We start from the raw sequence: 56818 nt of genomic DNA on the forward strand, positions 1-56818 counted from the left end.
AGATGCGCAGCGGATCGGTCTGCGCCAGCGTGAACAGCTCGCGGTTGGCGCCCGCGTTGCCGGCGTTGACCAGCGCACCCACGTCGACATTGCGCTTGGTGACCACGCCCGCGAACGGCGCCACGATGCGGCGGAAGCCCTGCAGCTCCTGCAGGCGGCGCACGTTGGCCTCGGCGGCGGCCAGGTCGGCCTGCGACTGGTTGGCGGCGCTGCTGCGCTCATCCAGCTCCTGCTGCGAGACGGCGTCTTTCTGGCGCAGGTTTTGCCAGCGCGTGAGCGAGGTCTGTGCGAGCGCGCGGCGCGCGGCGGCCTGGTTGCGTGCGGCCTGCGCCTGGTTCAGCTCCTGGTCGACTTCCGGCGTGTCGAGCAGGGCCAGTACTTCGCCTTTCTCGACATGGGCGCCGATGTCCTTGAACCAGCGCAGCACGTAGCCGTTGGTGCGCGCGTAGATGGGCGATTCGACAAAGCCCTGCAGCGTGCCCGGCAGCGTCAGCTCGCGGCCACCGGCTGCTGGCTTGGGCACGATGGTGTTGACGTAGCGCGTCGATTGCGAGGCCACCTGCCGCTCCAGCGCATGCGCGTTGTAATAGCGGCTCACCAGCGTGCGCACCGCACCCAGCGCCAGCAGCACGGCAACGACGACCAGCACCCAGCGCGCCCGGCGCATGGCGCGGCCGCGGTCGACCTGCTCGATCGGGTCGACCGTGACGTGGTGGTGCGGCGGGCCTTCCGCCAGATGCCCGGAATGGGTGCCGGTGGTTTGCTCAGACATGTCCTTCGCTTCCCCGCAAATTGGTACGTCCGGCGGCGCGCCGCTGCAATCTGTTGTGCACGCTGGCAAACACCACCGGAACAAAAAACAAGGTCGAAACCGTGGCGAACAGCAGCCCGCCGATCACCGCGCGGCCCAGCGGCGCGTTCTGCTCGGCGCCTTCGCCCAGGCCCAGCGCCATCGGCACCATGCCGATGATCATCGCCAGGGCAGTCATCAGCACTGGGCGCAGGCGTGTGGAGCCTGCTTCCAGCGCTGCCTGCACCGGTGCGATGCCGTCATGCAAGCGCTCGCGCGCAAACGAGATCAGCAGGATCGAGTTGGCTGTGGCGACACCCATCGTCATGATCGCCCCTGTGAGCGACGGCACCGACAGCGTAGTCCCGGTCGTGAACAGCATCCATGCAATGCCCGCCAGCGCCGCCGGCAGCGCCGTCACGATGATCAGCGGGTCGATCCACGACTGGAAGTTCACCACGATCAGCAGGTAGACCAGCACGATCGCCATCACCAGCCCGACGCCCAGGCCGATGAAGGACGACTGCATCGTGCGCACCTGGCCACGCACCGTGATTTGCGCGCCGCGCGGCAGCTTGGGGCGGATCTCGTCGACGGCCTTCTGCACGTCCTTGGCGACCGCGCCCAGGTCGCGCCCCTGCACCGAGGCATAGACATCCACCACCGGCGTGATGTCGTAGTGCGACACCACCTGCGGCTGCACCCCCGGGCTCACCTGCACCAGGTTGCCGAGCAACTGCGGACCGCCCGGCTGCGCGGCGCCGCCGCCCGCGCCGGCCACCGGCGTGCGCAGCAGGGCGTCGAGCGAGTCGACCCGGTATTGTGGGCTCTGCACCGCCACCTGGTAGACCACGCCGTTGACGGGGTTCAGCCAGAAGGTGGGCGAGGTCTGGAAGCTGGAGCTGAGCGACACCAGCAGGTTCTGCGCCACGTCGCGCCCCTGCAGACCGACCTGCTGGATGCGCGTGCGGTCCATGTTGACAGCAAGCGTGGGCTGGTCGAAGCGCTGGTGCACGTGGGTGTCCACCGCGCCGGGAATCTGCTTGATGCGGTTGACCAGCATGCCCGCCAATTGCTGGTTGGTCGCGACGTCCGCCCCCGAGAACTGCACGTCGATGGCCGACGGCAGCCCGAAGTTCAGGATCTGGCTGACGATATCCGCTGGCTGGAAAGCGAACTCGACACCGGGGAAGCGCTTGGGCAGCTCTTCGCGCAGGCGGCGCACATACTCCGCGCTGGGTTTGCGCTCGCCCTCGTGCAAGGCGATCAGGATCTCGCCATCCAGCGTGCCGATGGTGCCGGCGTTGCTGTACGACAGGTTGATGCCCGAGTTGGGCACGCCCAGGTTGTCGAGCAGGGTGCCCAGCTCGTTCTTGGGGATGAGGGTGCGGATGGCGGCTTCCACCTCGTCGGCCAGACGCGCGGTCTCTTCGATGCGCAGGCCCGACGGCGCGCGCATGTGCAGGCGGATCTGGCCGGCGTCCACATCGGGGAAGAAGTCGCGGCCGAGCACCAGAACCAGCGCGCACGACGCCACGCAGAAGCCGAGGAACGATAGCGCGAACGTGCGACGGTGCTCCAGCAATACGCCCAGGATGGCGGCGTAGTTGCCGCGCATGTGCTCGAACTGCGTGTTGAAGGCCAGGTAGATGCGACGCATCACATTGGGCTTCTTGGCGTCTTCGGTATGGCCGGTCATCAGCATCATCACCAGCGTCGGCACCAGCGTGCGCGAGAGCACGTACGACGCCAGCATGGCGAAGATCACCGCCTCGGCCATCGGCACGAACAGGTAGCGCGCCACGCCGGTCAGGAAGAACATCGGCACGAACACGATGCAGATGCAAATGGTCGACACGAAGGCCGGCACCGCAATCTCAGCTGCGCCGTCGAGGATGGCGGTGACTGGCGCCTTGCCCTCGTGCAGGTGGCGCTCGATGTTCTCGATGGTGACGGTGGCGTCGTCCACCAAGATGCCGACCGCCAGCGCCAGGCCGCCCAGCGTCATCAGGTTGATGGTCTCGCCCAGCAGGTGCAGGACGATGATCGACGACAGAATCGACAGCGGAATCGACACGGCGATGATCGCCGTGCTGCGCCAGTTGCCGAGGAACAGCAGGATCATGGCTGCTGTCAGGCACGCGGCGATGATCGCCTCGCGGATCACCCCCTCGATGGCCGCTTTGACGAACAGCGATTGGTCAAACAGCGGCGTGATCTTGATGTCCTGCGGCAGCACCGACGCGGCCACCGGCAGCAGCTTGTAGATGTTGCTGACGATATCGAGCGTGGAGGCGCCGCCGTTCTTCAGGATGGACAACAGCACGCCGCGCTGGCCGTCCTGGCGCACCACGTTGGTCTGTGGCGAGAAGCCGTCGCGCACGTTGGCCACGTCGCCCAGGAACAGCGTGGCGCCGTTGCTGGTCTTGACCGGCATGGCGTTGAGTTGGGCGATGGTGCCAGGCGTGCCGTTGAGCGACACGGCGTATTCGGAGGCGTCGATCTTCTGCGTGCCGGCGGGCAGGATCAGGTTCTGCGCGCTCACCGCGTTGACGATGTCGGTGGGCGTGAGGCCCTGCGCCAGCAGCTTCTGCGTATCCAGGTCGACCGTGATCTGGCGGCTCTTGCCGCCGTACGGGAACGGCACCGCGATGCCCGGCACCGTGATCAGGCGCGGGCGCAGGAAGTTCAGCGTCGCGTCATTGAGCTCCTGCTCCGACAACGTGTTGGACGACAGCCCCAACTGCAGGATCGGGATGCTGGAGGCGGAGTACTTGATCACCAGCGGCGGCGTGGTGCCCGGCGGCAGCTGCCGCACCTGCGCCTGCGAGATCGCCACGATCTGCGCCAGCGCGGTCTGGATATTGGCGGTCGGCTGGAAGAAGACCTTGATGATGGCGACGCCGCCCAGCGACTGCGACTCGATGTGCTCGATGTCGTTGACGGTGGTCGTCAGGCTGCGCTCGGTGACGGTGACGATGCGGTCGGCCATCTCCTTGGACGGCAGCCCGTTGTAGTTCCAGATGATGCTGCAGACCGGAATGTCGATTTCCGGAAAGATGTCCGTCGCCATGCGCATTAGCACGAACGGCGTGGCCAGCAGAATCAGCAGCGCCAGGACGATGAAGGTCAGCGGCCTTCGCAGCGCGAGTTGGACGATCCACATGGTGGTGAGAGAGCTGCGGGCGGTGCGTCGATGGGGGCGTGGGCCGCTCTGACCGGCGGCGACTAATCATTCTAGCGCCGCGATGCCGCGATAAGAATGTTCCTATGATCAGACATTATTACAGTGCATAACGGCGCTTGCCGGGGCAGCTGAAGGCCCTGTCCCCCGCGCGGATGATGCCTTCAGCGCAGGTTGCGCGCGCACTGCAACAGCAGGTCGTGCAGCAGACCGGCGTGCTCGGCGTCGATCCCCTGCAGCATCTCCTGCTCCAGCTGGCGGACGGCTTCATCACAGAGCGCCAGCAGTGCAAGTGCTTCGTCGGTGAGGCCCAGCATGACGATGCGGCCGTGCGTCGGGTCCGGCGTGCGCGTGACCCAGCCGCGCGCTTCCATCGTCTTCACCACTTCGTTGGCCGATTGCGGCGACATGAACGAGCGCTCCGCCAGTTGCGCGTTCGACAGGCTGCCGCGCGCGTGCAACACCGACAGCGCGGTGAACTGCGGCACCGTCAGCCCGTGCGGTGCCAACGCCTCGCCCAGGCGGCGCTTGACGATGCGATCCGTACGGCCGATCAGGTAGGGCAGTCGGGCGGATGTTGCCGGAGCAGCATCCTGCGTGGGTTGCGGTGCGTTGGGGAGGATCTTCTTGGTGGCCGCCATGGCGTGTGGGGTGCGTCGCAGCTTGCAGATGTGCGCATTCTGCTACGTGTCATCCAGATCAGGGTTTACGGCAATGATAATCTCCTTGTTATATCAGGCTACCTGATATTAAATGGCCACCAAGCCAGCACGCACCGCACGCATCGCGGTCCGTGCCGCAGGTTGAGTGAATTCAGCAAGCCGACAGATCAAGGAGATGGAAATGGCTGACTACCAAGGGCGCTGGCAGACCGTGGACGTGAAGGTGGACCAGGGCATCGCCTGGGTCACGTTCAACCGCCCCGAGAAGCGTAACGCGATGAGCCCAACGCTCAACGCCGAGATGATCCAGGTGCTCGAAGCGCTGGAACTCGACGTCGACGCCCGCGTGCTGGTGCTGACCGGCGCCGGCGATGCGTGGACTGCCGGCATGGACCTGAAGGAATACTTCCGCGAGGTCGACGCCGGCCCCGAGATCCTGCAAGAGAAGATCCGCCGCGATGCCTGCCAGTGGCAGTGGAAGCTGCTGCGCATGTACGCCAAGCCGACCATCGCGATGGTCAACGGCTGGTGCTTCGGCGGCGGGTTCTCGCCGCTGGTGGCGTGCGACCTCGCCATCGCCGCGGATGAAGCCGTGTTTGGCCTGTCGGAAATCAACTGGGGCATTCCGCCGGGCAACCTCGTCAGCAAGGCCATGGCCGATACCGTGGGCCACCGCCAGGCGCTGTACTACATCATGACCGGCGACACCTTCACCGGCCAGCAGGCCGCCGCCATGGGCCTTGTGAACGAGAGCGTGCCGCGCGTCCACCTGCGTGCCCGCACCGTGGCGGTGGCCGAGAAGCTGCTCGAAAAGAACCCCGTGGTGCTGCGCGCCGCCAAGCACGGCTTCAAGCGCAGCCGCGAGCTGACCTGGGAGCAGAACGAGGACTACCTGTACGCCAAGCTGGACCAGGCCACGCTGCGCGATCCCGAGCACGGCCGCGAGCAGGGCTTGAAGCAGTTCCTCGACGAGAAGTCGATCAAGCCGGGCCTGCAGGCGTACAAGCGCGCCTGATCCGATCACCGATCACGTTCACCACGCCCCCAAATCCATCGCGCAGGCGCGCGAACACAGCGCGCCGCCCCGGAGACGATTCCATGCATGACGTGCCCCTGCTGATCGGCGGACAAAGCCGGCCGGCTGCTAACGGCGCCACCTACGAGCGCCGCAACCCCGTGACTGATGCGCCGGTTTCGCGCGCGCCTGCTGCAACGCCGGACGACGCGGATGCCGCCGTGCAGGCCGCCGCCGAGGCCTTCCCCGCGTGGGCCGCGCTGCCGCCGGGCGAGCGCCGTAGGCGCTTGCTGAAGGCGGCTGACCTGATGGACCAGCACACCGATGCCTTCATCCGCATCGGCGTGGCCGAGACGGGCGCGATGCCCAACTGGATCGGCTTCAACGTCATGCTGGCCGCCAACATGCTGCGTGAGGCGGCCGCCATGACCACGCAGATCGACGGCAGCGTGATCCCGTCGGATGTGCCCGGCAACTTTGCCATGGCGGTGCGCCAGCCGTGCGGCGTGGTGCTCGGCATTGCGCCGTGGAATGCGCCGGTCATTCTCGGCACGCGCGCGCTTGCGATGCCGCTGGCATGCGGCAATACGGTGGTGCTCAAGGCCTCCGAGGCATGCCCCGGCGTGCATCGGCTGATCGGCACCGTGCTGCACGAGGCGGGGCTGGGCGATGGCGTGGTCAATGTCGTGACTAACGCGCCGGCGGATGCTGCGCAGGTGGTCGAGCGCCTGATCGCGCATCCGGCCGTGCGGCGCGTGAACTTCACCGGCTCCACGCACGTGGGGCGCATCATCGCGCAGCATGCTGCGCGGCACCTGAAGCCGGCGCTGCTGGAGCTGGGCGGCAAGGCGCCGGTGGTGGTGCTCGACGATGCCGACCTCGATGCAGTGGTCGATGCCGTGGCCTTTGGCGCGTTCTTCAACCAGGGGCAGATCTGCATGTCGACCGAGCGCGTGATTGCCGATCGCAAGATTGCCGATGCGCTGGTCGACAAGCTGGCCGCCAAGGCGCGCACGCTGCGTGCCGGTGACCCGACCGACCCGACATCCGTGCTAGGCGCGATGGTCAGCATAGATGCCGCCAAGCGCGTGCAGGCGCTCGTTGAAGACGCCCGCGCGCACGGCGCCGCGTTGCCGGTGGGCCTGCACGTGGACGGCGCCATCGTGCAGCCGGCGATCGTCGATGGCGTGACGCCGGCCATGCGGCTGTACCGCGAGGAATCGTTCGGCCCGGTGGTGACGGTGGCGTGTGTAGACGGCGATGAGGACGCGATCCGCCTGGCCAACGACAGCGAATACGGCTTGTCGGCCTCGGTGTTCAGCCGCGACGTCTCGCGCGCGATGCAGGTGGCGCAACGGATCGAATCCGGCATCTGCCACATCAACGGCCCGACCGTGCATGACGAGGCGCAGATGCCGTTCGGCGGCGTGAAGAGCAGCGGCTATGGCCGCTTCGGCGGCAAGGCATCGATCGCGGAGTTCACCGAGCTGCGTTGGGTGACGCTGCAGAACACGCCGCGCCACTACCCGATCTGAAGTTCCGCAGCCGCCCATCCAACACCATAACCAGGGCGGCGCTTTCAGGAGACAAGACGTGGATCACGTCGAGATGCAGGTCCAGACCGGGCATCACACGCCGCCCCCGGCCGGTGTGCCCTATCGCCCCGTTGCCGTGCACGACGCGCCGGTGCGCTGCGAGACCGACGGCGCCGTCTGGCACGTGCGCAATACCGAGCCGCTGGCCGACCATCCGCAGCGCATGACCGATTGCCTCGTGGCGGGCGCCCAGCGTCACCCGGAGCGCGTGCTGGCTGCGCGGCGCGGGCCGGACGGCGTCTGGATCAAGCTGACCTACCGCGAGATGCTGGAGCGCGCCCGTGCAATCGGCCAGGCGCTGTTGGACCGTGGCGTGTCTGCCGAGCGCCCGCTCGCGATCCTGTCCGGCAATGACCTGGAGCATCTGCAGTTGGCGCTGGGCGCGATGTGGGCGGGCGTGCCCTACGCGCCGGTGTCGCCGCCATATGCGCTGGTGTCGACCGATTTCGGCAAGCTGCGGCACGTGTTCGACGTGCTCACGCCGGGGCTCGTGTATGCGGCGGATGGCGGCGCCTTCGACAAGGCCATCGACGCGGTGGTGCCGGAGGGCATCGAGGTCATCACGCGCGATGGTGTGCTGCCGGGCCGTACGGTCACCGCCTTCGATACGCTGCTGCAGACACCCGTGACCACGGCCGACGCCGCACAGGCCGACGTCGGGCCCGACACGCTGGTGAAGATCCTCTTCACCTCGGGCTCCACGCGTAGCCCTAAGGCCGTGCCGACCACGCACCGCATGCTGTGCAGCAACCAGCAGATGCTGCGCCAGACCATTCCCGAATTTGCCAAGGAACCGCCGGTGCTGGTGGACTGGCTGCCCTGGAACCACACCTTCGGCGGCAGCCACAACGTCGGCATCGTGCTCTACAACGGCGGCACGCTGTTTATCGACGATGGCCGACCGGTGCCCGGCAAGTTCGACGAGACCCTGCGCAACCTGCACGAGATCGCGCCCACGGCGTACTTCAACGTGCCGAAGGGTTGGGAGGAGCTGGGGCTGGCGCTGGAGCGGGACGCCGCGCTGCGCGAGATGTTTTTCTCGCGCGTGAAGCTCTACTTCTTCGGCGGCGCGGGCCTGTCGCAGGAGGCGTGGGACCGGCTGGAGCGCGTGACCGGCGAGCACTGCGGCGAGCGCATCCGGATCATGGCCGGCCTGGGCATGACCGAGACCTCGCCGTGCTGCCTGTTCACCACCGGCCCGATCATGCGCGCGGGCTATGTCGGCACGCCGGCGCCGGGCTGCGAGTTGAAGCTCGTGCCGGTGGGCGGCAAGCTAGAAGCGCGCTTTCGCGGGCCGCACGTGATGCGCGGCTATTGGCGCCTGGGCGAAGAATCGGCCGCGCCCGTCTTCGACGAAGAGGGCTACTACTGCAGCGGCGATGCATTGCGCTTCTTCGATCCGGCGCATCCCGAGAAGGGCTTGGTCTTCGACGGCCGCATCGCTGAAGACTTCAAGCTCAGCTCCGGCACCTTCGTGAGCGTCGGCCCGCTGCGTGCACGGGTGATCGCCAGCGGCGCACCGCATGTGCAGGATGTGGTGATCGCCGGCATGAACCGTGACGACATCGGCTTGCTGGTGTTTCCGCAGATGGAGTCGTGCCGGTGCCTATCCGGCCTGCCGCCAACTGCGGGCGTGGCCGATGTGCTGGCCGCACCGGCGGTGCGCGTCGCGTTTGCCGCGCTGCTGCGCACACTGAACGCCACGGCCACCGGCAGCGCGACGCGCGTGGCGCGGCTGCTGCTGCTCGACGCGCCGCCGTCGCTGGACCGTGGCGAGATCACCGACAAGGGCACGCTGAATCAGCGCGCCGTGCTGACCCACCGTGCAGACCGCGTCGACGCACTGTATCGCGAGGGCGATCCCGCCGTGATCCGCGCAGGCTGACTTAGCCGTACTCGCAACGCATCAGACCGAACCGGCACAGACCGGTTTATCCACCCAGGAGGAGACTCATGAAGACCGTCATGTCACGGGGCATGGCGCTGGCCGCGCTCGCCCTTGCGCTGAGCTGCGCCGGCTGCAACGACGATAGCGCAGGCGACACGCTGCCACAGCTCACCGCCGCCACCGGCATGAACCTCGCCGCCACGTGCGAGAGCTTTACCGGCAAGCTGAGCTTTGCCAACACCAACGTCACCGCCATCTCGACGGTCGCTGCTGGCACCTTGAACGTGGCCGGCAGCGCCGTTCCCGAGCACTGCCTGATCACCGGCACGATGAACACGCGGGTGAGCCCGGTGGATGGCAAGACTTACGCCATTGGCTTCGAAATGCGCCTGCCCAAGGCCTGGAACGGCCGCTTCTACTACCAAGCCAACGGCGGGCTCGATGGCTCGGTGCTGACGGCACTCGGTGCGCTGGGCGGCGGGCCGATCAGCAGTGCGCTGGGCGCTGGGTTTGCCGCCATCAGTTCGGACGCGGGGCACAACGGCAGCCAGGTACCGCTGTTCGGCCTGGACCCGCAAGCGCGCCTGGACTACGGCTACAACGCCGTCGCCACGCTCACGCCGATGGCCAAGTCGATGATCGCGCAGGTGTATGGCAAGGCACCGGATCGCAGCTACTTCGGTGGCTGCTCGAACGGCGGGCGCCATGCGATGGTGGCGGCCGCGCGTTCGGCCAATGCGTACGACGGCATTCTCGCCGGCGATCCTGGCTTCCACCTGCCAAAGGCGGCCATCAACGAGGTGTACAGCGCGCAGCAGCTGGCGACGGTGGCGACCGGCAACACGAGTGCTGGCACGCCCGACATCACCACCTCGCTCACCACCACGGAGCGCGCCATGGTGGCCAGCCACATCCTCGCCAAATGCGATGCGCTGGACGGCACCACCGATGGCATGGTGAACAACCTCGCAGCCTGCCAGTCGGCCTTCAGCCTTGCCACCGACGTGCCAACTTGCGCAGGCACGCGTGACGGCACCTGCCTTACCGCCGCGCAGAAGACCGTGGTCGCCAACCTGTTTGCCGGCGCGCGCAACAGCGCGGGGCAGGCGCTGTACTCGGGCTTTCCGTTCGATGCCGGCATCAGCGGCAGCAACTGGGCTGGGTGGAAGCAGGGCAACTCGATCAAGCTCGATCCGGCGGCGCTGGCCTTTGTCTTCACCACCACGCCGCAGCCGGCTTCGGCGATCACCTCGCTCACGGCCTACGGGCTGGCGTTCAGCATGGATACCGACGCGCCCAAGATTTTCGCCACCGACGCCACGTATACCGAATCGGCGTGGTCGTTCATGACGCCGCCCGACGAGACCAACCTCAGCACGCTCAAGCTGCGCGGCGCCAAGCTGATGGTCTATCACGGCACCAGTGATCCGGTGTTCTCCTCCGACGACACCACCAACTGGTATCAGCGCCTGGCCGCCGCCAATGGTGGCGACGCCAGCAACTTTGCACGCTTCTATCCGGTGCCCGGCATGAACCACTGCTCGGGCGGCCCGACTGCCGACCAGTTCGACATGCTGACCCCGCTGGTGGCCTGGGTGGAGCAGGGCGTCGCCCCCGACAGCGTGGTCGCCACCGCGCGCGGGTCGTCCAACGCCGTGCCCAACACCGAAGTGCCGAGCGACTGGAACGCCGCAGGCCATGACCGCACGCGCCCGCTGTGCGCCTATCCCAAGATGGCGCGCTACATCGGCACCGGCAACATCAACGACGCGTCCAGCTTCCGCTGCGAATGACGTCCGCCCCGCAACCATTCGGCCATCCCCAACATCCGGAAGGAGACGCCATGCAATCCACCACCCCTACGACACTGCGCCGGGAGGCCGCCGGCCCCGGCGTCGCCATGACCCTTGGGCTGTGTTTCATCGTCGCGCTGCTGGAGGGGCTCGACCTGCAATCGATCGGCGTGGCCGCGCCGCGCATGGCGCGCGAGTTCGGCCTGTCGGTCGGGCAGATGGGCCTGGCTTTCAGCGCGGGCACCTTCGGCCTGCTGCCCGGCGCCATGCTGGGCGGGCGCCTGGCCGATCGCATCGGCCGCAAGCGCGTGCTGATCCTGGCCACGGCGCTGTTTGGCCTCTTCTCGATCGCCACCGCGCAGGTGTGGGATTTCAACAGCCTCCTGATGATTCGCGTGGCCACCGGCATCGGCCTGGGCGCGGCCATGCCCAACCTGATCGCGCTGTGCGCCGAGGCCGTGCCCACGCGCCTGCGCAACACCGCCGTGAGCGTGATGTACTGCGGCATTCCGTTCGGCGGGGCCATCGCGGCGGTGGTCGGCATGCTGAGCACGGGCGATAGCGGCTGGCGCCACATCTTCTACGTGGGCGGTTTTGGCCCGCTGGTGGTGGTGCCCCTGTTGCTGACGCTACAGGAGTCGCGCCGTTTCGACAGTGCGCAGCGAGGCGCCGGTGCCATCCAGCCGCCGCCGGTGTCATGGGCGCTGTTCGGCGAACGGCGCCTGGCGGCCACGCTGTGCCTGTGGGTCAGCTATTTCTTCACGCTGATCGTGCTGTATTTCCTGCTCAACTGGCTGCCCTCGTTGATGGCCGCGCAGGGGCTAAGTCGCCCGCAGGTGGGCATGGTGCAGATCCTCTTCAATATCGGCGGCGGCGCGGGGGCGCTGGGTATCGGCATGCTGATGGACGCGGCGCGTCCGCGTTGGGTGGTGTCGGGCATGTACGTGGGCATCATCGCTGCGCTGTCGCTGCTGGCGGCGGCCGGGGGCATGGCATCGATGTCGGCGGGCGCCTTCATGGCGGGGCTGTTCGTGATCGGCGCGCAGTCGGTGCTGTATGCGCTGGCCGCAGCGTACTACCCGACGGCGGTGCGCGGCACCGGCGTGGGCGCGGCGGTGGCGGTAGGCCGGCTGGGCTCGATCGCCGGGCCGCTGTTGGCCGGACAGCTGCTGGCGATGGGGCAGCACTCGACCACAATCATTGGGGCGAGCATCCCCGTCACCATCGTCGCCGCGCTGGCTGCGCTGCTGCTGCTCAAGCGGCCGCGCGCGCAGGACTAGCGCATCCCACCTTCGCGCCATCTGTCCGGATGGCGCTTCCACGCATTCCAAACCGCTAGCCCGCCAGACATGGGGGGCGGGACCGGCTCGACCCTAGGAGGGGCCCCTCATGCTGCACACCACTTCGCGCGCCAACGTAGCGCGCCTGCGCTGCCTCGCCCTGGCGGCGCTTGCACTTGCCAGCGGCGCGGCCAGCGCGCAGAGCGTCACGCTCTACGGCCTGATCGACACCGGCATCGAATACGTCAGCCACGCCAATGCCAACGGCAACGGTCTCGTGCGTATCCCCGCCGTGACGGGCACGCTGCCTTCACGCTGGGGCCTGCGCGGCACGGAAGACCTTGGCAACGGCATCAAGGCCGTGTTCATGCTGGAGAGCGGCTTCAACACCAATACCGGCACGTCTGGCCAGGGCGGGCGCCTGTTTGGTCGCCAGGCGTGGGTGGGCTTGGCCAGCGACTATGGCACCGTCACGCTGGGCCGCCAGTACAGCATGGTCTTCTTGTCGCTGGCCGACGCTGACGTCCTCGGCCCCAGCCAATACGCGATTGGCTCGCTTGACGCGTACATCCCCAACGCGCGCACCGACAACACGGTGGCCTACAAAGGCACCTTCGGCGGTTTGACGGTGGGCGCGACGTACTCGTTCGGCCGCGATGCCGCCGGCGGTGTGCCGGCCTCCGGCACCTGCGCCGGGCAGCAGGCAGGCAGCGCATCGTCGTGCCGCACGGTGTCGGCGATGGTGAAATACGATGCCGCCACCTTCGGCATGGCGGGCGCCTTCGAAGAGCAGCGCGGCGGCACCGGTGCCACAGCCTTCTTCTTCAACGGCAGCGCGCCGATCCCGTTTGCCGACGCCGGCGACAAGGACCGCCGCATCGTCGCCAACGGCTACGTGAAGCTCGGTGGCGCCAAGCTCGGCGTCGGCTGGATCCGCCGCGACGTGGTCGTTCCCACGGGCGACGTGCGCTCCAACCTCTACTTCGTCAACGGCAGCACTCCGCTCACCGGTGCGCTCACGCTGGATGCCGGCCTATTCCGCATCATCAATGCGGACCAGAGCCGCAGCGCGACCATGGCAGTGCTGCGCGGTGTCTACGCGCTGTCCAAGCGCACCGCACTCTACGCGCAGACAGGCTATCTGTGGAACAGCGCCAATGCGCAGTACTCGGTCAGCGGGGGCGGCGGCGGTACCACGCCGGGCAAGGGTATGAACCAGCTCGGGGCGATGGTGGGGATGCGGACGGCGTTCTGAGGTGGAGGTGATGAGGTGGTCGTCTGGCCCAGGCATCGACAGATGTGACAACGGCAACGCGTGGGGCGGCGGATTTCGCGCGATAATCATCCGCTTTAGCGTCCCATCTCTGCCCGCCGCCATGAAACCCGGACTGACCACCGCCCTCCTGCACGCCGACCGCGAGGCCGGCAACGAGCACTACGCCGTCCACAAGCCGCTGCATACGTCCACCACCTACGGCTATACCGACACGCGCGAGCTGATCGACGTGTTCCAGGGCAAGCCCGGCTACACCTACGCGCGCCAGGGCAACCCGACCACGGCCGCGCTGGAAGCCAAGATCACGATGATGGAAGACGGCCTGGCGACGTCGTGCTTCGCCACCGGCATGGCCGCCGTGGTGGCGGTGTTTTCGACCATGCTGCGTGCGGGCGACCACGTGGTGTCCAGTGCCTTCCTGTTCGGCAACACCAACAGCGTGTTCGAGACGCTGCGGCACATGGGCGTGGAGGTGACCTTTGTCGATGCCACCTCCGCCCAGGCCGTGGCCGATGCCATCCAGCCGAATACGCGCCTGGTGTTCGTGGAAACCATCGCCAACCCGCGCACACAGGTGGCGGACTTGAAGGGCATCGGCGCGATCTGCAAGGCGCGCGGCCTGCTGTATGTGGTCGACAGCACGATGACCTCGCCGTGGCTGTTCCGCGGGCGCGATGTGCAGGCCAGCCTGGTGGTGCACTCGCTGTCGAAGTACATCGGCGGCCACGGCAATGCGCTGGGCGGCGCGGTGGTCGATACCGGCCTGTTCGACTGGACGACGTATCCGAACATCTTCCCGGCCTACCGCAAGGCCAAGCCGGAAATGCAGGGCATCCAGCAGATCCGCAAGAAGGGTCTGCGCGATCAGGGCGCGACGCTCATTGCGGACGCCGCACACCGCATCGCCATCGGCGCCGAGACCATGGCCCTGCGCGTGGACCGCACCTGCAGCAACGCGCTGGCCCTGGCCCGCACGCTGGCCGCGCACCCGAAGGTCGCGCGCGTCTACTACCCCGGCCTGCCCGAGCACCCCGAGCATGCCCGCGCCACCGAGCTGTTCCGCCACTACGGGGGCCTGCTGAGCTTCGAGCTGGTGGACGGCGCCGACTATGTCGACATGCTCAACCACCTGCGCTACGCCGTGCGCGCCACCCACCTGGGCGACACGCGCACGCTGGTGATTCCCGTCGCACCGACCATCTATTGGGAGATGGGCGCCGAGCGCCGCGCGTCGATGGGCATTGCCGATTCGCTGGTGCGTGTATCGGTCGGCATCGAGGATGAGGCGGACCTGCTGGCGGACTTTACGCAGGCACTGGACGCGACCAGCGTGGCTTGAGTCGTCCCCGCTCCGCGACCTTGCACCTCCCGAGTGCGCGGGTCGCGAAGCTGTCGGGCATCAGGCCGTGAAATCCGGCTGCCGCGCGGGGGCGGCGTCCATAAAGGCCGGGTGCGTGATGGCGTGTGCGTAGACTGCCATTGCGCGTTCAAAGCGGTCGAGCGGACAGCCCGCGCGCAACGCGTTGGCAATCTGCGGCACCAGCGTCACGTCCGCCAGCGTGGGTGCGTCGCCGAAGCACCACGGGCCACGGCCATAGCGTGCAAGCAAGCGTTCGACCGTCGCCAGCCCTTCGTCGATCCAATGCCGGTACCACGCGTCCTTCTGCTCCGGCGTCACCTTCAACACTTCCTGCAGATAGCGCAGCACGCGCAGGTTGTTGACGGGATGGATGTCGCAGGCGATGGCGTTGACTAGCTCCAGCATGCGTGCCCGCTGCAGCGGCTCGCGCGGAATGAGGCGCGGCTCAGGGTGACGTGCATCGAGGTAATCGAGGATCGCCAGCGACTGGCTCAAGCGCACATCGCCCTCGACCCAAGCCGGCACGCTCGCAGATGGATTGACCTGCCCGACATAGGCGTCAGCACGGTGCTCGCCCGCGCGGATGTTGACCGGCACGGTGTCATACGGCAGCCCCTTGAGGGCCAGCGCGATGCGCACGCGATATGACGTCGAGCTGTTGAAGAAGCTGTAGAGCTGCATGGCGCGGCCACTCAGACGATGCGGGCTTTCAGCTCGCCCAGGCCATCGATGCCCGTGACGATGTTGTCGCCCGGCTTGACGGCGCCCACGCCTTCCGGTGTGCCCGTGTAGATCACGTCGCCTGGCTCCAGCCGGAAGAACTGCGACAGGTACGCCACCGTTTCCGCCACCGACCAGATCAGGTGCGACACGTCGCTGCGCTGCTTCGACTCACCGTTGACGGTCAGCCAGATGCCGGCCTGCTGCGGGTGGCCAACCTCGCTGGCCGGGTGGATCGGGCCCATCGGCGCGGAGACATCGAAGGCCTTGCCGATCTCCCACGGGCGGCCCATCTCGCGCATCTTCATCTGCAGGTCGCGCCGGGTCATGTCCAGGCCGACGGCGTAGCCCCAGACGTAGTCGAGCGCGCTGTCCAAGGGGATGTCGGCACCGGATTTGCCGATCACGGCCACCAGCTCGGCTTCGTAGTGGTAGTTCTGCGTTTGCGACGGATAGGGCAGGTCCAGGGTTTGTCCATCGGCCACCGGCACGATGGCGTCGGCGGGCTTGCAGAAGAAGAAGGGCGGCTCGCGATCGGGGTCAAAGCCCATCTCGCGCGCGTGCGCGGCGTAGTTGCGGCCGACGCAGTAGACGCGGCGCACGGCAAACTGCGCGTCGCTGCCGGCAACGGGAACGGCGGTGAGGGCGGGGGGCGTGAAGACGTAGGTCATAGCGGGTTCAGTCATGTCGCAAGGGTGAGCAGGGCCGGCGGCAGCGCCGGTTCGCGCGCCGCAGCGGCATTTGGGGTCGGTCGAATCAGGTGCGCGCTTCGCGCAGCAGGTTGAGTGCGGCCAGCACGGGCCGGTCGGAGTAGCTGAACAGCACGGCGTTCTCCTGCGCGCTGAGCTGCACCGGCGCCCACGACGGGGCGACGAATACATCGCGCGGCTCAAACGCGAACTGCGCCTCGCCGATACGTACCGTGCCTCGGCCTTCCACCACGCTGTACACGGTGGCATCGGTGCCGCGGTAGGTCTTGCCCGCGAAGCCCTTCGGCAGAAACTGCATGAACGTGGCGATGGTCGGCATCGGCCAGCCGCCGGTGGCAGGGTTGACGTAGCGCAGCTTGACGCCGTCCCATGGGTCCAGCTCGCCATGGCGGTGGAGCGTGTCCAGCGCCTCGCGCGAGCGCTCGTAGGGGTAGCTGAAGATCGGTGAGGTCGGGTCGCTCACCTTGTGGCGCACCGGCACCATGTTGTGGCCGAAGCGAGCGAAGCTGTCGCCCTCCGGCCGCATCACAGGCTGCTGCGCTTCCGGGTAGTTCTCCGCAAAGCCGGCGTCGAACTGCTGCACGAGCGGAATATCGAGGCCATCCAGCCACACCACCGGCTCGCCGCCTTCGTCCACGCGCGGGCAACCGTGGTCATGCCAGGTCCACGAGGGCGTGATGATGAAATCGCCGGGATGCATCGTCGTGCGCTCGCCGTTCACCGCCGTCCATGCGCCCCGGCCTTCGACGATGAAGCGCAGCGCCGATTGCGTGTGCCGATGGCTCGGTGCAATCTCGCCCGGCAGGATCAGCTGCAGGCCGGCATACAGCGTGGAGGTGATGCTGGCCTTGCCCGGCAGCCCCGGGTTCTCCAGGATCAGCACGCGGCGTACGGCTTCCTCCGCGCTGATGACGGCGCCGGCCTGCATCACCAGCGGGCGGATCGCGTCGTACTTCCAGAGGGCAGGCACGATGCGCGGGCGCGGCTCGCGCGGCACCAGCGCGTGGAGCGATTCCAACAGCGGCGCCAGGCCCTTCCCGTCGAGTTGCGCATAGTAGGCGTCGCGGCTCGCTTGCAGCGTTGGCGAAGTCATGGCGGCTCCTTACAGCGCGACGAAGACGTGACCGTCCTCGATCTTGATCGGGAAGGTCTGCACGTCGCTGGCCAGCGGCTCACACAGCGCCTTGCCCGAGCGCACGTCGAACTTACCCTGGTGCAACGGGCATTCGATTTCGTAGCCGTCCAGGAAGCCGTCGCACAGCCGCGCGTGGCCGTGCGTGCAGACGTTGTCGGTGGCGAACACCTCGCCCGCGACGTGGTACACCGCGATCTCCGCATCGCCTGCGTTGACGGCAATCACATCGTCGTCGGGCAGGTCGGAAACGCTCAGAATCTTCAGCCAGGTCTTGGTCATGGCACACCTCAAATCGGATAGATGATCGAGTTGGGGATCATTTCGCTGTCGAACACGCAGGTGCGCGACTTCAGCTTCAACCCGGCCTCGGTGCGGACGATGGAGTCGATGTAGCGCCCGACGTTGAACACCGTGGACAGCTCGTCGGGCTTGGTACGGAACACGGCGTAGTTGGCCTGGGCGTCGATGCGGTCTGCGTCGACGTGCAGCACCTGCGGCAGGCCGACCACGTGGCGCTGGTAGTAAGGGTCGTGGAAGATGGTTTCCGTGATGCCGTAGATGCGGTCGCGGAGCATGCCCTTGCTTTCGAACGAGAGCGTGGCGAGCGGAAAGCCGCGGTCGTGGTTCTCGCGCGGCTGCACCTTGTAGGTGCAGTCGTCGACGAAGAGGTCGGTCCACTGGTCCCAGTCTGCGTTGTCCACGGCTGCGGCATAGCGGGTGTAGAGATCCAGCAGCTGCTGGTAGGTCGAAAAATCGAGCGTATCGGGCATGTCAGACCTCCATCACCTTGCGCCAGTATTCGTACATGCCACGGATCAGCGTTTCCGTGACCATGTGGTCGGTATCGCCCACCTCGCGGCCGCCGAGTTCGACCACAGTCCGGTGACTGGGCTTCTGTTCGAAGCCTTCCTGCGAAAACTCGATGACCTCGCCATCGTCCGCCGAGACGAAGCCGGCGGGCCCGAACAGGTTGGCCTGGCGCAGCCGGCGCTGCGTCATCTCCTCGGTATCGTCTTCAAAGCCGAAATGCGTCCAGACGAAGTCGAACGAGCCGTGGCCGTTCGGTTGGATGTGCCGCGTCGAGACGGAGTTGACCTGCTGCTGGAGGATCACGCTCGGGAAGACCGTCATCATCACGGCCGTCGGTGTGCCCCACCAGGGTTCATGCACGACGTCGAGGAAGCGGTCGTCATGCAGCGTCATCTTTTCCTTGAAGCTCGACACGCCGGAGGTCACCGCGCCCTTGCCGCCGGTGCCGCGCGTGGAGATCATCGCGGCGTGACGATGCAGCGCGTCCATCTTCAGCTCCGATTTGTTGTCGGCCCGCCAGAGCCCGAACGTGACGAACCAGGTGTGCAGCAGGCCCGGGTGGTAGGGGTCCTTGATGTTCTCCTGCATCAGCTTCCAGTTGCCCGGGATGCGCTGGCGGTTGTAGCCGAGGATCTTCAGCTTGCGCCCATCGAACACGCGGTCGAAATAGCCCAGGATGGTCGGGCCGAGAAACGCCTCCAGCGACGGTAGCGCATGATCGAACGACGCAAAGATGACGCCGTTGCGCACCGCCACGTTCAGCTGCGTCAGGCCATGTTCCTTGGGGTCGAAGTCGGCCGGCATGCCGCCCTGCACCTTGCCGTCGGCTTTGACACCACGCCGGAACGGCACGCCAATCAGGTTGCCCTTCAGGTCGTAGTTCCACTGGTGGTAGGGACAGGTGAATTCCTTGCGGTTGCCGGACTTTTCGCGGCAGAAGCGCACGCCCCGGTGCGCGCAGACGTTCTCCACCACGGCAATGGCGTTGTCAGGTGTGCGCGTGACGATGACCGAGCGTTCGCCGATCACCGTGCGCTTGAAATCGCCCACGTTGGGAATCTCCGCTTCCAGGCCGACGTAGCACCAGTGGCTGTTGTAGAACAGTCGCTCCAGCTCGCGCTGGTAGATCTCGTCTTCGGTATAGGCGCGGAACGGAATCCGGCTTGAGCCGTCGTCCTTCCAGAGTGGCCTCGAGAAGGTGAGGGTCGACTCCTGCATGGTGTGTCTCCGAGTTTTGTATTGAAGTCAGACGCCCACGGCGTAGAACGCGTCTGCGTAGATGTGTTCGGCCAGCACGCCGCGCTGGCGCAGCAGGAGGCTTGCGGCGTCCACCATGACCGGCGCGCCGGCCAGGTAGGCGCGCCAGCCTGCGAGGCTTGGCCAGTCGCTCGCGACGGCTTCGGTGACGACGCCCGAGCGGTATCGCGCATCCACATTGGAGGCGGCCACCACCACGTGCGTGTGCAGATTCGGCAGGCGCTCGCGCAGCGCATCGAGCCAATGCGTGCCATAGACATCGATGGGTGCGCGCACACCAAAGTAGACGTGGACGGGATTGGTCATGCCCGCATCGGCCATGCCCCGCAGGATGGAGAGGATGGGCGCCAGCCCGGTCCCGCCCGCAACGCAGAGGATCGGGGCCGCATGCCTGCGGCGCAGGTAGGCCGTGCCCAGCGGGCCGCTGACGCGCACCTCGTCTCCGACCTTGAGCTCGCTGGCGATATAGGACGTCACGCGCCCGTCCGGGACCACGCGGACATGGAACTCCAGCGCATGCCCCGCGTTGGCAACCGCCATCGAATACGGCCGGGCATGCTTCGGGGTGAACTGCAGCGTCGCGTACTGGCCCGGCGAGTAATCAAGCGGCTTTGCCAGGTCCAGGCGGATGCGCTTGATGTCGTGGGTCATGTCTTCGATGGCGGCGACCTTCGACTTGATGATCTTCGCCGGGTGCACGACCACCTCATCGACCTCGGGCAATTCGATCGCACAGTCCTCGACCAGCGTCGTCTGGCAGGCCAGCACGATCTGGCCCGAGGCGGAGGGCCCGTTCATGTCGGTGCCGCCGGTGACGGCCACGTTGCCGGAGAGGACCCGGCAGCGGCACGTGCCGCAGCGGCCGGCCATGCAACTGTACGAGATGGGCACCTGATTCGTGCGCAGCACTTCGAGCAGGTTATCGCCCGAGCACGCGCTGACGATGCGCTGCAGTGGGGTGACGGTGACGTCCATGTGCCAGTGTCTCCGGGCCGGTCGTTATGGGTGTGGACGCATGATGACGACCTTGACGTCATACATAAATAGAAGCACCCTGATGTGTCATATCACCCGCAGTGATAATGCAAAACGACAGGGGACACGCTGTGGAACTCCAAGATATCGACCTCAACCTGCTGGTCGTCTTCAATGAACTGCTCCGGCAACGTCGCGTCTCGGCCGTGGCGGAAACGCTGGGCATCTCGCAGCCGGCGATCAGCAATGCGCTGAACCGGCTGCGCAAGCTCATGGGGGACGAGCTCTTCATCCGCACGTCCAAAGGCATGGTGCCCACGCCGTTCTCGGAAACGCTCGCCGAGCCGATCGCCTACGCGCTCGGGGCGATCTACAACTCCCTGAACACCACCGCGAAGTTCGATCCGCAGACCAGCACGCGCGCCTTCACCCTCGCGATGACGGACATCGGTGAGATCTACTTCCTGCCGACCTTGATGCGCAGGCTCGCGAAGGACGCGCCGGGCGTCACGATCAGCACGGTGCGCAACCATACCGATACGCTGCGCGAAGAGATGGAGGCGGGCCGCGTCGATCTCGCCATCGGCTTCCTGCCGGATCTGAAGGCGGGCTTCTTCCAGCGCAGGTTGTTTCGGCAGCGCTACGTGTGCCTGTTCCGCAAGGGCCATCCACTCGCCAAGAGCGGCATGACCATGAAGGGGTTTCTGGAGGCGGAACATGTGTCGATCGTCGCCGAGGGGACCGGGCACGGCATGGTCGACGCGACCATCCTGCGGGCAGGCTTGTCCCGGCGCGTCAGCCTGCGGGTGCCGCACTTCATTGCGCTGGGGCACATCCTGCAATCGACGGACATGATCGCGGTGGTGCCCGAGGCCTATGCGACGCGTACGCTCAAGCCGTTCGATCTCGATACGGCAGCTTGTCCGGTCAAGATTCCGGACATCACCATCAACGTCCTGTGGCACGCGCGCAATCATCGCGAGCCGGCCAATCAATGGCTGCGGCAGCTGCTGTTCGAGATGTTCGCGATCTAGGCAGACAGGCGGGGCAGTGCGTCCGTGGTGTGCAAAAAATGGCACGCCATGCGGCGTGCCGCGGTTCTTCTTGTTGTGGTGACAGCGATTACGTCCCCTCGGAGGCAACCGGCAGCGTGTTGCCGGCCTCGGCGGGTCTGGCCTGCGCGCCGCACAGGAAGATGGCGAACGATGCGATAGCCGCCGGCACGGCGACGATGAGCAACAGCAGCTGGAAGCCGATGTTGGCGGTCAGCAGCACGCCGTCCACCAGCGCGCCGCACACCGAGCCGAGGCGGCCCACGCCCAGTGCCCAGCTGATGCCGGTCACGCGGCTGGCGGTCGGGTAGAACTGGGCCGCGAAAGCATTCGCGCCGATCTGCGAACCGCTGATGCAGAAACCGACGCCCGTGACGGCGAAGGCGAGCATCGCACCGTGCGCGACGCCGGTCAGTGCGAGGAAGACCGCACCGAGGCCGTAGGTGCAGCACAGCACCACCGGCGCAGGATACTTGTCCATCAGGCGTCCGATGATCAGGGCGCCGATCGTTCCGCCCACCTGGTACATCACCGCAATGCGCGACGCCAACGCCAGGGAGACGCCGCCCGCGTGGATCAGCGTGGGCAGCCAGTTTGTCAGAAGATAGACGATCAGCAGGCTCATGAAGAACACTGCCCACAGCAACAGGGTTCCCGTGCGGAAAGCAGGGAGGAAGAGTTGCCTGACGGGCGAGCCCTGCGCCTGCGTCTCGTGCAATACGAAGCGGGTGTCCGGCGTGACCACCAGTGGCGCAATCCGGTTGAGCAGCTTGCCGACTGCTGCGGTTTCACCCCCCTTGGATGCCAGATACCGCACCGACTCCGGCAGCGCGAAGGCCATCACCGGAACGAGCACGAGCGGGACCAGCCCCCCGAACAGCAGGACGCTGCGCCAGCCGTAGTCCGGCACCAGCTGTGCGGCGACGATGCCGCCGAAGCCCGAGCCGAGCGTGAAGCCGCAGAACATCACCGTGGTGAGGAACGACCGTCGGCGCTCGGGGCAGTACTCGGAGGTCAGCGCGATGGCGTTGGGCATGGCGCCGCCAAGGCCAAGCCCCGTCAGGAAACGCAGCACGACGAGTGCGCCCACGCTTGGCGCGAACGCCGCCGCCACGCTGGCAATACCGAAGGCGGCGACCGTGATCAACAGGGTGCGCTTGCGCCCGATGCGATCGGCCAGCGGTCCGAAGGCCAGCGCCCCGACCATGAGCCCGGCGAGCCCGGCGCTGAAGACGGTGCCCAGCACGGTCGGGCTCACGTGCCAGTCTTGCACCAGGGCGGGCGCAATGAAGCCGACGCAGGCCGTGTCGAATCCGTCAATGGCGACGATGAAGAAGCACAACAGGACCACGCGCCATTGGAAGGCGGAGAAGGGTTGCCTGTCGAGCCACGCGCGCAGGTCAATCGAAGAAGGGTGGGGCAGCATGATGTCTCCTCAGTCTTTGTTATGCGCGCCAAGGTAGCGGGCGCTGAGGAGACGCGTCCAGTCGAACGGTGAATGCGCGTCATTCACCAGATTGATACTGGGGGAGGCGTGGTGAGATCCGGGCGGAGCTTGCCCGGTCAAGGGTCAGCGGAAGAACAGCTCCCGCATGCCGAAGGTGTGATGCGCCTCGGCCGCCATCAGCAGCATCAGCACCAGCAGGCACAGAGGTGGGATCAGGATGGCGTACACCAGTGCCAGCCGCTCCCACATCATGTGCATGAACACGGACACGATCAGCCCTGCCTTGGCGATCATGAGCACGATGATCAGTGTCCAGCGCATCAGGCCCTGCACCCGGAAGTAATCCACCAGGTACGACAAGGTGCTCAGCACGAACAGCAGGCCCCAGATCTTCAGGTAGATGCCGATGGGGTGCTGCTGGCCATGGGCGCCGGCTGGTGTGCCGGATGCGTGGGACGGGTCGGTGTGGTCCATGGTCTGTCTCACCACAAATAGAACAGCGCAAAGATGAACACCCAGACGAGATCGACGAAGTGCCAGTACAGGCCCGCGATCTCGACGATCTGGAAGTTGCCGTGCTCGGCGAAGCCCGGCTGCAGGATCTTGCGCGCGATCAGCAGCAGGTAGATCACGCCGCAGGTCACGTGAAAGCCGTGGAAGCCCGTGATCATGAAAAAGCACGCGCCAAACTGCGCCGCGCCCAGCGGGTTGCCCCACGGGCGGATGCCCTCGTGCACGATCAGTTTGGTCCATTCGAAGGCCTGCATCGACACGAAGGTCGCGCCCAGCAGCGCGGTCGCCAGCATCAGGGCGGCGGCGCGGCGGGCATTGCGCCGGTAGCCGAAGTTGACCGCCATCGCCATGGTGCCGCTGCTGCTGATCAGCACGAAGGTCATGATGGCGATCAGCAGCAAGGGCACCTCGACGCCACCCACCGACAAGCCGAACACCTTGGACGGGTCGGGCCACGGTGCCGTGGTCGACATGCGCACCGTCATGTAGCCGATCAGGAAGCTGCTGAAGATGAAGGTGTCCGACAGCAGGAAGATCCACATCATGGCCTTGCCCCACGGCACCTTGAAGGCTTCGCGGTCGGCCGACCAGTCGTTGACGATGCCGTGCCAGCCTTGGGGTAGCGCGTCCGGCAGGGCTTCGGTGGAATCGGTCGGGAGCGTGGGCGTGCTCATGGCGCGGCTCCGTACAAGGGCCCGCAGATGGCGGTGACGAAGGCGGGCGTGACCCACCACATCACCGCCAGCAGCACGAGCCACACGGCCAGCAGGAAGTGCCAGTAGGTGGCGCACAGGGCGACGGCGCGGCGGGTGCGCTCCAGGTCCCCACTGTGCAGGCGTGCAACCGTGGCGCCCCAGGCGATCAGGCCACCGATCACGTGGGCGGCGTGCAGGCCGGTGAAGACATAGAGGAAGCTGTTGGATGGGTTGACCGTCACGCCTTGTCCGGCAGCCGACAGTTGCTGCCACGCCGTCCATTGGCCGAGCACGAACAGGGCCGCCAGTGCGCCGCCTGCCAGCAGCCAGGCTGTGCGTCGCAGGTTCGCCTGCCGCGCCATCTGCATCGCCATGCTGGCCAGCACCAGCACGCCGGTGTTCCACCACAGCAGCGTTGGATGCGGAACCGGCATCCAGTCCGGTTCGCGCATGCGCATCGCATAGGCGAGGATCAGCAGCGAGAACAGTGTCGTGACGACGCCCATGAAGACGCGCAGCCCAATGCGGCCTGCGCTGGGCAGCACGGGCGGTGTGTCGGGCGCGAAATGGCGGGGCAGGGTGGTCATGCGCGAGCCTCACCGGTGTGGAGGGGCACCGTGCTCGGCGTAGCCTCCGGAGAGGGCGGCTCGTTCTGCGGCACGAAGTCTTCCGTGCGGTCGGGCGGGCTGTACTCATACGCCCAGCGATAGACCACCGGCGGCGTCGGCCCCCAGTTGCCGTGCACGGGTGGCGTTTGCGGGGTCTGCCATTCGAGCGTGGTGGCGCGCCAGGGGTTGCCATCGGCGCGCTTGCCGCGCACCAGGCTCCACGCCAGGTTGAAGAGGAACAGCAGTTGCGCCGCCCCCACCACCAGCGCGATCACGGTGATGAACGTATTCAGCGTCTGCGCCGAGGCCGGGATGAAGCTGTAGCCCTCATACGCGTAGTACCGGCGCGGCATGCCCAACACGCCCAAGTAGTGCATCGGGAAGTAGATCAGGTACGTGCCGATGAAGGTGATCCAGAAATGCGCGCGGCCCAGCGTGTCGTTGAGCATGCGGCCCGTCACCTTCGGATACCAGTGGTAGATGCCGCCGAACACCACCAGGATCGGCGACACGCCCATCACCATGTGGAAGTGCGCCACCACGAAGTACGTGTTCGATAGCGGAATGTCCACGCTCACGTTGCCGAGGAACAGGCCCGTCAGCCCGCCGATCACGAAGGTGCTGATGAAGCCGATGGCGAACAGCATCGGCACGGTCAGGTGGATGTCGCCGCGCCACAGTGTGAGCACCCAGTTGTAGACCTTGAGCGCCGTCGGGATGGCGATGATGAGCGTGGTGGTGGCAAAGAAGAAGCCGAAATACGGGTTCATGCCCGCCACGAACATGTGGTGCGCCCACACCACGAACGACAGCACCCCGATGATGATGATGGCCCACACCATCATCTTGTAGCCGAAGATGTTCTTGCGCGCGTGCGTGCTGATGAGGTCCGACACGATGCCGAACGCGGGCAGTGCGACGATGTACACCTCCGGATGCCCGAAGAACCAGAACAGGTGCTGGAACAGCAGCGGGCTGCCGCCAGCATGGTTCAGATGCTGCCCCATCGACACCACCGCCGGCACGAAGAAACTGGTGCCCAGCGTCTTGTCGAGCAGCATCATGATGGCCGACACGAACAGCGCCGGAAACGCCAGCAGCGCCAGGATGGTCGCCATGAGGATGCCCCACACGGAGAGCGGCATGCGCAGCAGCGTCATGCCGCGCGTGCGCGCCTGCAGCGTGGTGGTCACGTAGTTGAGCCCGCCCATCGTCGCCGCCACGATGAAGATCGCCAGCGACACCAGCATCAGCACGATGCCCAAGTCCGTGCCCGGCGTGCCAGGCAGGATGGCCTGCGGCGGATACAGCGTCCAGCCCGCGCCGGTGGGCCCGCCCGGCACAAAGAAGCTCGCCACCAGCACCAGCACGGCCACCAGGTAGACCCAGTAGCTGAGCATGTTCAGGAACGGGAACACCATGTCGCGCGCGCCCAGCATCAGCGGGATCAGGTAGTTGCCGAAGCCGCCCAGGAACAGCGCCGTGAGCAGGTAGATCACCATGATCATCCCGTGCATGGTGACGAACTGGTAGTAGTGGTTGGCGTCGATGAAGGCGAACTTGCCCGGAAAGCCCAGCTGCAGCCGCATCAGGTTCGACAGCACGAGCCCCACCAGCCCGATGGCGATGGCCGTGAGCGAATACTGCACCGCGATGACCTTGTGGTCCTGGCTCCAGACGTAGCGCGTCCAGAAGCTCTGCGGGCCGTGGTCGAGATCGGTGTGCGCGTAGGGCATTGTTCCTCCTCGCTACGGTTTGGCCGCGTTGGTGGGTGGCGGTCCACCTTGCGTCTTGATGTACGCCACCAGCGCAGACAGCTCCTGATCGGTCAGATCGAAGTTCGGCATGATCGGGGCGAAGCCTTTCACCACGCGCGCCTTCGGGTCGCGGATGAAGGTGCGCAGGTAAGCCTCGTCGACATGCGCGGTGCTGCCGTCGGCCATGGTTTCGGTCTTGCCGTAGAGACCCTTCCACGTGGGGCCGACGCTGGGGCTGCCGTCCACGCTGTGGCAGGCGACGCAGCCCTTGGCCTGCGCAAGCGTCTTCCCTTGGTCGGCCAATGCCTGCGCACTGCCGCCAGCCGCGGCCGGTGCAGCCTGCACCTTGGCACGCTGGCTCTGCTCGAAGGTGGTCTGCTGCTGCAGCCAGCGCGTGAACGACGCCTCGTCTTCCACCACCACCACGCCGCGCATGTTGGAGTGGCCGATGCCGCAGAGCTGCGCGCACAGGATGTCGTAGCGGCCCACCTTGGTGGGCGTGAACCAGAAGCTGGTGATCATGCCCGGCACCATGTTCATGCGCGCGCGGAACGGCGGCACGTAGAAGTCGTGCAGCACGTCGCGCGAGCGTGCCAGCACCTGGATCGGCCGGTTGAGCGGCAGGTGCAGCTCGGGCACTTCAATCAGGTAGTTGTCGCGCCCGTTCGGATCGGCCGGGTTCATGCCGAACGGGTTGTCGTTGGTCATGTAGCGCACGTCGGTCGTGCCGAGCTTGCCGCCGGGCCCGGCAAAGCGGAAGCGCCATTGCCACTGCTGGCCGAGCACTTCCAGCTGCAGCACGTTGGGCGGTGGCCGCACGTATTCCGCATAGACGAAGAGCCCTGGCGCCAGCAGCGCCGCCACCCCCACCGCCGTCACGCCGATGAGCCACCACTCCAGCCGCTTGTTGTGCGGCTCGTAGGTGGCGCGATGGCCCTCGCGATGCCGGTAGCGCAGCAGCGCCACCACCATGAACAGGTTGATTGCAATGAAGAGCGCGCCGGTGATGACGATGGTGATCGTCAGCGTGTCGTCCATGCGGACCCAGTTGGAGGCGATCGGGGTGATCCACCACGGGCTGGCAAAGTGAAACCCCACCGCCAGGACGACGATCAGGACCAACGCAATCGCAAGCGCCATGAGCCACCCCGCTATGCGCCACACGCTACCCAAAGGCTAGTCCTCTGATGTGCATCGTGCAAGGCAGCGGAAAGAGGAAGTACGCCCCGCGTGCGTCTTGTGGGAACGGACGGCGCGAACGGGCGGGCGGCGTGTTGCGGCGCAATGCAAAACGGCCGCCGCCGGCATCGGTTGCCGGTGGCGGCCGTCTCCCGAGCGCGCCGCTTGGTATGCGGCGCCGCAGGATGTCAGCGCCGCGTCACTGTGTCGGTGCCTGCATACGTCGTTCCAGCATGCCGTACGTGATGGCCGCCACCACGCCAAACAGCAGGTTTGCCAGCAGCGGTCCGGAGCCCCGCTCCGAGGCAAACCACGGGAACACCACCGTCATGACATAGAAGTTCCAGACATACGCCACGATCCCAAACGCCACGCCGACGGCGGCTTCCATGCCGACGCTCGAGTCAAAGTGGAAGGGCGCGATGACGGCGCCAAGGATCATCCCCATGATGGCGCCGAGCACGAAGTGCAGCACCAGCGCTGTCGCCACGATGCCAAAGCTGAACAGCGACATCTGCTCCAGCGCGCTCGGGCCCATGACCATGGCCGCGATCTTGTGCGTCGGGCGCCACGGGCTTTCATTGAGCACCATGGTCGACCAGAAGAACTCCAGCACGATCACCAGTGCGCCACCCACGACGCCGGCCACCGCGGCCGCGAGCCAGTCGGGCATGCGGCGCTCCCAATGGTGCGATTGCATGTGCAGTTCCATAGAACCTCCTTGCTGATGTATTCACGTCAGCACTTAAGAATCGGAAGCGCCACTCGCCCTGCTCCAGAGCGCCACTCGCATAAGTGCTTCTTTGCGTAGTTCAGTCTGGCAGATACGGGTGCCAACGCAAGGTGCAAAAACCCGCCGCGTCGCAGAGGACAACTGCGTTTTGTTCGAAGTGGAGCATCAGCGTGTCTGCGGTGGTCACATCGTCGATGAACAACAGCAGGCTGGGTTCGGGCGTCCATGTTGAGGCTGCGTCATCGGGCGGGCCGCCAACGCCCGCGAGCCACGATAGGCCGCGTGCGATGGCCCAGGCAAGCAGCTCGGTCTGGCGCGCGGCGTTCTCGTGCGCGCTGACCGCATGCGAGAACGGCTGGTGCGCCGTCACGAACACTGCCCACGGCGTACCGGCCTGCGCGAGCAGTGCCGCCACGCTCGGGCTGGCGGCGTCGATGGGCAGCAGCACGTCACCCTGCGGCGTGTCGACGCAATAACGCGCGACGCGGTAGGCGGCGATCAACTCGGGCGAGAGAGCAGGCGGATGGCGGTGCATTGTTGCGTCGCATGGTCGCGGCCATCTGATTTGGCGCAACGCAAAAGGGCCGTGGATGTCACAGAATAGCGTCTGGCCGGCCCAACCGTGCCATAGCAAGATTCCGACAACGACTCTCCTGTGAGGCTTGAACCATGTACAACAAGATCCTGGTCGCCGTAGACGGCAGCGAAACCAGCAAACTGGCCCTGGCCGAAGCCGTGCGCCTGGCCAAGGCATTCCACGGCACCGTGCGCGCCGTGTACATCGTCGACAGCCCGGCCATGCTGTTCGATGTCGGTTATTACGATCCGAGCGAACTGCGCAAGTCGTTCATCCAGGCCGGCACGACATTGCTGGAAGAAACCGCTGCCGCACTCACCAAGGAAGGCGTGACGCAGGAAACCGCCCTGGTGGAAACCGAGGGCGTGGGTGAAGACGTGGCCGCAGCCCTGCAGCGCGACGCCGCCAAGTGGGGCGCCGAAGTGGTGGTGGTTGGCACGCATGGCCGCCGCGGCCTGGCCCATGCCATGCTGGGCAGCGTGGCGGAGAAGTTCATCCGTGTGGCCACCACGCCAGTGCTGCTGGTGCGCGGGTCCGCCAAGGGCTGAGGCCTCGGTCGCCGCGCGGGCGGGGGCTCGGTGTCGTTCGTTGACCCATCGCGGTCACTGGACTTCCGCCAGCGCGGACGCGTGCCAACTGCCGCATCCGTCCGAGCCGGATATCCTATCGGGATGACAGCCCGCTGCCTGACCGGCTCCGGTCAGGTTCGCCCCCAACGTATCCATCGCCATACCACTATGAACGTCAATCCGGACGCCCCTGCGCGCCGCGCCATCCGCACCCTGACCGCTCTTGAAGGGCGCGTGCTCGGCGTCCTGGTCGAGAAGCAACACACCGTGCCCGACACCTACCCGCTGACGCTCAACGCGCTGGCTGCCGGCTGCAATCAGAAAACCGCGCGCGCCCCGGTGATGACGGTCACCGAAGCCGAGATCCTCACGGCCATCGACGGACTGAAATCGCTGAGTCTGGTCATGGAAGGCAGCAGCAGTCGCGTGCCGCGCTTCGAGCACAACATCAATCGTGTGCTTGGCGTGCCCAGCCAATCCATCGCGTTGCTCACTGTGCTGCTCCTGCGCGGCCCGCAGACGGCGGCCGAGCTTCGACTGAACGCCGCGAGGCTGCATGCCTTTGCCGACATCTCGTCAGTCGAAGCGTTTCTGGAGGAGTTGGCCGCGAACGATCCACCCTACGTCGTGAAGTTGCCGCGAACGCCGGGGGAGCGTGAAAGTCGTTGGGCTCATTTGTTGTGCGGCGCAGTCACGCTAGCCGAAATGCGGCAGGGCGGCGCCGTCGACGAGACCATCGCGCCTTCCGAATTCGAAGCGCTGAAAGCCGAGCAGAAGCGATTGGCCGACAAGGTGGTCCGGCTTCAGGCGCTCGTCGAGCAGATGGCAGAGGAGCTGGGCATCGCGATTGACAAATCGGCGCTGTAACTGCATACCACTACGCGTTTCTTTGCCGGCAGGCGAAAGAAAGTGAATCGGCCCCGGCAGGGACGGCGCCGGTGTGAATCACCCAGCCCCGCCCCGGTAAAGGGCCGACACAGCAGCCGCTAACTCACGCGCCGGCCGACACGAACAGCGTGCAGGCGCCTTCCTCCGCCGCCGACACATTGCGGCGGAAGCCCGAGAACAGGTCCCGCCCAACACCCGCGTGATAGTGCGCCAGCTCCGGCGTGCTCACCTGGCGGGCATTCCATTCTGCTTCCGGCACCCGCACCGACAGCGTGCCGGCTTCCGCATCCAGCACCATGATGTCACCGTCGCGCACACGCGCCAGCGGCCCGCCATTGAGCGCCTCCGGCGTGACGTGGATCGCCGCCGGCACCTTGCCCGATGCGCCCGACATGCGGCCGTCCGTCACCAGCGCCACCTTGAAGCCGCGCTCCTGCAGTACCGACAGCGTGGGCGTGAGCTTGTGCAGCTCAGGCATGCCATTGGCTGCGGGGCCCTGATACGGCAGCACAGCGATGAAATCGCGCTCCAGCTCGCCGGCCTTGAAGGCGTGGATCAGATCATCCTGCGCATGGAAGACGCGCGCCGGGGCTTCCACGACACGGTGCTCCGGCTTGACCGCCGACACCTTGATGACCGAGCGCCCCAGGTTGCCGTCCAGGACCCGCAGGCCGCCGTCCGGCGAGAACGGCTCGGCCACGCCGCGCACGATGTTGGTATCGAGCGAAGCCGCTGCGCCGTCGCGCCACACCAGCCGCATTTTGCCGTCCATGTCTTGCAGGAAGGGCTCCTGCGCGTGGCGGCGCAAGCCCTTGCCCATCACGGTGGTCACGTCGTCGTGCAGCAGGCCCGCGTCGATCAGTTCGCGGATCACGATCGACAGGCCACCCGCCGCCTGGAACTCGTTCACGTCTGCCTTGCCGTTCGGGTACACGCGCGCCAGCAGTGGCACCACGGCGGACAGTTCATCAAAGTCATCCCACGTGAGCAGGATGCCCGCCGCACGCGCCATGGCGATCAGGTGCAGCGTGTGGTTGGTCGAGCCGCCCGTGGCCAGCAGGCCGACGATGCCGTTGACGAAGGCGCGCTCGTCCAGTACATCGGCGATGGGCGTGAACTGCTCGCCGCCATGGACGAGCTTGAGCACCTGGCGCGCAGACTCACGCGTGAGTGCCTCGCGCAGCGGCGTGTTCGGGTTGATGAAGGCGGTGCCCGGCAGGTGCAGGCCCATGATCTCCATCAGCATCTGGTTGGAGTTGGCCGTGCCATAGAACGTACAGGTGCCGGCGCCGTGGTACGACTTGGATTCGGCCTCCAGCAGGTCGGCGCGCGAGAGCTTGCCCTCGGCGTAGCGCTGGCGCGTCTGGGCCTTCTCGTCGTTGCTCATGCCGGTGGTCATGGGGCCGCCCGGCACGAACACGGCCGGCAGGTGGCCGAACGACAGCGCGCCGATCACGAGGCCGGGCACGATCTTGTCGCACACGCCCAGGTACAGCGCCGCGTCGAACATCTGATGCGACAGCGCGACGGCGGTCGACAACGCAATCGTGTCGCGCGAGAACAGCGACAGCTCCATGCCGTCCTGCCCCTGCGTCACGCCATCGCACATGGCCGGCACGCCGCCGGCAAACTGCGCGGTGCCGCCGGCTTCCAGCGCGGTCTCCTTGATCCACGCCGGATACACCTCCAGCGGCTGGTGTGCGGAGAGCATGTCGTTGTAGGCCGAGACGATGCCGATGTTCGGCCGCTCCAGCGCCTTCAGGCGGATCTTCGCCTCGCCCGGCATCGCCGCGAAGCCGTGGGCGAGGTTGGTGCACGAGAGCAGCGAGCGCTCGACCTTGCGGCCGGCGTTCTTGCGGGTGACGTCCAGATAGGCCTGACGGGGGCCGCGGCTGCGGTCGATGATGCGCTGGGTGACGTCGGCCACGACGTCGTGCAGGCGGTGCAGGGCCATGCGGGTTCTCCTGGTGGGGGTCCGGATCGGATCGGGACGGAATGCTGTAATTTTCCTACAAACTGGCCGGTCGTGGGGCAGGGTTTTCCACAGGTGCCCAGGTAGCCTCAACGGCCTAGCACGCGAATTGCGTGCCGCAAGGAGGCTGAAAAGGCTTGGGATCTCGTCAATTCTCAGGCGGAAAGCGATTGCTTGGGCAGTCGCATGAACGCCTTGCTCGTGATGTAGTAATACTACAAAATGGACGGGAAAAGCACGTTGTACTGCTAGCCGCCACAAATCGCGCTCACAATGAACCGACGCGTTCATGTGCGTTACCTAGGCTAGCCTAATCGATGGCTCACACACAGGAGATGACGATGTCGGTGCCCGCATTCGACATGGTGTTGTTTGGCGGTACGGGCGATCTGGCCCGCCGCAAGCTGATCCCGGCCTTGTTCGATGCGCACCAGGGCGGCGACCTCCACCCGCGCGGGCGGATCTTCGCCATCGGCACCCAGCCGCTGGAGACCGCGGGCTACCTGGCGCTGCTCGAGCGCGAGACGCGCCCCACCATGCGCCTCTATTCCGGCGCGCCCGTGTCGGATGACGCCTGGGCCTCGTTTGCGCAGCGCATCGTCTACCAGCAGGTCGACGCCCGCAAGCCGGAGCAGTTCGATGCGCTGGCCGCAGCCCTTGGCGAAGACCGCGCGCCCATCACCGTGTGCTACCTGGCCACCGCCCCCGGCATCTTCGTCAACATCTGCGCGCAGCTCGCGCGCGTCGGGCTGAACACGCCCAACGTGCGGCTGGTGCTCGAAAAGCCGCTGGGCACCGACCTCGCCTCGAACGAGCGCATCAACTCTGCCGTGGCCGAGTTCTTTGCCGAAGACCAGATCTACCGCATCGACCACTACCTCGGGAAGGAATCCGTCCAGAACCTGATGGCGATCCGCTTCGGCAACGCGCTGTTCGAGCCGCTGTGGCGCCGCGAATCGATCAAGGACGTGCAGATCACCATCGCCGAGCAACTCGGCGTGGAGCGGCGCGGCGACTTCTACGACGGCGTCGGCGCGCTGCGCGACATGGTGCAGAACCACCTGCTGCAGCTGCTGTGTATCGTCGCCATGGAGCCGCCGTCGAGCCTGTCGCAAGATGCCATTCGCGACGAGAAGCTCAAGATCCTGAAGGCGCTCAAGCCGATCCCGCTGCAGGAGGTGCCCGAGAAGACCGTGCGCGGCCAGTACCTGGAAGGCGCCATTGCCGGGCAGCCGGTGCAGGGTTATCTGCACGAGCAGGGCATCCCGCCCGACAGCCGCACCGAAACCTTCGTCGCCATCAGGGCCGAGATCGCCAACTGGCGCTGGGCCGGCGTGCCGTTCTACCTGCGCACCGGCAAGCGCATGCCGCAGCGGCTGGCCGAGATCGTGGTGCGCTTCCACGACGTGCCGCACGCGCTGTTTCCCAAGCCGCTGATCCAGTTTCCGGAGAACCGCCTGGTGATCCGCCTGCAGCCGGAAGAAAGCATCCGCCTGCAGTTCCTGACCAAGACACCGGGCGCGGCGCTCGGCCTGCAGCCGTCCACGCTCGACCTGGACTTCACCGACCACGGTGGCGTGCGCCATGCCGGCGCCTACGAGCGCCTGCTGATGGATGCCGTCAACGGCAAGCTGGGCCTGTTCGTGCGCCGCGACGAACAAGCCGAGGCATGGCGCTGGGTGGAGCCTATTATCGAAGCATGGAACGAGGCCCGCACGCCGCCCAAGGGCTACACGGCGGGCAGCTGGGGCCCGGCCGCATCGAGCGCATTGCTCTCGCGCGATGGCGCCGCCTGGCACGAGGAGATGTGATGGTCATGGAATGGCACGCAATGCCTGACGCGCAGACCCAGGTGGCGCAGTTGGCCGACGCCGTCGCCGACACGCTCACCCGCGTGATCGGCACGCACGGCAGTGCATGCCTGGCGGTGTCGGGCGGGCGTTCGCCGATTCCACTGTTTGCCGCGTTGCGCACGCGGCCGCTGCGCTGGGCGGACGTGGCGATCACGCTGGTCGACGAGCGCGCCGTGCCGCCCGACCACGCCGACAGCAACGCGCGCCTGGTGCGCGAACATCTGCTGCAGGATGCCGCCGCTGCAGCACGCTTCTTTCCGCTGGTGCTGTCGCCGCACGTGCACGGCGGCTCGGTGGACGTGGATGCGTGCGTGGCCACGGCCAACGATCCGTTCCAGCAACCTGACGTGGCGATTCTCGGCATGGGCGACGACGGGCATACGGCCTCGCTGTTTCCCGATGCGGCGGAGCTGGGCGAGGGCATCGACCGCGCACGGCCGCCGGCTTACCTGCCGGTGCGCCCGGGCGCCGCGCCGCACCGGCGCATCAGCCTGAACCTGTCGGCGCTGTGCGCGGCGCGCTCGCTGTTTCTCGCCATTGGCGGGGAGGCCAAGCGCGCCGTGTTCGACCGGGCCGCGCAAGGCGAGGCGCAGCACGCGCTGCCGGTCAGCTATGTCATTCATCAGCGGGAGGTACCGCTCGATGTCTATTGGACTGCATGAAGTTGGCGTAGGCGACACGAAGGAAGCGATGGCGTACCCGCGCCTGGTTGGGGATATCGGCGCCACCAACGCGCGCTTTGCGCTGGAGATGGCGCCAATGCGGCTGGCCCATATTGATGTGCGGAAGGGCGACGACTACCCGTCGCTGGAAGCGGCGATGCGCGCGTATCTCGCCTCGCTGCCGCCCGAGATCGCCGCGGCTGGTGTGCGCCATGCGGCCATCGGCATCGCCAACCCGGTGCTGGGCGACCAGATTCGCATGACCAACCGCGACTGGGCGTTTTCCATCGAGGCCATGCGCCAGTCGCTCGGTTTCGACACCTTTGTCGTGCTCAACGACTTTGCCGCGCTGGCGCATTCGCTGCCTTACCTGAGTGCCGACGAACTGCAGCAGGTGGGCGGCGGCGCGTGCGTGGCCGATGCTCCGCGCGCGCTGCTGGGCGCGGGCACTGGCCTAGGCGTGGGCTCGTTGCTGCCGACGCCGGACGGCCGCTTCATTGCCGTGGCAGGCGAGGGCGGGCACGTGGCGTTCTCGCCGATGAACGACGAGGAAGTCGCCATCTGGCACTTCGCACGCGAGCGCTTCGGCCATGTGTCGGCCGAGAGGCTGATCTCGGGCATGGGGCTGGAGCTGATCTATGAGGCGCTGGGCGCGTGCTTCGACCTGTGGCAACAGGGCCCCGCCGTGCGCCGCGCCGCCGACATCACCGCCATCGCCCTGGGCGAGACGGACGACAAAGTGGGCGACCACGCCCGCTGCCGCTATGCCGTCGATACCTTCTGCGCCTTCCTCGGCACGGTGGCGGCCAACCTGGCGGTCACGCTGGGCGCGCGCGGTGGCGTCTACATCGGCGGCGGCATTGTGCCGCGCCTGGGCGCCACCTTCGCCAATTCACCGTTCCGCCGCCGCTTTGAAGACAAGGGCCGCTTCTCCGGCTACGTGGCGGCGATGCCGGTGTATGTCATCCACGCGCCCTATCCCGCGCTGATTGGGCTGTGCGCGGCGATGGACCATGCCGTGGCAAACGGACACTGAGCCGGCCGGCTCAACTCACTCCGGCTGATCGGCCAGCCCGGCAGTGCTGCCTTTGCGCAGCGCCGTCTCCAGCACCAGCGCATCGAGTAGCGCGAGGTGCAGCAGGCGTGCCACCATGGAGCGGTCCGCGACGGCGGCCTCCACACTGGCGGGCAGCGTGACGTCGGCCAGCGCGGCCAGGCGGCTGCCCGGCGCCGTCACGGCAATCACGCGCACGCCCAGCTCGCGCACGCGCTCCACCGCCGTCTGCAGCTCGGGCAGGTCGCCCGACTTGGAGATGGCGATCACCACGTCCCCCGCCTGCAGCACGTTCAACGACATCGACACCAGATACGGATCGCTGTACGCATTGGCAGCGATGCCGTAGCGGAAGAACTTGGTCTGCGCGTCGCGCGCCACCACGCCGGAGCTGCCGAAGCCGTAAAGGTCGATGCGGTGCGCGGCATCCACCAGCGCCACCGCGGCGTCGAGCGCGTGCGCATCGAGCTGGTCGCGCAGCGTGGCCAGCGCGTCGATGGTGTCCTGCAGGACGCGCGTGCCGGCAGCGGGCGCCTTGCGGGCCGGGGCGGTATCGCGCGGCACGTTGCCCTGCGCCAGCCGCAGCTTGAAATCCGACAGGCCGTGGCAGCCCATCGAGCGGCAGAAGCGGATCACGGTCGGCTGGCTCACGCCGGCCTCGCGTGCGATGGCCGCCACCGGCAGGCTCAGCACCGTACCGGGCTGGCGCAGCACCCAATCGGCCACCTGCCGCTCCGCTGGCGAGAGCGTCGGGCGCGCGGCGCGGATGCGTTCGCGCAGGTCGGTGCCGGGGTTGTCTGTGGTGGGTGGCGTTGTGGCGGGCAGGGCGCTCATCTGCGCGGGTTTCGGGTGACGGATCGCATCACGATAAAGGCAAGCGCAGCGCCATGCAACCGGAGGCTGCGCCCCCTCGTAGGACGTGCGGGCTCCGGTTGCAACTGCATGAATTTGCACTTTCCTCAGGCCGGATCGCTCGGTACGTTGAACGGCACCCTCGGCGCCACAAGCGCTTGGGTCCGACAACGTCGTACCTCCTTAAAAGGACTTCCGATGATCCGTACTGCCACCCCCATGCAGCACCTGTCCTCGCTGTGCCGGCAACTGGCCTGCGCCTGGCCGCTCGCGCTGGCCGCCGGTGCGGCGCACGCCGCCACCCCTGTAGCCACCGATTGGGTCGACACCCACACCCGGGCCTTTGTGACCGGCCCGCAACTGATGGCGCGCGGCGCCGCCAATGAACTCGCCACGGGCCAGACCGCCGATGTGCTGATCAGCCTCAAGCTGCGCAATGCGGCCCAGCTCAAGACCCTGGCGCGCGACGTCAACAACCCGCGCAGCGCGCACTACCGCAAGTTCCTCACCCACGAGCAGTTCCTGGCCGAACACGCCCCCACCGAGGCGCAGGTGCAGGCAGTGGTGAGCTACCTGCGCAAGAACGGTTTCATCAACATCGAGGTGGCGCCCAACCGGCTGCTGGTGTCGGCGCGGGGCACGGCGGGCACGGTCAAGACCGCGTTCAACACGCCGCTGGTGCACTACCAGTTGGCCGGCCGGGCAGGGTTTGCCAACTCGGCGCGGGCCCAGGTGCCGCGCGAGCTGGGCGGCATCGTCGGCTCGGTGCTGGGCCTGCAGAGCGTGGCGCGCGCGCGTCCGCTGCTGCACGTGGGCGATGTGGCCGAGGCGCGCACGCTGGCGGCCGGCACGGCCACCGGCCACTCGCCGTCGGAATTCCCGGCGCTGTACGGTGCCATCGGCGTGCCGACGGCCAAGGGCACGACGGTCGGCATCGTCACCATCGGCGGCGTGTCGCAAACATTGCGTGACCTGCGCACCTTCACCAGCAGCAACGGCTATGCGGCCGTCAGCACGCAAACCATCAAGACCAACGGCACCAGCGGCAACTACACCGACGACCAGGAAGGCCAGGGCGAGTGGAACCTCGACAGCCAGTCGGTGGTGGGTGCGGCCGGCGGCGCGGTCGGCAAGCTGGCGTTCTACATGGCCGACCTCAATGCCTCGGGCAACACCGGCCTCACGCAGGCCTTCAACAAGGCCGTGACGGACAACACCGCCAAGGTCATCAACGTGTCGCTCGGCTGGTGCGAGGCCGATGCCAGCGCCGACGGCACGCTCGACGCCGAAGAGCAGATCTTCACCCAGGCCGCGGCGCAGGGGCAGACCTTCTCGGTGTCGTCCGGCGACGAGGGCGTCTACGAGTGCAACAACCGCGGCTATCCGAACGGTGCCAACTACACGGTGTCGTGGCCGGCTGCATCGCCGCACGTGCTGGCCATCGGCGGCACGACGCTGTACACGAATGGCGGCGCGTTCGGTAGCGAGACGGTATGGAACGAAGGGCTCGACGCTAACGGCAAGCTGTGGGCGACCGGTGGCGGCATCAGCACGATCCTGCCGGCGCCGACTTGGCAGAGCGGCAGCAACCGGCAGTTGCCCGATGTGTCGTTCGATGCTGCGCAGGGTACGGGCGCCTTGATCTACAACTACGGGCAGTTGCAGCAGATCGGTGGCACCAGCCTGTCGGCGCCGCTGTTCACCGGTTTCTGGGCGCGCATCCTGGCGGCCAATGGCAGCAATCTGGGTTTCCCGGCGCAACGCTTGTATAACGCCATCCCCGCCAATGCGTCGCTGCTGCAATACGACGTGGTATCGGGCAACAACGGCTACCAGGGCTACGGCTACAACGCGGCCCAGGGCTGGGACTACCCGACCGGCTGGGGCAGCCTGAACATCGGCGCGCTGAACCAGCTCATCCAGTCGGGCGGGTTCTGAGCCACGCGAGGAGGTTGGCGGCCGGCGTCGCCCGGCCGCCGCTAGAGCGCCGGCGGCTCGGCCAGGTGGCGCTTGAGCTTGCCCAGCAGGCTGGAGAGCTGGGCTTGCTCTTCGCGCGCCAGCCCGTCGAACAGGGCGATCACCCACTGCTCGTGCAGTGCCGCCATCTCGGCAAATTGGGCCTTGCCCTTGGGCGTCAGGCAGACGGTGTAGGCACGCCGGTCGCGCGGGTCGTCGCGGCGCTCGATCAGGCCCTCTTCGACCAGCCGATCGGCGATGCCCGTCACGTTGCCGCCCGAGACCATCAGCAGCCGCGACAGGTCGCGCATCTTCAGCCCTTCCGGATGCCGCTCGAGCTGCGCCATCAGGTCAAAGCGCGGCAGGGTGGTTTCAAAGCGGGTGCGCAGCGCGTTGCGCAACTGCGTTTCGACCAGGCTGTGGCAGGTCAGCAACCGCAGCCACAGGCGCAATGCACCGTGATTGCCCGCGGGCACGCCGTCCGCTTCGGGGTGGGTGGCCGCGGCCACGTCGCCTGATGGCGCGGCCTTGCGTCTGCTGGTGTTGCGCGGTGATTTCACGATGCCTGCCAAATGCTGCAGGGCCGTGCCCTGCTTGCCCCGCATCTTACTGGACGCCCCATGGGTTGGCATGTCGGTCTCCGCTGGTCGGCTTGGGCGCGTTTCGTCCCAGGTGTGGGCCCGGTTTCAGGCCCGGCAGATTTCGATCAATTCGAGCGCCGCCTGGAACAACGGCGTCTGCGGCTGGGCAAAGGCCTCGCACAGGCTGACGTGGTCGTCGGCCGGCATGTCGACCGCGCCGCGCCAGCAATCGGGCCATGCACCGGCCAGCAGCGCCAGCTGGCGCTTGAACTCGCGGCTCTCGCGGCCGCCCACCGCGCCGATCAGCGGCGTATCGGCCACGGGCCGCAGGTGGATCGGGCTCAGGGCGGCGATGCGTTCCGGCGTGAAATCGAGGTCGCTGTGCAGGAAGGGCACGTGCGCCAGCGGCGCGAGGTCGGCCAGCGGCGACAGCGCGATGCCGCCCGCCACCAGCCGCGCCGGCAGTGTCCGGTCCAGCGCCGGCCAATCCGTCGCGAGTGCCATGCAGGTCAGGTGCCCGCCCGCCGAGTGGCCAGCCACCACGATGCGGCGGCGGTCGATGCCGAAGGCATCGGCCTGCCGGTACAGCCAGGCGATGGCGCGCCGCGTTTGATCCACGATGGTGTCCAGCGTCGTCGCGGGCGCCAGGCCGTAGTTGACGATGGCCACCGACACGCCGCGCTGCACATAGGCCGGCGCCGCCCAGGTGAAGTCGTCCTTGTGCAGGCGCCGCCAGAAACCACCGTGCAGGAAGACCAGCAGCGGCGCCGCATGCGGGCCGGTGTCAGCGCAGAAGAGGTCGAGCTGCTCCGCCGCGCCGGGCCCATACGCGAGGTTGTAGTGGCCGGGCAGGTCGTTGCGCACCGTACGGGCGCGCTCGCCCCACGCTGCCAAGGTCGACGCAAACGCCGGGACGAAGGCGGAGACATCGTATTCGCGCGCGAGGTCAAGCCCTGGCGCGGGCATCGGTTCAAACGCCAAGATAACGCTCCCACAGGTCAGGCTGGGCCGCCAGGCGGGCGTTGTCGCCGGTCCAGGGCACGTGGCCTTTTTCGATGAAGACGTGGTGGTCGGCCACCCGCTGGATCTCCTGCAGGTATTTATCGATCACCAGGATGGTCTGGCCGGCGGCCTTCAGGCGTGCGAGCACGCTCCAGATTTCGCGGCGGATGAGCGGTGAGATGCCCTCGGTGGCCTCGTCCAGGATCAGCAGGTGGGGGTTGGTCATCAGCGCCCGGCCGATGGCCAGCATCTGCTGCTCGCCGCCCGAGAGCTCGTTGCCCATGTTGCCGCTGCGCTCCTGCAGGCGCGGGAACAGGGCGTAGATGCGGTCGAGGTCCCATGGGTCCGGGCTGCCGTTGCGGTGGCCGGCGAAGGCCGCGAGGTTCTCGCGCACGGTCAGGTTCGGGAAGATCTGCCGCCCTTCCGGCACCAGTGCGATGCCCATCTGCGCGACGCGCTCGGTGGCGCGGCCGTTGAGGCGCTCGCCACGAAAACGCACCTCGCCGCGCCAGGTGGGCAGCAGGTTGAACAGCACCTTGAGCGTGGTGGTCTTGCCCATGCCGTTGCGGCCGAGCAGCGTGGTCACCTGGCCGGCCTGCAGCTCGAACGCCATGCCGAACAGCACCTGGCTCTGGCCGTAGCCCGATTCGACCTGGTCAAAGGAAAGCAGGGCACTCATGTCAGGCCACCGTTGCGTTGGCGGGTTTGGCTTCGTCGGCCTCATCGGCTTCCTCGGCTTCATCGCCGAGATAGGCCTGGATGACGTCCGGGTTGGCGCGGATCGCCTCCGGCGTGCCGGTGGCGATCACGTGGCCGGCCACCAGCACCGAGATGCGGTCGGCCAGGCGGAACACCGCGTCCATGTCGTGCTCGACCAGCACGATGGCGTAGGTGCCGCGCAGCGCGTCGATCAGCTCGGCCATTCGCTGCGACTCTTCCGGGTCGGTGCCGGCCATCGGCTCGTCGAGCAGCAGCACGGCCGGCTTGCACGCCAGCGCCATGCCCAGCTCCAGCGCGCGTTGCTTGCCGTGCGAGAGCGTGCCGACCACGCGGTCCAGCGCATCGGCCAGGCCGACGACGTGGGCGGTCTCCTGCGCCACGGCATCCAACGCCGATTCATCGGCCACCACGCCCAGCACGTCGAACGAATGGCCGGTGCGCGCCTGGGCCGCGAGCGCCAGGTTCTCTCGCACCGTCAGGCGCGGGAAGAGCGTCGTGATCTGGTACGAGCGCGCGATGCCGGCCGCCACGCGCTGGTGCACGCGCAGGCGCGTGACGTCGTTGCCGTTGAACAGGATGCGCCCGCTGTCCGAGGCCAGCTCACCCGAGAGCTGCGCCAGCAGCGTGGTCTTGCCCGCGCCGTTGGGGCCGATCAGCGCATGCACTTCGCCGGCGGCGATCTCCAGATTGCAGTCGTTGGTGGCGACGAGGCCGCCAAAGCGCTTGAACAGGCGGTCCACCTGCAGGATCGGGTTCATTGCGCACCTCCGCGCCGCAGCGCGGCTGCCAGCCGGCCGCGCAGGCTCATCACGCCATTGGGCGCGACCATCACGATCAACAGCAGCAGCGCGCCGAGTACGAGGTTCCAATGCTCGGTCTGCGTGGAAATAACTTCTTCCAGCAGCAGGAAGATCGCCGCGCCGGAAATACCACCCCAGAAGTAGCCCGAGCCGCCCAGGATCACCATCACCATCAGCAGGCCGGACTGCTGCCACGTGAGCGTGTGCGGCGTGACGCCCATGCTGAGGTTGGCCAGCAGCGCGCCCGCCAGCCCTGCCAGGCCGCCCGACAGCGTGAACGCCATCAGCTTGAGCCGATAGACCGGGTAGCCGATGGCCGCCATGCGCCGCTCGTTCTCGCGGATGGCGACCAGCGCCCGCCCAAAGCGCGAGGCGACCAGGCGGTAAAGCAGGGCAAACGCCAGGCCCGCGACGAACAGGACGAAGTAGTAGAAGACCAGGTCGTTTTCCAGCGACAGGCCGGGCACGCTCAGGCGCGCCGTCAGCTGCAGGCCGTCGTCGCCGCCGAGCGCTGGCAGCGACACCGCCAGCAGGTACAGCAACTGCGCAAAGGCCAGCGTGATCATGATGAAGTAGACGCCGCTGGTGCGCAGGCTGGCCGCCCCGATCAGCAACGCGGCCAGCGCGGCCACGGCCACGGCCGCCGGCACGGCCAGCCAGGCCGCCTCCACGCCGTGGCTGGCGAGGAAGGCCACGGTATAGGCACCGGTGCCCAGGAACGCCGCATGCCCGAGGCTGATCATGCCGCCGTAGCCGAGCGCTACGTTGAGCGCGCTGGCGGCCAGCGCCAGGATCAGGATGCGCGTGCCGAGCGTGATGTAGAAGTCCGCACCGATGCCCTGCATCACCAGAGGGTAGAGCGCGAGGCCCACCACCGCCGCAAGCGCGGTCCAGGCACCCGGCAGGCCGGCGGTCAAGGGCGTTTCGGCCGGTTGCAGACGCAGTAAGGATGATTGTTGCGACATGCCGGTCACCCCCGCGCCGGAAAGAGGCCCTTGGGCCGGAAGAACAGGATGCCGACCATCAGCAGGCTCACCAGCATCGATGCCAGCGTGGCGCCCAGCGTGGCCGCCTCCGACACCGCCAGCGCCTTGAGCAGCGTGGTCATCACCAGTCGGCCCAGCGTATCGATCATGCCCACCAGCAGCGCCCCGACCAGCGCGCCGCGCATCGACCCGATGCCACCGATCACGATCACCTCGAACGCCGGGATCAGGATCGATTCGCCCATGCCGACCGACACCGACAGCAGCGGCCCGAGCAGCGCCCCCGCCAGCGCGCACAGCGCGGCACCGAGTGCAAACACGAAGGTGAACAGTGGCTGCACGCGCACGCCCATGGTGGCAGCCATGATCGGGTTCGATGCCCCGGCGCGGATCCACATGCCGAGCCGCGTCTTGTTGACCAGCACATACAGCCCCACCGCCACCGCCAAGCCCACGGCAATGATCACCAGGCGGTACAGCGGGTACTGCAGATCGTCGCCCAGCAGGTTGACGGAGCCGGACAGGCTCTCCGGCATGCCGATCATCAGCGGCTGCGCGCCGAACAGCATCTTGGTGGCTTCGTTGGCGATCAGGATCAGCGCAAAGGTGGCCAGCACCTGCGACAGATGCGGCATGCGCTGCAGGCGCTGGTAGAGCACCTTCTCCAGCACCGCACCGAGCAGCGCCGTGGCCACGATCGCGAGCAGCAGCGCGCCGAAGAAGTTGTGTACGAGCTGATAGAACGCGGCAGCCAGGAAGGCGCCGATCATGTACAGCGAGCCGTGCGCCAGGTTGATCAAGTCCATGATGCCGAACACGAGCGTCAGCCCGGCCGCCAGCAGGAAGAGCATCAGCCCGTACTGCAGGCCGTTGAGGAACTGTTCAAGAATCAATGCCAGCATGACGAATGCGCGGAGCGCGAAGCAGGACAGACGAGACAGCAGGGCAGACGTAGACGTGCCGCTGCGCGCGATCGTCGCAGCGGCATGAAGGCTGGCGCCGTTACTTCATCTTGCACTCGGCCACGTACGTATCCACCAGCTTGTCGGCCACCTTGCCGATGTACTTGTTGCTGACGCTGCCGTCGGCGTTCTTCACCACTTCGCGCAGGTAATAGGCCTGCTCCGGATAGTGGTTGGGGCCGAAACGGTATTCGCCGCGCGTGGTGGGCGCCTTGACGGTTTCCAGGGCGTGGCGCAGCGCCGCCTTGTCGCCCAGCTTGCCGCCGGTCTGCTTGACGGCCGCGTCGATCAGCAGCGCGGCGTCGTAGCCCTGCGAGGCATACAGCGTGGGCATGCGGCCGTATTCCTTCTGGAAGTCGGTGACGAACTGCTTGTTGGTGGGGTTGTCCATCTCGCGATACCAGTGCGAGGTGTTGTAGATGCCCTCCATGGCCGGGCCCACGGCCTTCACGACATCTTCATCGGCGGAGAAGCCAGGCGCGTACAGCGGCGTCTTCTTGAGCAGGCCCGACTGCGCGTACTGCTTGATGAAGTTCACGCCCATCGCGCCGGGCAGGAAGACGTACACCGCGTCGGCATTGGCGGCGCGGATCTGCGCGATCTCGGCGGCGTAGTCGAGCTGGCCGAGCTTGGTCATGATCTCGTCGGCCACCGTGCCCTTGTAGTAGTGCTTGACGCCCGCCAGCGCATCCTTGCCGCCGGGGTAGTTGGGCGCCAGCAGCACGGCGCGCTTGATGCCCTTGTCCTGCATGTACTTGCCCATGGCCTCGTGCAGGTTGTCGTTCTGCCAGGCCACGTTGAAGAAGTACGGATTGCATTGCGCGCCGGCGTACTGGCTCGGGCCCGCGTTGGCCGAGACGTAGAAGGTCTGCGCGTTGAAGAACGCCGGACCCACCGCCAGCATGATGTTGGAGAAGACGACGCCGGTGCCGATGTCGACCTTGTCCTTCTTGAGGAAGCGCTCGGCGATTTGCTTGCCGGTTTCTGGGTTCTGCGCGTCGTCGGCGATCAGCACCTCGGCGGGCAGGCCGCCGAGCTTCTTGTCCAGCCGCTTGAGTGCCAGGTTGAAGCCGTCGCGGATGTCGATGCCCAGGCTCGCGCCCGGGCCGGAGAGCGTGGTCATCATGCCGATCTTGATGCCGTCGGCGGCGGTGGCGCTGGCGGCCAGTGCAGACAGCGCAGCGGCAACAACGAGTGGCTTGAACATGGTGTCTCCTCCGTGTCGGGGTGGGTGCGGCTCACAGGGGTGCGGCTCGGGTTGAAGCGGTGCGGTTGACCGCGTGCCCTGCGCGTGGTGTGCGGCAAAGCGGGGCGTGCCGGGGTACGGCGATGCCGAGTCATGCGGGGCCAAGCGCGGTGACGCCGGCCCAGATTGTTTGAATATGATTAATTTATGTATGAACTATTTAGGGTGTCAATTGCTCGCCGCTCGGGGTTTTCACCGTTCTGATCGGCCGGCGATCGTCTGTCGCCGAGCGCGGCGTGCATCGGTCCGACGGCCCCGGGGCGCACGCCAGCTGCATTTGCGCGGTACGGGCGCTGCGTCATTGCAGCGCAGCAGGGAGGCGAAAGGGGCGGTGTGGGCGCCTTGCCTTTTTCGGATGAGGGGGTAAACCAGAGGCACAGCGCGTGGCGGCGGTGCTGGTGCTGGCCGCGTGCGCAACGGACGCGGACCGCGGTCTTACAATGCGCATTCCCCGGCTCTTTTTCTTCTGACATGCGCGTACTCCTGGTCGAAGACGACGACATGATTGGCGACAGCGTGCGCAAGGGTTTGCGCCACGACGGCTTTGCCATCGACTGGGTGCGCGACGGCGAAGCGGCCATCCACGCCGTGACCGCGCCGGGCGCCGCCATGGGTGCCGCTGGCGCCGAACCAGGCGCCACCATGTTCGACCTGATGCTGCTCGACCTCGGCCTGCCCAAGCGCGACGGGCTGGAGGTGGTGCGCGAAGTGCGCCAGCGCGGCATCCCGATCCCGATCCTGATCCTCACCGCGCGCGATGCGGTGGCCGACCGCGTGGCCGGCCTCAATGCGGGCGCGGACGATTACCTCGTCAAGCCGTTCGACCTGCAGGAGCTGGCCGCGCGCATGCACGCGCTGCTGCGCCGCCAGGGTGGCCGCGCCGATCCGCTGATGCGCCATGGCGAGGTGCTGCTCAACCCCGTCACGCGCGAGGTGCTGCGCGCGGGGCTGCCGGTCAAGCTGTCGGGGCGCGAGTTTGCGGTGCTGCATGCGCTGCTGTCGCGGCCGGGCAAGGTGTGGTCGATCGCGCAGCTGCAAGACAACCTCTACGGCTGGGATGACGAGGTCGGCAGCAACACGGTGGAGGTCTACATCCACGCGTTGCGCAAGAAGCTGGGCAGTCACTTCATCCAGAACATCCGCGGCGTGGGGTATGTGATCCCGCGTGAGACGGCCGCGTCGCCTGCGGAACCGGGCGGCAGCGAAGAAGATCAATAGCCCACCATGCAATCGATTCGCAAAACCTTGTTGTGGTGGCTCTCGGGCGGCCTGCTCGCGGGCATCGTCGCCGCCACCGTGCTCATTTACGCGCAGGCCCGTCAGGAGGCCAACGCGCTGTTCGACTACCAGATGCAGCAGGTGGCCGCCGCGCTGCCCAGCCAGTGGATCGAGCCGCCACCGCCCGCGCTGGCCGCCATCGCGCGCGACGACGATGTGGTGATCCGCATCTGGGACGACAGCGGCCGCAGCCTCTACCTCTCGCACGCGCGGCCGGACCTGCCCGACCGGGCCGAGCTGGGCTTCTCCGATGTCGTCACGCCGGAAGGGCAGTGGCGCGTGTACAGCGTCGCTTTCGGGCCGGCGGTGGTGCAGATCGCGCAGCCGTACAGCGCGCGCCATGAGGTGGCGGCGCGCATGGCACTGCGCACCGTCGCGCCGCTGCTGATCCTGCTGCCGCTGCTGGGCTGGCTGGTGTGGCTGGCGGTGGGGCGCGGCCTCTCGCCGCTGGGCACGGTGGCGCGTCAGGTGCAGGCGCGCGATGCCGCCGCGCTGTCGCCGTTGCCCACGCACGGGCTGCCTGACGAGATCCGCCCGCTCACCACCGCGCTGAACGACCTGCTGGTGCGCCTGGGCGATGCGCTGGCGCACCAGCGCGCCTTCGTCGCCGATGCGGCGCATGCGCTGCGCACGCCGCTGGCCGCGCTCAAGCTGCAGCTGCAGGTGGCCGACCGCGCGCAGAACGACGACGAACGCCGCACCGCCCTCGCCGACCTGCACCGCGGCGTGGAGCGCATGATCCGCCTGGTCGGCCAACTGCTGACGCTGGCGCGCCAGGAGCCCGGTGCTGCCGACACGCAGCGCGGCACGGTCGCGCTCGATGCCATCGCCGCCGATGTGGTGGCCGAGATGGCGCCGGCTGCGCTGCACAAGCACATCGATCTCGGCATCGATGTCGAATCGCAGCCGGCGACCATCTCCGGCAACGCGGATGCGCTGCGCGTGCTGCTGGTCAACCTGGTCGACAACGCGATCTGCTGCTGCCCCGAGGGCGCGCGCATCGATGTCTCGACGGCAAGCACGTCCGACGGTGGCGCGCAACTGGTGGTGGAAGACAACGGCCCCGGCATCCCAGCCGGGGAGCGCGAGCGCGTGCTCGATCGGTTCTACCGGCCGGCACAGGCGCCCACCGGCGGCAGCGGCCTGGGCCTGGCCATCGTGCGCGAGATCGCGCAGGCGCACGACGCCGCGCTGGCGCTGGAAGAACGCGAGGGCGGAGGGCTGCGGGTGGTGCTGCGGTTTCCGTTCCGCATGGCAGCCTAGGGCCTAGAAACACATCGTTGCATGTGACGCCCAAGCCTTTAAGTCTCGTTTAAGTCTGCCCGCCTACGATGCCTGCAACCGATGGGCACGACAGGCGACCTTGCCGGCCGTGGCCCTCGCACCAGCATGAGAGGACACGACAATGACGCGTCAAACCCTGGCACGCAGCGCGGCCGGCCTGGCCGCAGTGATCGCCGTTGCGGGCGGCTATGCCTATCTGCAGAAAGACATGATCTCGCACGCGGTGGCGGCGCCCCTGGCAGCCGCTGCCGCGCCTGCGGCAACGGCCCCGGTGGCCGTGGCGGCGCCGATGGATTTCTCCGGCATCGTCGAGCGCTACGGCCCGGCGGTGGTCAACATCAGCACCACGGCGCACGCACAGCGCACCGGCATGCAGGGCCTGCCGCCCGGCATGAGCCCGGACGATCCGTTTGCCGAGTTCTTCAAGCGTTTCATGCCGCAGGTGCCGCAGCAGCAGGGCGACCAGCTCGTGCGTGGTCTGGGCTCGGGCTTCATCGTCTCGGCCGATGGGCTGATCCTGACCAACGCGCACGTGGTCGACGGCGCGCAGGAGGTCAACGTCAAGCTGACTGACCGCCGCGAGTTCAAGGCCCGCGTGCTGGGCGTCGACAAGCAATCCGACGTGGCGGTGCTGCGCATCTCGGCCAACAACCTGCCGATCGTGCAGATCGGCAGCCCGGCCAACACCAAGGTGGGTGAGCCGGTGCTGGCGATTGGCTCGCCGTACGGCTTCGAGAACACCGTCACGGCGGGCATCGTGAGCGCCAAGTCGCGCTCGCTGCCCGACGATACCTACGTGCCCTTCATCCAGACCGACGTGGCCGTCAACCCCGGCAACTCGGGCGGCCCGCTGTTCAATCAGCGCGGCGAGGTGATCGGCATCAACTCGCAGATCTACAGCCAGACCGGCGGCTACCAGGGCCTGTCGTTTGCCGTGCCGATCGACGTGGCGATGAAGGTCGAGCAGCAGCTCGTGGCCACCGGCAAGGTCACGCGAGGCCGGCTGGGCATTGCGGTGCAGGAGGTCAACCAGGCGCTGGCCGATTCCTTCAAGCTGCCCAAGCCCGAGGGCGCGCTGGTCAACTCGGTGGAGAAGGACGGCCCAGCCGCCCGCGCCGGCCTGCAGCCCGGCGACGTGATCCTGCAGATCGGCGACGCGCGCATCGACCATTCGGGCGATCTGCCCGAACAGGTGGCCGAGATCAAGCCGGGCACCGCCGTGCCACTGCAGATCATGCGTCAGGGCAAGCCGACCACGCTGTCGGTAACGGTGGGTGCGGCCAAGGACACCAAGGTGGCCGCCAAGGATGCCGCCACCCCCGATCAAGGCCGCCTGGGCCTGGCGGTGCGCCCGCTGCAGCCCGAAGAAAAGCGCCAGAGCGGCCTGCCCGGCGGCCTGGTGGTGATGGATGCGACGGGGCCCGCCGCCAAGGTCGGCATCCAGCCGGGGGATGTGATCCTGTCGCTCAACGGCACGCCGGTGTCGAGTGCGCAGGAGCTGCGCACCCTGGTGGATCGGGCCGGCAAGCACGTTGCCCTGTTGGTGCAGCGCGACGACACGAAGATCTTCGTGCCACTGGACCTGGGTTAAGCCAGGATCGATCGGAATTACGGACTTTGCATGTTGCGGCGCGCGCCTGGAAACGGGCCGCGCCGTTTTTCTTTGGCGCGCGGTTTGCCGTGCGCGTTGATGGGGCGCAAAGTCCCTTCACGCCGCTCTGGCTAGCTACGTTTCTTTACGATTTAATACGAAGTATCCGAATGCGCACCGCATCGGCTGCTTCCAGTGGCTGATACGTCACGCGTTCGGTCGTAAAGGACCTGTTGTTCCACGGCTCATCGCGTCTGCTGGCCGGATGGCAACGATCCATCGCCCCGAGCACGACATGCATTTCGCCCGCACCCGCAAGAGACTGACCGCCTGGCTTGGCCTGGCGGCGATGGTGCTCGTGTTCTTCGCGCCGGTGGTGAGCCAGCAGCTTGCATTGCACGCGCTGCATACGGCAGCCGAGCATGCTGTGCCGCCCTGCGAGGCGCAGCCGATGGCCGCCGCCGACTGCGAAATGCCGGCCGATCATCACATGTCGGCCGGGCACGAGATGCCGGTCGAGCACCAGATGCCGGCCGAACACCACATGCTGGCCGGGCATCACATGCCGGTCGAGCACTCCGCGCCGGCTGACCATCACACGCCAGCCGACCATCACGCGGCATGTGGCTATTGCGACCTGCTGGCGCACCACGTGCCTGCGCCGCTGCCGATCGTGCCGATGGCGCAGCCTGCGCCCGACCATGCGCTGGCGTGGCGGGCGGCGTCCGAACGCCTCGCCGTGCACGAGGTGCGGCACGCCGGGCGGCCCCGCGATTCTCCTTTCCTCGCCTGATCACACCCGTTTGGACGGCCTTCCCGCGCAGCATTGGTGCCGCGCGGGCGTCGGCCGCCATCCAACTAGAACATAGCGCGCGACGCATCCGGCCGTAGTCCGGACGCGCGTTCGCGCACGATCAAGGGTGAGGAAACCTCATGAAAACGCAACCGAAGACCCTCAGGCGAGCCATGCTGCTCGCCTGTGCCGCCGGCCTGTTCGCGCCGGTCGCGGCGCACGCCTGCGCCACCTGTGGCTGCTCGCTCAGCACCGATGCCGCGATGGGCTACTCCGCCATCCCGGGCTGGCGCATCAGCCTGGACTACTCGTATATCCCCCAGAACCAGCTGCGCAGCGGCACCGGGTCGGTCACGCCGGCGCAAGTGGCGGCCATCAATGACGCGGGCGGCAACCAGGAGGTCGAGCGCCAGACCATCAACCGCTACATCAACCTCGGCATCCACTACAGCCCGAACAGCAGCTGGAACTTCAGCGCGATCGTGCCGTACGTTGAGCGCGGGCACACCACCTACGGCGCGGTCACGTCGGATCAAATCACGCCCGCCAACATCAGCGGCGCCAACGCCAACGGCCTGGGCGACATCAAGCTGATCGCCAGCTACCAGGGCATCCTGCCCACGCACAACCTGGGCGTGCAACTGGGCGTCAAGCTGCCGACTGGCCGCTACGGCGGGCAGAACACGCTGACCGGTGCCACGGTCGGGCGCAACCCGGTGTTCTTCAACAGCGGGCCCAACGCGGCGGGCGGGCAGGCCCTGGACACCAGCCTGCAGCCCGGTACCGGCAGCACCGACCTGATCCTGGGCGCCTACTACTACCAGCCCGTCAGCCAGGATTTCGACGCCTTCGTCAACGGCCAATTCCAGGCGGCCGTGCAGCAAAGGTTGCGCGACACCGGCGCCGACTTCCGCCCCGGCAACACCGCCACCATGAGCTTTGGCCTGCGTTACGAGGCCAATCCGCACGTCGTGCCGCAGCTGCAGTTCAACGTCACGCGCAAGAACGCCGACAAGGGCGCGTTGGCCGATACCACCAACACGGCCGGCACGGTGGTGTACCTGTCGCCGGGCGTGACGGTGAGCGTGGCGCACAACATGCAGGTCTATGCCTTCCTGCAGAAGGCGGTGTACAGCAACTTGCAGGGCTACCAGCTGTTCCCGCGCTGGTCGGGCACCGTGGGAGCCAGCTATGCGTTCTGAAGTGGAGATGCCTTCAACGCAAGCCTGGTCGCGGCGTGGGTGGCTGCGGGCGGCCGGCGCGCTGGCGCTGGGCGCCGGGCTGGCAGGTCGGCAACCCGAGGCGCAGGCGGCCAGCCTGGAGGTGGGGCGGCCAGCGCCGCCCCTGACCCTGCGCACCCTGGACGGGCACAGCATCGCCACCGAAGACCTGCGCGGCAAGGTGGTGGTGCTGACCTTCTGGGCGACGTGGTGCGAGCCCTGCCGCCAGGAGCTGCCGCTGCTGTCGGCCTACGCCGCGCGCCATGCCGACCGCGGCCTGCGCGTGCTCGGCTTCAGCCTGGACGAACCGGGCGAGCTGGCGGCGGTGCGTGAGGTGGCGGCAGGGCTGAGCTTTCCGGTGGGCCTGCTCGGCAGCCCCTACGCCGGGGGCTACGGCCGGGTCTGGCGGATCCCCGTGAACTTCACGATCGACCGCAACGGCATGCTGGCCGACAACGGCTGGGACACGCGCGACGCCGCCTGGACCGCCGAGCGCCTGGAGCGCGTTGTCACACCGCTGTTGCGCTGACGGCGCAGACTGCTGGCCACCGCGCGGGCGCCGTCGAGCGTGCCTGCGCGGCGCCAGCATTGACTTCGCACGTGCCGTTTCCCGCGAAGGCAGGTATCATGCGGGCTACGCGCCGTTTTCGTCTGCAAAGCCAGCAACGGCGCGGTGAGCTGAGCGCACGACGATGGATTTCAACCCCGATCTGGAAGGTTTGCCGCTGTTCGCCAAACCCGCATTCGGCTGGGAGGAACCGGCGTCGGCGTCGTCAGCGGACACCCCGCCTGCCAAACCCCGCCGCCCGCGCCAATGGCGTGGTCCCATCACACACTGGGAACGCGGCTACCGCTCCCATTACTACCGCGACAAGCGCGGCAAGAAGCTCGGCGAGATCCACTTGAGCACGCGCGGCCAACTGCCGCTGGTGTACCGCTGGCTGGCTGGCACGCTCTCAGGCGTGGAGGGCTCGCTGTCGCACGCCCGCCTGCGGGTGGAAGAGTCCATCGGGTTTGGGATGCGGCAGATGGCGCTGTTCTGAGGCGCACCTTCCTTCCGTATGTGACCGCGCGGTGTGCCCTGGCCTGCCTTGGGCGCGAAAATTGCGTCTCCACGGTGTTCACCGCCACCAGGAGCGCCGCCATGACCATGCTCGTTCGCGTCTACACCGATCACGCCGCCGCAGAAGCCGCCCGGCAGGCCGTGCTCAACACCGGGCTGCGCGCGGATTGCGTCGCGCTGTCGTTCCAGGGCGACGAAGCCGGCGCCCTGCGCGGCAATTTCCTCTCCGGCGACTACGAGCCGCGTGGCGCCTGGGCGGAAACCTATGAAAGCAAATTCCAGAACGTCGAACTGGGCGGCCGGTTTGTGCTGACGGTCGAGGCTCGGCCCGAGCAGGTTGGGCCGGCTGAGGCCGTGCTCTCCGCCTCGGGCGGCAATGCGGTGGACGACCTCTGCCCGGGCGGCGTGCCACCGCGCGCAAACTGAGCGTGAGCTGGCCGGTGCCTGGGCCGGGGCGCCAGTAGAATGCACGTCGGCATTCCAGCACAGGAGACCCGGTTTGACGGCCATTCCCGACACTCTGCAATGCACCTGCGCTCGCGTCCGGTTGCGCATTGCCGGGGCGCCCGCCGCGCGCGCCCACTGCCATTGCAACGCCTGCCGCGACTTCTACGGCACGCCGGTGCTCTCCGCCACCGCGTGGGACCCGGCCAACGTCACCATCGAACACGGCGCCGACAGTCTCGCCGCCTTCCAGCACCCCACGCGCCAGCTCAAGCGGCATTTCTGCCGGCACTGCGGCGAGACGCTGTTCGGCAACAACCGGCTCGGCATGGTGGTCATCCCCAACAGCCTGTTTGCGCGCGCCGCCGGCAATGCATTGCCCGCCGCGCTGCAGCCGACCCTGCATCTGTTCTATCGGCACCGCGTGGTGGACGTGGTGGATACGCTGCCTAAGTATCTGGATGGGTGGGACGGGCTGCTGCACGAGCCCGAGCCGGTTTAGGCGGTGCGCATGCGGCCTGATCGCCCGCGCATCGCCATCCTGTACCAGGCGCTGCCGCCGCCGGTAATCGACGGCCTGCGCAAGGACGCCAAGCCCGGCGGCTATGCCGACAGCGGCGCGGATATCGGCTTCACGCTGCGGCAGGCCGGCTACGACCTGCTCACACCGGTGCCCGCGCCCGACCCCGCGCGGACGATGGACTGGGTGTTTCCCGACACCGCCGAGGGCATTGCCGATGCGCTTGCGCGCGGCGCCACGCTGCTGTGGGCCAACACCGTGCTGTTCGCGGGGCATCCACTTGAAGACGTCCTGCACAAGGTTTGGGTGGTCGGGCAACACCCCAGGCGCCAGCAGGACGTCGACGACAAGTTCGCCACCAACGCGTTGCTACGTGCGCACGGCTTGCCCGTGGCCGCGTCCTGCCTGGCCGGCCACGAGCCGATCGACGGTGTGCCGCCCGTGCACGCCATCGACGCCGGCATGCTGCGCACGCTGGGCCTCGCCTTCCCGCTGATCGTCAAACCCGTACGCGGGCGCGGCAGCCAGGGCGTGACGCTGGTGCGCGACCTGGCGGCGTTCCACGGGGCCACGCGTGCGCTGCTCGACGGCGGGGCGTTTGGCAATGCGCTCATCGTCGAGGAATTTCTCGACGGGCAGGAGCTGACCGTGACAGTGATGCCCCGTCAGGCCGATCTGCCCGCGCCCTACAGCAGCGACATCGCCAGCGCCTTGCCGCCGGTGCGCCGCTTCAACCATGACGACGGCGTCGCACCCTACAACGGCGTGGTGGCCGTCACGCAGAACAGCGCCGTCCTCACCCCCGCAGAAGCCGAAGCGCCCGCCGTGCGCGCGCTCATCGGCGATTGCCTGCGCGCCTATGCGCTGGTTGGCGCCCGCGCGCCGATCCGCATCGATTGCCGCGCGGATGCGCATGGGCGCTACAAGCTGTTCGATCTGAACATGAAGCCGAACATGACCGGCGCCGGGCGGCCGGGGCGGGAAGCGGAGGACAGCTTGTCGGCGATCGCGGCGCGGGGGTTGGGGTGGGGCTATGCCGATCTGCTGGCGAGGATGGCGAGCGGCAGTTGGCGGGAGTGAACCCCGAGGTTACGGCGCAACGGAAACGCCGCTGATGGCGTGCCGCTGGAGCGCCGCTGCGACAAAGCCCGACGCCTTCATCTCTTCGACAAAGCGGGCCACGTAGGCCGCAGCGCCCTCGCCCCGGCTGGTGGGCACGCCCATCGCCTGGCGGATCACCATGAAGCGCTCGCCCAGCAGGCGCAGGCCCGGCACGTGCGCGGCGTCCGCTTCGAGTTGCTGCTTGACGCCGGCCGCCACCTCGCACCCCGATTCGAGAAAGGTCTGCACCACCGTGGGCGAGGTCGGCGCGCGGACGATCTCTGCATGCTGCAGCTCACGCGTGAGGAACAGGTCATACGCGCTGCCCTTGCCGACCACGACGCGGGTGCCGGCGTGGTCCACCTCCGCATTGCTGCGGATGGGCGAATCGTCGCGCACGAGGTAGTAGCCCTCGATCAGCACGTACGGCTCGGTAAAGGCGATGCTCGCGGCGCGGCGCGGGTCGATGGCGAAGAAGCCGATGTCGGCCTGCTCCTGCGAGACGGCATCGACCGATTTGCCGGCTGCATCGACTACCACCAGTTGCAGCTCGACGCCCAGCCGCTCGGCAAGGGTGCGCGCCAGGTCAACGGACACGCCGATAGCCTGCCCCTGCGCATCCAACCCCGCAAGAATCGGATTGCCCGTGTTGATGGAAGCGCGCAGGGCGCCCGTGGGTGCCAGGGCGGCAAGCAGGGTCGAATCGATAGACATGTGGGGGCCGGCTAGGGAGTGAGGATGCTCGAAATCTTGGAGATCGCGTCGAGCGTGTGGCGCAGGTGCGCGCGCATCATGACCGAGGCCTCTTCGTTGCGCTCGCGTTCGAGCAGGTCGAGGATGGCAAGGTGTTGCCTGGCATGTTCCGGATAGCGCTCGCGGTGCTGCATCGAGCGGTAAGACAGCAGACGGCGCACGCGATTGACGCGGCGGATGGTGTCAACGAAGAACGCGTTGCCGGAGGCCTCGACCAGTGATTCGTGAAAGCGCACGCCGCGGTCGTGGAGCTGGTCGGCGGTGTCGGTTTCGATGCCGCCGGCAAGCAGGTGGTTCTCGGCCGCGCGCAGCCGCTCGATGACGCGCGGGTCGAGCCGGTAGCCGGGCTCCAGCAGCGCGGCTGGCTCCAGCGCCAGCCGCAGGCGGTACGACTGCAGCAGGCTGTCGGGCGTGGTCAGCATGGTCGAGAACTGCCAGCCGTAGCCCGGCTTGCGCTCGGCCCACCCCTCTTGCGCGATGCGGCCCAGCACGGCGTTGAGTTGTGTGGTGGTCAAGCCATAGCGCGTGCGGATCGTTTGCTCGGCAAACGCGTCGGGCAGCAGGCCTTTGAGGCGGTCGTCGGCGATCTGGAAATAGGCGCGGCTCACCAGGTCGGTTTCGTCCAGGCCGAGTTCGGAGGCGACCACCGAAGCGGGCGCCGTCACTGGCTTGGCGACGAAGTAGCCGCGATTCTTCTCGCGCGCCAGGATGCCTTTTTCGTGCAGCAGCGCCAGCGCCTCGTTCACGGGCGAGCGCGAGACGCGCAGCCGGTCGGCGATCATCTGGGCGGGCAGGTGCGAGCCGACTTCCAAGCCATCGGTCTGGATGAGATCGACGATTTGCGTGGCGATGGGGCGGTCGTGCTTCATGGCGCAGGTCATGGCGGCACGGGCATCTGCAGCGCTCAAGCGGGGGCGGTCGAAGGTTGCCCCGCCAGCCCGGCCAAGGTCTCGCCGAGGATCGAGGGGATCACGCCGCCACGGCGCAGCAAGGCCGTCTCGAGTTGCGTCTCCACGGCTGCTGTGGCGACGAAGGCGTCCACACGGCCGTCGGCTCGCATGATGCGGACCGGGACGTCACAGCGCGGCGTGATCCGCTCCGGCAACGCCGAGATGTGGATCGTGTCGCCCGTGCGAACGTTCAACGCTTGCGGACTCACCCCCGCCGGAAACCGCAGCGGCAGGATGCCCATGCCAATCAAATTGGAACGGTGAATGCGCTCGAAGCTTACCGCAATGACCGCCCGGATCCCGAGCAGGCGCTGTCCCTTGGCGGCCCAGTCGCGCGACGAGCCCGCGCCATAGCGCGCGCCGGCCAGCAGCACGACGGAGGCGCCTTCGTCGTGATAGCGCCAGGCGGCCTCGTGGATGGGCATGACCTCGCCGCTGGGCGCGTGCACGGTGTGGGCGACCGGCACGTCGGGCGCCAGCAGGTTCACCAGCGTCTTGCTGTAGAACGCGGCGCGCACCATGACCTCCCAGTTGCCACGGCGGGAAGCGAAGACGTTCAGATCGTTGCGGTCATCCCCCCGCGCGACCAGGAATTCGGCCACGAAGCTCTCCTTCGGGATGGCGCTGGCCGGGGAGATGTGGTCGGTGGTGATGTCGTCGCCCAGCACGAGCAGCGGATGGGCATCGTAGTCGCCGAGCTGGGTGCC

54 protein-coding genes (1 of these 54 cut by a window edge) are annotated in these 56818 nt (G+C 67.3%); 24 read left to right on the forward strand and 30 right to left on the reverse strand.

The window, feature by feature from the left end; all coding sequences use genetic code 11:
- The 3 genes from QZ609_RS00645 to QZ609_RS00655 all read right to left on the reverse strand — a co-directional run.
- On the reverse strand, positions 1-772 hold a 772-nt coding region (locus QZ609_RS00645; RefSeq protein WP_295489651.1), incomplete at its 3' end, for an efflux RND transporter periplasmic adaptor subunit.
- Positions 765-3956 (reverse strand): efflux RND transporter permease subunit, encoded by a 3192-nt coding sequence (locus QZ609_RS00650; RefSeq protein WP_295489653.1) that lies wholly within the window; start codon positions 3954-3956, stop codon positions 765-767. The genes QZ609_RS00645 and QZ609_RS00650, both read right to left, overlap by 8 nt.
- A 182-nt stretch (positions 3957-4138) precedes the next feature.
- On the reverse strand, positions 4139-4615 hold the full coding sequence (locus QZ609_RS00655; protein ID WP_295489654.1) for a MarR family transcriptional regulator: 477 nt from the start codon (positions 4613-4615) through the stop codon (positions 4139-4141).
- A gap of 202 nt (positions 4616-4817) precedes the next feature.
- Between QZ609_RS00655 and QZ609_RS00660 the strand changes: the two genes are divergently transcribed.
- From QZ609_RS00660 to QZ609_RS00690, 7 genes are all read left to right on the forward strand, one after another.
- Entirely contained in the window at positions 4818-5651 is an 834-nt protein-coding gene (locus QZ609_RS00660; RefSeq protein ID WP_295489655.1) for a p-hydroxycinnamoyl CoA hydratase/lyase, read from the forward strand.
- An 83-nt stretch (positions 5652-5734) separates the two neighbouring features.
- Positions 5735-7186 (forward strand): aldehyde dehydrogenase, encoded by a 1452-nt coding sequence (locus QZ609_RS00665; RefSeq protein ID WP_295489658.1) that lies wholly within the window; start codon positions 5735-5737, stop codon positions 7184-7186.
- A 73-nt stretch (positions 7187-7259) separates the two neighbouring features.
- Positions 7260-9131 (forward strand): feruloyl-CoA synthase, encoded by a 1872-nt coding sequence (locus QZ609_RS00670; RefSeq protein ID WP_295489825.1) that lies wholly within the window; start codon positions 7260-7262, stop codon positions 9129-9131.
- Positions 9132-9199: 68 nt separating this feature from the next.
- Positions 9200-10927: a tannase/feruloyl esterase family alpha/beta hydrolase gene (locus QZ609_RS00675; protein WP_295489660.1), complete on the forward strand. Its 1728-nt coding sequence runs from the start codon at positions 9200-9202 to the stop codon at positions 10925-10927.
- Positions 10928-10977: 50 nt separating this feature from the next.
- Positions 10978-12207: a 3-(3-hydroxy-phenyl)propionate transporter MhpT gene (gene mhpT, locus QZ609_RS00680; RefSeq protein WP_295489662.1), complete on the forward strand. Its 1230-nt coding sequence runs from the start codon at positions 10978-10980 to the stop codon at positions 12205-12207.
- 109 nt (positions 12208-12316) lie between these two features.
- Positions 12317-13462 carry a porin gene (locus QZ609_RS00685; RefSeq protein WP_295489664.1) on the forward strand — a complete coding sequence of 382 codons (1146 nt, stop codon included), beginning with the start codon at positions 12317-12319 and terminating at the stop codon, positions 13460-13462.
- A gap of 121 nt (positions 13463-13583) precedes the next feature.
- Positions 13584-14822, forward strand: coding sequence for a cystathionine gamma-synthase family protein (locus QZ609_RS00690; RefSeq protein ID WP_295489666.1), 1239 nt, complete (start codon positions 13584-13586; stop codon positions 14820-14822).
- 60 nt (positions 14823-14882) lie between these two features.
- Here the strand turns inward: QZ609_RS00690 and maiA are convergent, their stop codons facing one another.
- From maiA to QZ609_RS00725, 7 genes are all read right to left on the reverse strand, one after another.
- Positions 14883-15524, reverse strand: coding sequence for a maleylacetoacetate isomerase (maiA, locus tag QZ609_RS00695; protein ID WP_295489669.1), 642 nt, complete (start codon positions 15522-15524; stop codon positions 14883-14885).
- Positions 15525-15535: 11 nt separating this feature from the next.
- On the reverse strand, positions 15536-16234 hold the full coding sequence (locus QZ609_RS00700) for a fumarylacetoacetate hydrolase family protein (RefSeq protein WP_295489827.1): 699 nt from the start codon (positions 16232-16234) through the stop codon (positions 15536-15538).
- 85 nt (positions 16235-16319) lie between these two features.
- Positions 16320-17366, reverse strand: coding sequence for a gentisate 1,2-dioxygenase (gene gtdA / locus QZ609_RS00705; protein ID WP_295489671.1), 1047 nt, complete (start codon positions 17364-17366; stop codon positions 16320-16322).
- Positions 17367-17375: 9 nt separating this feature from the next.
- Entirely contained in the window at positions 17376-17687 is a 312-nt protein-coding gene (locus tag QZ609_RS00710; RefSeq protein WP_295489673.1) for a non-heme iron oxygenase ferredoxin subunit, read from the reverse strand.
- Between the two features lie 8 nt (positions 17688-17695).
- Complete coding sequence (locus QZ609_RS00715; protein ID WP_295489674.1) at positions 17696-18178, reverse strand: nuclear transport factor 2 family protein; 483 nt, start codon at positions 18176-18178, stop codon at positions 17696-17698.
- A 1-nt stretch (position 18179) separates the two neighbouring features.
- Positions 18180-19436: an aromatic ring-hydroxylating dioxygenase subunit alpha gene (locus QZ609_RS00720; RefSeq protein ID WP_295489676.1), complete on the reverse strand. Its 1257-nt coding sequence runs from the start codon at positions 19434-19436 to the stop codon at positions 18180-18182.
- A 27-nt stretch (positions 19437-19463) separates the two neighbouring features.
- The gene (locus QZ609_RS00725; RefSeq protein WP_295489678.1) at positions 19464-20450 is read right to left on the reverse strand and encodes a 2Fe-2S iron-sulfur cluster-binding protein; all 987 of its coding nucleotides are present in this window, start codon (positions 20448-20450) and stop codon (positions 19464-19466) included.
- Between the two features lie 131 nt (positions 20451-20581).
- On the opposite strand from QZ609_RS00725, the gene QZ609_RS00730 reads away from it, so the two are divergent.
- Positions 20582-21484, forward strand: coding sequence for a LysR family transcriptional regulator (locus QZ609_RS00730; protein WP_295489681.1), 903 nt, complete (start codon positions 20582-20584; stop codon positions 21482-21484).
- An 88-nt stretch (positions 21485-21572) separates the two neighbouring features.
- Here the strand turns inward: QZ609_RS00730 and QZ609_RS00735 are convergent, their stop codons facing one another.
- The 8 genes from QZ609_RS00735 to QZ609_RS00770 form a co-directional block, all read right to left on the reverse strand.
- Complete coding sequence (locus QZ609_RS00735; RefSeq protein ID WP_295489684.1) at positions 21573-22928, reverse strand: MFS transporter; 1356 nt, start codon at positions 22926-22928, stop codon at positions 21573-21575.
- A 144-nt stretch (positions 22929-23072) separates the two neighbouring features.
- Positions 23073-23423, reverse strand: a complete 351-nt coding sequence (locus QZ609_RS00740) for a cytochrome C oxidase subunit IV family protein (RefSeq protein ID WP_295489687.1) — start codon at positions 23421-23423, stop codon at positions 23073-23075.
- A gap of 8 nt (positions 23424-23431) precedes the next feature.
- A complete protein-coding gene (locus tag QZ609_RS00745; RefSeq protein ID WP_295489690.1) occupies positions 23432-24136 on the reverse strand; it encodes a heme-copper oxidase subunit III family protein in 705 nt (234 codons plus the stop codon).
- Positions 24133-24744: a cytochrome c oxidase subunit 3 gene (locus QZ609_RS00750; RefSeq protein ID WP_295489693.1), complete on the reverse strand. Its 612-nt coding sequence runs from the start codon at positions 24742-24744 to the stop codon at positions 24133-24135. Before QZ609_RS00750 ends, QZ609_RS00745 begins: the two co-directional genes overlap by 4 nt.
- Positions 24741-26501, reverse strand: a complete 1761-nt coding sequence (ctaD, locus tag QZ609_RS00755; protein WP_295489696.1) for a cytochrome c oxidase subunit I — start codon at positions 26499-26501, stop codon at positions 24741-24743. Before ctaD ends, QZ609_RS00750 begins: the two co-directional genes overlap by 4 nt.
- Before the next feature lie 12 nt (positions 26502-26513).
- Positions 26514-27662 (reverse strand): c-type cytochrome, encoded by a 1149-nt coding sequence (locus QZ609_RS00760; RefSeq protein ID WP_295489698.1) that lies wholly within the window; start codon positions 27660-27662, stop codon positions 26514-26516.
- 238 nt (positions 27663-27900) lie between these two features.
- Complete coding sequence (locus tag QZ609_RS00765; protein ID WP_295489701.1) at positions 27901-28413, reverse strand: hypothetical protein; 513 nt, start codon at positions 28411-28413, stop codon at positions 27901-27903.
- A 100-nt stretch (positions 28414-28513) separates the two neighbouring features.
- Complete coding sequence (locus QZ609_RS00770; RefSeq protein ID WP_295489704.1) at positions 28514-28969, reverse strand: DUF3293 domain-containing protein; 456 nt, start codon at positions 28967-28969, stop codon at positions 28514-28516.
- A gap of 134 nt (positions 28970-29103) precedes the next feature.
- Here QZ609_RS00770 and QZ609_RS00775 point away from each other — a divergent pair, with 134 nt between their 5' ends.
- Together QZ609_RS00775 and QZ609_RS00780 are read left to right on the forward strand one after the other, a co-directional pair.
- Positions 29104-29559, forward strand: coding sequence for a universal stress protein (locus QZ609_RS00775; protein WP_295489707.1), 456 nt, complete (start codon positions 29104-29106; stop codon positions 29557-29559).
- Between the two features lie 189 nt (positions 29560-29748).
- Positions 29749-30447, forward strand: a complete 699-nt coding sequence (locus QZ609_RS00780; protein ID WP_295489709.1) for a YceH family protein — start codon at positions 29749-29751, stop codon at positions 30445-30447.
- Between the two features lie 124 nt (positions 30448-30571).
- Here the strand turns inward: QZ609_RS00780 and edd are convergent, their stop codons facing one another.
- Complete coding sequence (gene edd, locus QZ609_RS00785) at positions 30572-32422, reverse strand: phosphogluconate dehydratase (protein WP_295489712.1); 1851 nt, start codon at positions 32420-32422, stop codon at positions 30572-30574.
- A gap of 359 nt (positions 32423-32781) precedes the next feature.
- Here edd and zwf point away from each other — a divergent pair, with 359 nt between their 5' ends.
- From zwf to QZ609_RS00800, 3 genes are read left to right on the forward strand one after another with little or no spacing between them, the layout of a single operon-like run.
- Positions 32782-34251, forward strand: a complete 1470-nt coding sequence (gene zwf, locus QZ609_RS00790; RefSeq protein ID WP_295489715.1) for a glucose-6-phosphate dehydrogenase — start codon at positions 32782-32784, stop codon at positions 34249-34251.
- The gene (gene pgl / locus QZ609_RS00795) at positions 34251-34955 is read left to right on the forward strand and encodes a 6-phosphogluconolactonase (RefSeq protein WP_295489718.1); all 705 of its coding nucleotides are present in this window, start codon (positions 34251-34253) and stop codon (positions 34953-34955) included. Before zwf ends, pgl begins: the two co-directional genes overlap by 1 nt.
- Positions 34936-35991 (forward strand): glucokinase, encoded by a 1056-nt coding sequence (locus QZ609_RS00800; RefSeq protein WP_295489720.1) that lies wholly within the window; start codon positions 34936-34938, stop codon positions 35989-35991. Before pgl ends, QZ609_RS00800 begins: the two co-directional genes overlap by 20 nt.
- Before the next feature lie 15 nt (positions 35992-36006).
- Here the strand turns inward: QZ609_RS00800 and QZ609_RS00805 are convergent, their stop codons facing one another.
- Positions 36007-36843, reverse strand: coding sequence for a MurR/RpiR family transcriptional regulator (locus tag QZ609_RS00805; RefSeq protein WP_295489722.1), 837 nt, complete (start codon positions 36841-36843; stop codon positions 36007-36009).
- Between the two features lie 216 nt (positions 36844-37059).
- Here QZ609_RS00805 and QZ609_RS00810 point away from each other — a divergent pair, with 216 nt between their 5' ends.
- A complete protein-coding gene (locus tag QZ609_RS00810; protein ID WP_295489726.1) occupies positions 37060-38799 on the forward strand; it encodes a S53 family peptidase in 1740 nt (579 codons plus the stop codon).
- 41 nt (positions 38800-38840) lie between these two features.
- On the opposite strand, the gene QZ609_RS00815 is transcribed toward QZ609_RS00810, so the two are convergent.
- From QZ609_RS00815 to QZ609_RS00845, 7 genes are all read right to left on the reverse strand, one after another.
- The gene (locus QZ609_RS00815; protein WP_365900663.1) at positions 38841-39449 is read right to left on the reverse strand and encodes a MarR family transcriptional regulator; all 609 of its coding nucleotides are present in this window, start codon (positions 39447-39449) and stop codon (positions 38841-38843) included.
- A 54-nt stretch (positions 39450-39503) separates the two neighbouring features.
- Complete coding sequence (locus QZ609_RS00820; RefSeq protein ID WP_295489730.1) at positions 39504-40379, reverse strand: alpha/beta hydrolase; 876 nt, start codon at positions 40377-40379, stop codon at positions 39504-39506.
- A complete protein-coding gene (locus QZ609_RS00825; protein ID WP_295489732.1) occupies positions 40369-41079 on the reverse strand; it encodes an ABC transporter ATP-binding protein in 711 nt (236 codons plus the stop codon). The genes QZ609_RS00820 and QZ609_RS00825 overlap by 11 nt, the downstream gene beginning before the upstream one ends.
- Before the next feature lies 1 nt (position 41080).
- Positions 41081-41878 carry an ABC transporter ATP-binding protein gene (locus tag QZ609_RS00830; RefSeq protein ID WP_295489735.1) on the reverse strand — a complete coding sequence of 266 codons (798 nt, stop codon included), beginning with the start codon at positions 41876-41878 and terminating at the stop codon, positions 41081-41083.
- On the reverse strand, positions 41875-42885 hold the full coding sequence (locus tag QZ609_RS00835; RefSeq protein ID WP_295489738.1) for a branched-chain amino acid ABC transporter permease: 1011 nt from the start codon (positions 42883-42885) through the stop codon (positions 41875-41877). Before QZ609_RS00835 ends, QZ609_RS00830 begins: the two co-directional genes overlap by 4 nt.
- 5 nt (positions 42886-42890) lie before the next feature.
- Positions 42891-43808: a branched-chain amino acid ABC transporter permease gene (locus QZ609_RS00840; RefSeq protein WP_295489741.1), complete on the reverse strand. Its 918-nt coding sequence runs from the start codon at positions 43806-43808 to the stop codon at positions 42891-42893.
- Positions 43809-43908: 100 nt separating this feature from the next.
- Entirely contained in the window at positions 43909-45075 is a 1167-nt protein-coding gene (locus QZ609_RS00845; protein ID WP_295489744.1) for an ABC transporter substrate-binding protein, read from the reverse strand.
- A 510-nt stretch (positions 45076-45585) separates the two neighbouring features.
- Here QZ609_RS00845 and QZ609_RS00850 point away from each other — a divergent pair.
- The 10 genes from QZ609_RS00850 (at position 45586) to QZ609_RS00895 (ending at position 54387) form a co-directional block, all read left to right on the forward strand.
- On the forward strand, positions 45586-46332 hold the full coding sequence (locus QZ609_RS00850) for a response regulator transcription factor (RefSeq protein WP_295489747.1): 747 nt from the start codon (positions 45586-45588) through the stop codon (positions 46330-46332).
- Between the two features lie 6 nt (positions 46333-46338).
- The gene (locus tag QZ609_RS00855; protein WP_295489749.1) at positions 46339-47655 is read left to right on the forward strand and encodes an ATP-binding protein; all 1317 of its coding nucleotides are present in this window, start codon (positions 46339-46341) and stop codon (positions 47653-47655) included.
- Positions 47656-47797: 142 nt separating this feature from the next.
- A complete protein-coding gene (locus tag QZ609_RS00860) occupies positions 47798-49267 on the forward strand; it encodes a DegQ family serine endoprotease (RefSeq protein ID WP_295489751.1) in 1470 nt (489 codons plus the stop codon).
- A gap of 295 nt (positions 49268-49562) precedes the next feature.
- Positions 49563-50060, forward strand: a complete 498-nt coding sequence (locus QZ609_RS00865) for a DUF2946 family protein (RefSeq protein ID WP_295489754.1) — start codon at positions 49563-49565, stop codon at positions 50058-50060.
- 140 nt (positions 50061-50200) lie between these two features.
- A complete protein-coding gene (locus QZ609_RS00870; protein ID WP_295489757.1) occupies positions 50201-51262 on the forward strand; it encodes a transporter in 1062 nt (353 codons plus the stop codon).
- On the forward strand, positions 51252-51809 hold the full coding sequence (locus tag QZ609_RS00875; RefSeq protein WP_295489760.1) for a TlpA disulfide reductase family protein: 558 nt from the start codon (positions 51252-51254) through the stop codon (positions 51807-51809). Before QZ609_RS00870 ends, QZ609_RS00875 begins: the two co-directional genes overlap by 11 nt.
- A 163-nt stretch (positions 51810-51972) precedes the next feature.
- Positions 51973-52323: a hypothetical protein gene (locus QZ609_RS00880; protein WP_295489761.1), complete on the forward strand. Its 351-nt coding sequence runs from the start codon at positions 51973-51975 to the stop codon at positions 52321-52323.
- Positions 52324-52424: 101 nt separating this feature from the next.
- Positions 52425-52769 (forward strand): hypothetical protein, encoded by a 345-nt coding sequence (locus QZ609_RS00885; protein WP_295489764.1) that lies wholly within the window; start codon positions 52425-52427, stop codon positions 52767-52769.
- Between the two features lie 82 nt (positions 52770-52851).
- Positions 52852-53289, forward strand: a complete 438-nt coding sequence (locus tag QZ609_RS00890; RefSeq protein ID WP_295489831.1) for a GFA family protein — start codon at positions 52852-52854, stop codon at positions 53287-53289.
- 9 nt (positions 53290-53298) lie between these two features.
- On the forward strand, positions 53299-54387 hold the full coding sequence (locus tag QZ609_RS00895) for a biotin carboxylase (RefSeq protein WP_295489766.1): 1089 nt from the start codon (positions 53299-53301) through the stop codon (positions 54385-54387).
- Between the two features lie 9 nt (positions 54388-54396).
- Here the strand turns inward: QZ609_RS00895 and QZ609_RS00900 are convergent, their stop codons facing one another.
- The 3 genes in view from QZ609_RS00900 to acnA are tightly spaced (at most 35 nt apart) and all read right to left on the reverse strand, a layout consistent with a single transcriptional unit that may run on beyond the window.
- The gene (locus tag QZ609_RS00900; protein WP_295489770.1) at positions 54397-55122 is read right to left on the reverse strand and encodes an ABC transporter substrate-binding protein; all 726 of its coding nucleotides are present in this window, start codon (positions 55120-55122) and stop codon (positions 54397-54399) included.
- An 11-nt stretch (positions 55123-55133) separates the two neighbouring features.
- Positions 55134-56030 carry a GntR family transcriptional regulator gene (locus tag QZ609_RS00905; RefSeq protein WP_295489773.1) on the reverse strand — a complete coding sequence of 299 codons (897 nt, stop codon included), beginning with the start codon at positions 56028-56030 and terminating at the stop codon, positions 55134-55136.
- 35 nt (positions 56031-56065) lie between these two features.
- Positions 56066-56818: the 3' portion of an aconitate hydratase AcnA gene (gene acnA, locus QZ609_RS00910; RefSeq protein WP_295489776.1), read on the reverse strand. Its footprint extends 1899 nt past the window's final position; only the last 753 of its 2652 coding nucleotides appear in the window; the start codon falls outside the window, past its right edge — the gene reads right to left on this strand; the stop codon is at positions 56066-56068.

The sequence above is a fragment of the uncultured Ralstonia sp. genome (assembly GCA_913056305.1).
GTDB lineage: Bacteria > Pseudomonadota > Gammaproteobacteria > Burkholderiales > Burkholderiaceae > Ralstonia.

Bases quoted from the DNA above. Each gene is read 5' to 3' on its own strand.
- QZ609_RS00650 (WP_295489653.1), bottom strand. From the start codon at position 3,956: ATGTGGATCGTCCAACTCGCGCTGCGAAGGCCGCTGACCTTCATCGTC.
- QZ609_RS00655 (WP_295489654.1), bottom strand. From the start codon at position 4,615: ATGGCGGCCACCAAGAAGATCCTCCCCAACGCACCGCAACCCACGCAG.
- QZ609_RS00660 (WP_295489655.1), top strand. From the start codon at position 4,818: ATGGCTGACTACCAAGGGCGCTGGCAGACCGTGGACGTGAAGGTGGAC.
- QZ609_RS00665 (WP_295489658.1), top strand. From the start codon at position 5,735: ATGCATGACGTGCCCCTGCTGATCGGCGGACAAAGCCGGCCGGCTGCT.
- QZ609_RS00670 (WP_295489825.1), top strand. From the start codon at position 7,260: ATGCAGGTCCAGACCGGGCATCACACGCCGCCCCCGGCCGGTGTGCCC.
- QZ609_RS00675 (WP_295489660.1), top strand. From the start codon at position 9,200: ATGAAGACCGTCATGTCACGGGGCATGGCGCTGGCCGCGCTCGCCCTT.
- mhpT (WP_295489662.1), top strand. From the start codon at position 10,978: ATGCAATCCACCACCCCTACGACACTGCGCCGGGAGGCCGCCGGCCCC.
- QZ609_RS00685 (WP_295489664.1), top strand. From the start codon at position 12,317: ATGCTGCACACCACTTCGCGCGCCAACGTAGCGCGCCTGCGCTGCCTC.
- QZ609_RS00690 (WP_295489666.1), top strand. From the start codon at position 13,584: ATGAAACCCGGACTGACCACCGCCCTCCTGCACGCCGACCGCGAGGCC.
- maiA (WP_295489669.1), bottom strand. From the start codon at position 15,524: ATGCAGCTCTACAGCTTCTTCAACAGCTCGACGTCATATCGCGTGCGC.
- QZ609_RS00700 (WP_295489827.1), bottom strand. From the start codon at position 16,234: ATGACCTACGTCTTCACGCCCCCCGCCCTCACCGCCGTTCCCGTTGCC.
- gtdA (WP_295489671.1), bottom strand. From the start codon at position 17,366: ATGACTTCGCCAACGCTGCAAGCGAGCCGCGACGCCTACTATGCGCAA.
- QZ609_RS00710 (WP_295489673.1), bottom strand. From the start codon at position 17,687: ATGACCAAGACCTGGCTGAAGATTCTGAGCGTTTCCGACCTGCCCGAC.
- QZ609_RS00715 (WP_295489674.1), bottom strand. From the start codon at position 18,178: ATGCCCGATACGCTCGATTTTTCGACCTACCAGCAGCTGCTGGATCTC.
- QZ609_RS00720 (WP_295489676.1), bottom strand. From the start codon at position 19,436: ATGCAGGAGTCGACCCTCACCTTCTCGAGGCCACTCTGGAAGGACGAC.
- QZ609_RS00725 (WP_295489678.1), bottom strand. From the start codon at position 20,450: ATGGACGTCACCGTCACCCCACTGCAGCGCATCGTCAGCGCGTGCTCG.
- QZ609_RS00735 (WP_295489684.1), bottom strand. From the start codon at position 22,928: ATGCTGCCCCACCCTTCTTCGATTGACCTGCGCGCGTGGCTCGACAGG.
- QZ609_RS00740 (WP_295489687.1), bottom strand. From the start codon at position 23,423: ATGGACCACACCGACCCGTCCCACGCATCCGGCACACCAGCCGGCGCC.
- QZ609_RS00745 (WP_295489690.1), bottom strand. From the start codon at position 24,136: ATGAGCACGCCCACGCTCCCGACCGATTCCACCGAAGCCCTGCCGGAC.
- QZ609_RS00750 (WP_295489693.1), bottom strand. From the start codon at position 24,744: ATGACCACCCTGCCCCGCCATTTCGCGCCCGACACACCGCCCGTGCTG.
- ctaD (WP_295489696.1), bottom strand. From the start codon at position 26,501: ATGCCCTACGCGCACACCGATCTCGACCACGGCCCGCAGAGCTTCTGG.
- QZ609_RS00760 (WP_295489698.1), bottom strand. From the start codon at position 27,662: ATGGCGCTTGCGATTGCGTTGGTCCTGATCGTCGTCCTGGCGGTGGGG.
- QZ609_RS00765 (WP_295489701.1), bottom strand. From the start codon at position 28,413: ATGGAACTGCACATGCAATCGCACCATTGGGAGCGCCGCATGCCCGAC.
- QZ609_RS00770 (WP_295489704.1), bottom strand. From the start codon at position 28,969: ATGCACCGCCATCCGCCTGCTCTCTCGCCCGAGTTGATCGCCGCCTAC.
- QZ609_RS00775 (WP_295489707.1), top strand. From the start codon at position 29,104: ATGTACAACAAGATCCTGGTCGCCGTAGACGGCAGCGAAACCAGCAAA.
- QZ609_RS00780 (WP_295489709.1), top strand. From the start codon at position 29,749: ATGAACGTCAATCCGGACGCCCCTGCGCGCCGCGCCATCCGCACCCTG.
- edd (WP_295489712.1), bottom strand. From the start codon at position 32,422: ATGGCCCTGCACCGCCTGCACGACGTCGTGGCCGACGTCACCCAGCGC.
- zwf (WP_295489715.1), top strand. From the start codon at position 32,782: ATGTCGGTGCCCGCATTCGACATGGTGTTGTTTGGCGGTACGGGCGAT.
- pgl (WP_295489718.1), top strand. From the start codon at position 34,251: ATGGTCATGGAATGGCACGCAATGCCTGACGCGCAGACCCAGGTGGCG.
- QZ609_RS00800 (WP_295489720.1), top strand. From the start codon at position 34,936: ATGTCTATTGGACTGCATGAAGTTGGCGTAGGCGACACGAAGGAAGCG.
- QZ609_RS00805 (WP_295489722.1), bottom strand. From the start codon at position 36,843: ATGAGCGCCCTGCCCGCCACAACGCCACCCACCACAGACAACCCCGGC.
- QZ609_RS00810 (WP_295489726.1), top strand. From the start codon at position 37,060: ATGATCCGTACTGCCACCCCCATGCAGCACCTGTCCTCGCTGTGCCGG.
- QZ609_RS00815 (WP_365900663.1), bottom strand. From the start codon at position 39,449: ATGCCAACCCATGGGGCGTCCAGTAAGATGCGGGGCAAGCAGGGCACG.
- QZ609_RS00825 (WP_295489732.1), bottom strand. From the start codon at position 41,079: ATGAGTGCCCTGCTTTCCTTTGACCAGGTCGAATCGGGCTACGGCCAG.
- QZ609_RS00830 (WP_295489735.1), bottom strand. From the start codon at position 41,878: ATGAACCCGATCCTGCAGGTGGACCGCCTGTTCAAGCGCTTTGGCGGC.
- QZ609_RS00835 (WP_295489738.1), bottom strand. From the start codon at position 42,885: ATGTCGCAACAATCATCCTTACTGCGTCTGCAACCGGCCGAAACGCCC.
- QZ609_RS00840 (WP_295489741.1), bottom strand. From the start codon at position 43,808: ATGCTGGCATTGATTCTTGAACAGTTCCTCAACGGCCTGCAGTACGGG.
- QZ609_RS00845 (WP_295489744.1), bottom strand. From the start codon at position 45,075: ATGTTCAAGCCACTCGTTGTTGCCGCTGCGCTGTCTGCACTGGCCGCC.
- QZ609_RS00850 (WP_295489747.1), top strand. From the start codon at position 45,586: ATGCGCGTACTCCTGGTCGAAGACGACGACATGATTGGCGACAGCGTG.
- QZ609_RS00855 (WP_295489749.1), top strand. From the start codon at position 46,339: ATGCAATCGATTCGCAAAACCTTGTTGTGGTGGCTCTCGGGCGGCCTG.
- QZ609_RS00860 (WP_295489751.1), top strand. From the start codon at position 47,798: ATGACGCGTCAAACCCTGGCACGCAGCGCGGCCGGCCTGGCCGCAGTG.
- QZ609_RS00865 (WP_295489754.1), top strand. From the start codon at position 49,563: ATGCATTTCGCCCGCACCCGCAAGAGACTGACCGCCTGGCTTGGCCTG.
- QZ609_RS00870 (WP_295489757.1), top strand. From the start codon at position 50,201: ATGAAAACGCAACCGAAGACCCTCAGGCGAGCCATGCTGCTCGCCTGT.
- QZ609_RS00875 (WP_295489760.1), top strand. From the start codon at position 51,252: ATGCGTTCTGAAGTGGAGATGCCTTCAACGCAAGCCTGGTCGCGGCGT.
- QZ609_RS00880 (WP_295489761.1), top strand. From the start codon at position 51,973: ATGGATTTCAACCCCGATCTGGAAGGTTTGCCGCTGTTCGCCAAACCC.
- QZ609_RS00885 (WP_295489764.1), top strand. From the start codon at position 52,425: ATGACCATGCTCGTTCGCGTCTACACCGATCACGCCGCCGCAGAAGCC.
- QZ609_RS00895 (WP_295489766.1), top strand. From the start codon at position 53,299: ATGCGGCCTGATCGCCCGCGCATCGCCATCCTGTACCAGGCGCTGCCG.
- QZ609_RS00900 (WP_295489770.1), bottom strand. From the start codon at position 55,122: ATGTCTATCGATTCGACCCTGCTTGCCGCCCTGGCACCCACGGGCGCC.
- QZ609_RS00905 (WP_295489773.1), bottom strand. From the start codon at position 56,030: ATGAAGCACGACCGCCCCATCGCCACGCAAATCGTCGATCTCATCCAG.